The following is a 56,529-nucleotide window of genomic DNA, read 5'->3' as shown; positions in this document are numbered from 1 at the left end:
AGACTGTACCGCTGTATGTTGAACGTTGGTTCATAGATGTAATCTAATCCATACTAACGATTTGAGCCTTATTTGAGAGGATTTGAATGGCCAAAGAAATGCAAACCTTAGCGTTAGTTCCTCAAGGAAGTCTGGAGGGCTATATCCGTGCCTCTAATACCTATCCAATGCTGACAGCAGAGGAAGAGAAGGAACTGGCTGAAAGGCTGCATTACCAGGGAGATCTGGATGCAGCTAAGAAGCTGATTCTGTCTCATCTGCGCTTCGTTGTTCATGTCGCTCGTAGCTATGCTGGTTATGGGCTGCCTCAGGCGGATTTAATTCAGGAAGGGAATATTGGCTTGATGAAAGCAGTACGTCGTTTTAACCCGGAAGTTGGGGTGCGTCTGGTTTCTTTTGCCGTTCACTGGATTAAAGCTGAAATCCATGAATATGTACTGCGTAATTGGCGTATTGTTAAAGTTGCAACAACTAAAGCACAGCGTAAGCTGTTCTTTAACCTGCGTAAAACTAAACAGCGCTTAGGGTGGTTCAATCAGGACGAAGTAGAAATGGTCGCCAAAGAACTTGGTGTGACCAGCAAAGATGTGCGTGAGATGGAATCTCGTATGTCAGCGCAGGATATGGCGTTTGATATGTCTGCCGATGATGATGGTCAGGAAGGTCAACCGGTTGCGCCAGTGCTGTATCTTCAAGATAAAGCTTCTGATTTTGCAGACGGCATTGAAGAGGACAATTGGGAAAACCATGCGGCTGATAAATTATCGGTAGCGATAGAAAGTTTAGACGAGCGCAGTCAGGACATTATCCGTTGCCGCTGGTTAGATGATGACAATAAATCTACCCTGCAAGAGCTGGCGGATAAATATGGTGTTTCTGCGGAGCGTGTACGTCAGCTTGAAAAAAATGCCATGAAAAAATTGCGTGTAGCCATTGAGGCATAAATAGCGTGATTTTGCGTTAACGCATTCACAATGAATAAATTAAAAGGGCGATAATGGTTTATCGCCTTTTTTATTTCATTTTTCACAGTTGTCATCTCACTCAGTTAATTCTATGAAATATGTGTCTTGCAGGCGTTACGATCCCCATTCGCACTGGACGAAGGCTTACGGCGGTTTTTGCTAAATTGGGAGCATCGCCAGAAAAGCAAAGGCGCTGATTCAGCTCCTTTGCTCCTTTTTTACGATATTATTATGGATTGCAGCCAGCTTTTTTCGTTGCTCTATACCCCACATGTTTACGGTAAGGATCGAGATTCCATTTATCTTTGTTACGGGCAATATCCACGTGGCAGTCGAACTGATTACGCATACCTTTCGTATTGTACCAGTGTGGGCTGTTGCTGAACTTACGCTCTAGTTCTTTGAATGCCTCATTGGTTCTACCGAAGTGAAGATTGCGGCCACATTTGGTTGGCACAACCGCCAGTGTCATCTTGCCAAAGCGCTTTATCCACTTGCCCGATTCAATATACGGCCCGTGGCGGCAGTTACTGTGCCCATTGTTAGCGCTCGCAGGGAAAACAGCCATGCCGAAGAATAACACCAACAATACAAACCCTATTCTTTTCATATCACCTCCTAAATTACCCATAAATTGTGGTCAATGTGCATACCCAGTTATAATGGGCATACCCATTTATGATTATAATATTGAAAAATATTTTTTTACCATATGTACATTATGTACATTATGTACATTATGTACATTAAATGTCACACATGAAACATTGTGGATCACTCTGGTTTTATTGGATCATAATTTATCAGATCCCGCTGGCCAGTATGGTGCCTAGTCTGGCGCCACATAGGCCCTGGGCTTTTTATACACAATCTGTGGGTTTATTTTCAATGCTGGCTTTTTGCGACACTCTCTAAAGTCGAGGGTTTCCTTGCGGAGGATCTATGAAAATTATTATTGCGCCTGATTCATTTAAAGAAAGTCTCAGCGTCTTACAGGCCGCTGAAGCGATAGAGCAAGGATTTAGGGAAATCTATCCACAAGCCGAATACATTAAATTGCCGATGGCAGATGGTGGTGAAGGTACGGTTGAATCGATGGTTGCAGCCACCAATGGGAGAGTTGTACACCTGTCGGTTACTGGTCCGTTAAATCAGCCGGTGGATAGTTTTTTCGGCGTACTAGGTGATGGAGAAACCGCTGTTATTGAAATGGCGGCGGCTTCTGGCTTGCATTTGGTGCCGATGGAAAAGCGCAATCCGCTGATAACTACGACTTATGGTACCGGTGAGCTGATGTTGGCCGCTTTAAATAAAGGTGTCAGAAAGGTAATTTTAGGGATTGGCGGTAGTGCGACTAATGATGGCGGTGCCGGTATGATGCAGGCGTTGGGGGCCTGTTTGCTTGATTCTGATGGAAAAGAGCTGGAGCTTGGCGGGGCTGCGTTAAGTCGGCTTGCTAAAATTGATCTTTCTGGTTTGGATGCGCGTTTGAGACAGACTGAAATTATCGTCGCCTGTGATGTGACTAACCCGTTATGTGGTGAGTTTGGCGCATCTGCTATTTTCGGGCCACAGAAAGGGGCGACGCCAGAGATGGTAAAAGAATTGGACGCGGCTCTGCGCCATTATGGTGAGAAAATTGAATTACTGACCGGCAATAAGGTCATTGACGTACCCGGTGCAGGAGCAGCAGGGGGAATGGGCGTTCCTTTACTGGGTTGGCTGGACGCTAAATTGCAACCGGGCATTGATATTGTGATCTCCACGCTGGAATTGGAAAAGGCAGTCCAAGGCGCTGATCTGGTTATTACTGGTGAAGGCCGAATGGACAGCCAGACTATTTACGGTAAAACGCCGATTGGTGTTGCTCGTATCGCCAAAAAGTATGCTATTTCAACCATCGCATTGGTTGGCAGTATAAGTCAGAACTATAGCATCGTTCATGAGCACGGATTGGATGCCGTTTTCTCAATTATGCCCGGCGTTTGTTCTCTTTCTGATGCTCTTGCTTGCGGGCATGAGAATTTGAGGGTGACTGCCCGCAATGTGGCGGCGGTCTGGAAAATGGGTCAGCTAGAATAAGAATTTGACTTGGGGTCGTAGTAAAAACCACAGGCACTCATAAAACCTTTTAATGCCGGTTCGTTAGCATTGGAGAACTTTTCAAGGTTTAATTTCCACTGGTTAATGGTGGGATGTTGAGCTTTTATTTCATTTATCAAATATAAACCCACTCCCCGGCGGCGTGTTATTTCACGGACACATAAATCTTTAAGCAGGCCGGATTGATCACTGAAAGTCACTTTTACTGCGGCCAGTAATCTATCATTAAAACGAGCAGCGAACAGTTTATTGTCGTTTTTTAGATAGATTTGCCACTGTTCAGGTGTTTGCTGAGGCCATATTTTTTTCAGATCAATCGTATCTTGTGTTGATAAAACAGTAAGTTGTTCAATAGTTAGCTTCATGGTTTTCCCATATTAATTTTAGTTGAATAGCTCAATGGAGCGTCGTGTAACCGCTTTTATACATTACTGGAAAAATGTTTTTAACATGATCGATATTTCGAGCGAAAGATTGCTTTACTAATATTTAACCAGAATATCACACTATATTTTGTCTAAATTCCAATCAATTTTGGCGGTATTTTATTCTGTAATTAATGCTTTTAGCTACCTTGTTCATTTGATTTTAAGCATGAAATGCTATTTTAATAACATGAAAAATAAAATCTTATTCATAAAAATTACTTTATCTAATCAGCGATCACAAAAGATCACGGTTATCCCATTAGATAATCGGAGATCTAAAAGGTAAGCACAATAAATTAGATTAATAACAACACGGGGATAAATAACATGAAAGTCATAACAGGTAAAAGCCTATTAACAGGGTGTATTGTCATGATGATGAGTCACTCACTGTGGGCGCAAGAGATCAAAGTGGCGATTGTGGGGGCAATGTCTGGTCCAGTTGCGCAATATGGTGATATGGAATTTACTGGCGCCCGTCAGGCAATTGCAGATATCAATGCTAAAGGGGGCATTAATGGCAATAAGCTGGTGGGCGTTGAATATGATGATGCGTGTGACCCGAAACAGGCTGTGGCCGTCGCGAATAAAGTGATTAATGATAACATTCGTTATGTTATCGGCCACTTATGCTCTTCGTCTACTCAACCGGCATCTGACATCTACGAAGATGAAGGTGTCATAATGATTACACCAGCGGCAACCAATGCCGATCTGACAACTCGTGGCTACCAGATGATTCTGCGTACTACCGGGCTGGATTCTGATCAGGGACCAACAGCAGCGAAATATATTGCTGAAAAGATTAAACCTCAGCGTATAGCTATTGTTCATGATAAACAGCAATACGGAGAGGGGCTAGCGCGATCTGTTCTTGATAAATTGAAAAAAGCGGGAGCCAATATTGTCCTGTTTGAAGGTGTCACGGCTGGTGATAAAGATTTTTCGGCTCTGGTTGCCCGCCTGAAAAAAGAAAATGTGGATTTTGTCTATTTTGGCGGCTACTACCCTGAAATGGGGCAAATTCTGCGTCAGGCTAAGCAGTCCGGTCTGAATATTCGTTTTATGGGGCCGGAAGGTGTAGGTAACTCCTCACTATCCAATATCGCCGGAGCCGCTTCCGAGGGCATGTTAGTCACATTACCTAAGCGTTACGATCAGGTGCCGGTGAACAAAGCTATTGTTGAGGCGATCAAAGGTAAGAAAAACGATCCGACAGGCCCGTTCGTCTGGACCACCTATGCTGCTCTGCAATCTCTGGCCGCGGCAATGAACCGTACCGGTAGTATGGAACCGACTGATTTGGTGAAAGACTTGAAAGCGAATCCAGTGGATACCGTAATGGGAACACTGAGCTGGAATGCTGTTGGCGATCTAAAAGGATTCGAATTCGGTATTTTTGAATGGCATGCAGATGGTTCTTCCACTTCTGTGAAGTAAAGTCATTAGAACGGTCATCAGCGCCTGTTTGCCAGGCGCTGTTATTCCAGAGGTACAACGTATGTCGGAGCAATTTCTCTATTTTTTACAACAGATGTTAAATGGAGTGACTCTGGGTAGTACTTATGCATTGATTGCCATTGGTTATACGATGGTTTACGGCATTATCGGGATGATTAACTTCGCTCATGGTGAAGTTTACATGATTGGTAGCTATGTCTCCTTTATTGTGATTGCGGCTCTTATCATGATGGGAATTGATTTGGGCTGGTTGCTGATTAGTGCCGCTTTTTTAACATCAATTGTCATTGCTGCTGCTTATGGCTGGAGTATTGAACGAGTGGCTTACAGACCTGTTCGCCATTCCAAGCGCCTGATTGCCCTGATTTCAGCAATTGGGATGTCTATTTTCTTGCAAAACTATGTCAGCCTGTCACAAAGTTCTCGCGATCTGGCCTTACCTAGCCTGATTACCGGACAGTGGGTATTAGGTGAAAGCGATGGATTTTCTGCCAGTCTTAGCGCAATGCAACTGACCATCTGGATAGTGACATTTCTTGCCATGCTGATATTGACACTGTTTATTCGCTATTCCCGTATGGGACGTGCCTGCCGTGCTTGTGCGGAAGATCTGAAAATGGCCAGTTTGTTGGGGATCAATACTAACAGAGTGATTTCCTTGACCTTTGTTATCGGAGCGGTAATGGCCGCGGTAGCTGGTGTTTTGTTGGGGCAGTTCTACAGTGTGATAAATCCGTATATCGGTTTTATGGCAGGAATGAAAGCTTTCACCGCAGCGGTATTGGGAGGAATTGGCAGTATCCCGGGAGCGATGATTGGTGGCTTGATCTTGGGAATTTCAGAAGCCCTAACTTCTGCTTATTTGAGCACAGAATATAAAGATGCCGTTTCCTTTGCTTTACTCATTGTTGTGCTGTTGTTTATGCCCACTGGAATTTTAGGCCGTCCAGAGGTAGAAAAAGTATGAAACATGCCAATTGGATGAATGCCGTTATCGCCTCAGTCGTTTTATTTGTGTTGTCTGCCTTTATGATGGGAATGCAGTTGTCGCTGGACGGCACGAAGTTGGTCGTCCATCGTGCTGATGAAGTGCGATGGTTATGGATTGGTATTGGCTGTGCGATTGTTTTTCTGTTCCAGCTATTGCGTCCGGTTGTTCAGCAGACAATGAAGAAAGTGCCAATTAAAAGCTGGTCGTTGCCGGATTTCGATGGCTCAACTAAAAGGCAAAAGTTACTGGCAATATTGGTCATTATTGCTGCAATTGTCTGGCCGTTTATTGTCTCCCGTGGTAGTGTTGATATTGCTACGCTGACGTTAATTTATGTCATGCTAGGGTTGGGTTTGAATGTCGTGGTTGGTTTGTCGGGGTTGCTGGTACTTGGGTATGCAGGTTTTTATGCTATCGGCGCTTATACCTACGCTTTGCTGAGTCACTATTACGGATTAGGATTTTGGCAGAGCTTACCGCTGGCGGGGTTAACGGCGGCTTTATCGGGGCTGTTGTTAGGCTTTCCGGTATTGCGATTGCGAGGTGACTATCTGGCAATTGTTACCCTTGGTTTTGGTGAAATTGTTCGCATTCTACTGTTGAATAATACTGAAATAACCGGTGGTCCGAATGGTATCAGCCAGATCCCAAAACCGACTTTCTTCGGGTTGGAATTTAACCGCAGTGTGAAAGAGGGAGGTTGGGACACTTTCCACAGCTTCTTTGGCTTGAAATATGATCCCAGTGATCGGGTCATCTTCCTCTATCTGGTGGTGTTACTGTTGGTAATACTGACAGTATTTATTATTAATCGGCTACTGTGTATGCCATTAGGCCGGGCATGGGAAGCGCTGCGTGAAGATGAGATTGCTTGTCGCTCTCTTGGTTTAAGTCCAACCCGAATTAAACTGGCTGCATTTACTATCAGTGCTGCATTTGCCGGTTTTGCCGGTACTTTATTTGCTGCCCGGCAGGGGTTCGTCAGCCCGGAGTCCTTCACTTTTGTTGAATCTGCTTTTGTGCTGGCGATTGTGGTACTCGGTGGGATGGGCTCACAGACTGCGGTGATTCTGGCGGCTATTTTGTTGGTGGTTTCCCGTGAGATGATGCGTGACCTGAATGCCTACAGTATGTTGCTGCTAGGGGCAATGATGGTATTGATGATGATTTGGCGCCCGCAAGGGTTGCTACCGACAAAACGCCGTCATGTTAAATTGGAACGACCGGTACAGGGAGGAAAGCAAGCATGAGTGCAACGCCATTATTGCAAGTTTCCGATCTGACCATGCGCTTCGGTGGCTTGCTGGCGGTTAACAACATTGCCTTGAGGCTAAATCAGGGGGAAATTGTTTCTCTTATTGGCCCTAATGGTGCTGGGAAAACCACGATCTTTAATTGTCTGACCGGATTTTACTGTCCGACTAGCGGTACCATAAAGCTGCGAGAAAAGCATCTGGAAGGGTTATCTGGGCAGGCCATTGCACGTATGGGCATTATCAGAACATTCCAGCATGTGCGGTTGTTCCGAGAGATGACGGTGATTGAAAATCTATTAGTAGCGCAGCATCAGCACCTGAAAAGGGGTCTTTTTGCCGGTCTTTTTAAAACGTCGGCATTCCGCCGGGCAGAATCTAAGGCTGTAGATTGGGCCATAACTTGGTTAGAACGGATTGGTTTATTACCACTGGCAAACAGACAGGCCGGTAATCTAGCATACGGTCAGCAACGGCGTTTGGAGATTGCCCGCTGTATGGTAGCTCGTCCGCAGATTTTGATGTTGGATGAACCTGCTGCGGGGCTGAATCCAAAAGAGACAGCAGAGCTTAATGCTTTAATTGCTGAACTGAGGGAATATCATCAAGTTTCTGTATTGTTGATCGAGCATGATATGAAATTGGTGATGGGAATATCAGATCGTATCTATGTTGTTAATCAGGGAATGTCTTTAGCGCAAGGACGGCCAGAAGAGATTCGTAACAACCCGGATGTTATCCGGGCATATCTGGGTGAGGTGTATTAATTATGTTGGAATTTAATCGGGTATCTGCCCATTATGGAGAAGTTCAGGTATTACATCAGGTCAGCCTGAATATTCAGCAGGGGGAAATCGTCACTCTAATTGGTGCAAATGGCGCAGGAAAAACAACGTTGCTCAGTACCTTATGTAGTGAACCCAGAGCAACCGAAGGTTCCATAATTTTTCGTGGTAAGGAGATCACCCAATGGCCGACATCTCGTATTATGCGTGAGGACATTGCGATTGTTCCCGAGGGGCGCAGAGTGTTTGCTCGTATGACAGTGGAAGAGAATTTGGCAATGGGCGGCTTTTTTGCTGATAGGACTCAGTATCCGAAGCGCCTTGAGCGGGTTTATGATCTATTCCCGCGTTTACAGGAAAGGCGTCACCAGCGGGCTGGAACGATGTCCGGTGGTGAACAGCAAATGTTGGCAATTGGTCGCGCTTTAATGAGCCAGCCACAATTATTGTTGCTGGATGAGCCTTCATTGGGGTTGGCGCCGATAGTGATTATTCAGATTTTCGATACTATTCAGCAGTTGAGGGAAGAGGGGATGACAATCTTTTTGGTTGAGCAGAATGCAAATCAGGCGTTGAAATTGGCTGACCGAGGATATGTATTGGAAAACGGTAAGATTGTACTGGAAGACAGTGGGTCTGCATTATTGGTTAATGAAGCTGTGAGAAATGCGTATTTGGGAGGATAGAGACGTATTCTTTTTCACAGGAAGGGAAGTAAGATGGTTGATTATCCTCGTAGTACTGGGAAGGTTGTTTTTTCCCAAGGTGAGGACGCCATTAATAATGCTTTAAGTTTGGTATTAGTTGGGGTCGGGGCAACGAGTGTGGTTTCAAATGCCTTGAAACCCGCCCTTATTTTTTCTGGGTTTTTTTGTCATATTTTAAGCTATATAGTTTATTGGTGGAGTAATGAAAGGTCAATTAATTGTATTTAGTATATTTGAGTAGCTAAAATCTACAGTCAAAATTATTTTTCTATTATTAAGCTAACTTTCTTTCATCAGAAAGAGAATGATTTTAAGAAAGTTCATCTGTTATCTTGTAGAAGATATAATCAATTGGTAATAAAAATATTATTGATGCGGATATGGCAGAAATATATTTTGTTGTCATTTTAACGTTGTGAGTGAATTTGGTGAATTATTATATTTCACCGGATAAAGGTAAATTTGTAAAATAAAGAATAGAATTATATAGCGCTATAGTAACCAATATTAATATTATAAATTCAGGTGAATAACATAATGGTAATAATTTCTATTTAAATTTTTTATATATGTTTTTTATATGTATTTTTTATATATCATATAATTTCAATAACTCTTAAATAATAGTAATTTAATTGAAGCAGAGCGTTGACATGAAATATATATCTGCTATAGTTTTTTATTATCGTGGTTTGTTTCAGATATGTCTCATTAATGACATTAATTATAATATGGATATCTTATTGTTCTGGTGAGTTATTGTGGTATGTAAAGTCCACATAATATATTGGGGAATTAAATTTCAAAGGTAATAGTGGTTCTATAATGGTTAAAGAGTATCTTTAATTAAGTGGTAATACTGTGTTCTGAAAATATTTATATGTAAGTTGAATGAGTCTTATTTAAATTTGAATGAGGAAAATAAATATGTCTAGAATAACTATTGTTGTTGATTCAGATGAACAGAAAGCAGAAGTTTACTCTAATTCCCCTGTTCCAGTATATAAAGACTTAAATGCAGTTGGTCCTTTGAGTGAACTGACTATATCACCTCATGCTAGTGTGGAAGTATTTAGAATAGATACGCCAATAATTCCAGAATCCAGAAAATCTCTGAGAGTTGTTAATACAGGGCTAGCAAATAGTGTTACGGCTAAATTTTACTGGTCTCATAGTTTTACCTCTGAATGGTTTGAGTCTGGTTCGATAGATGTAGGATTAGGAGAAGATAAGGTATTAAATGTGCCTAGCAACTCCTTTTATTATAGTAAATTTGTTATCTATAATAACTCGGATAAAGTTGCTTATGTGACGGCAAATTTGGTCTAAACATCTTATCTTAATTGAAGGGTTTCATTATGCAGACAGAAAATGTTTTAGACATAAGAACCATTGTAGCTAATGAATATGCGGTAAAAACGAGTGCATTAGAGTGGGATGTTACTGACATTGTAAAAAATGCAATCATAGGGGGAATCTCTTTTATACCCTCAGTTGGCCCTGCTATATCTTTTTTAGTCGGTTTATTCTGGCCTCAATCGAAAGAAAATATATGGGAAGGGATTGTCAAACAAATTGAAAGGATGATAGAGGAGTCTGCGTTAAAGACGATTAAAGGTATCCTTGCAGGTGATATTGCATATATACAAGAGCGGATGGCAACCGTTGCTGATCTTCTTGATAAGCACCCAGGATCAGAAGAAGCGAGGAGTGCTTTTAATAACCTGGCAGAAAATATAGACGGTTATCACAAAAAATTTAATAATTTTTCCGATGATGTTAACTATCAGATATTACCCATGTTTTCTACTACGGTTATGATGCAGATAACATATTGGGTTGCTGGTTTAGAGAGAAAAGATGAAATTGGGCTTAGTAATATCGATATTGAAAAAGTCCGAGGATTAATTAAAAAGACGGTAGAACAGGCTAATAGCTATATTAATAATATATATGATAGAGAGTTAAATGATGCTCTTAATAACTCGACGGCTGATACTGTTGCAAATAATGTGATGTCTGTTCATGGTCACTGTCGTTTACATGGAATTGAATATATCAGTATTTGGGATAGATTAAGTGAAGCTGAGTCTGTAAATAATAGAATCTATGTTGATGTTTTAAGTTATTCTACTTTCTTTGACCGTCAAACAGCAAAAGCCAGAATTCAGGCATTGACTCCAGAGAAAGATATGACTCCACCTCTCAAACCGGCTCTTAATGGAGGAAAAAGAAGAAAGATAGATTCGTTAACGGGACATATTGTGCGTATTGGCGGGGCAGCGAGGGTCGGAGGTCTGACAGTTGTATTTGATGATGGTAGTCGCCATCAATTAGGTACAATATCTGGTGAGACGTCATCTATTTCTCTGAATGGTAGTCGAATTACCAGTTTGGAAGTATGGGGCAATGGTGCTGTTGATCAAGCGGTCTTTACTTTGAGAGATGGTCGTTCATTGTCATTAGGTTCTCCTGGAACATCTCGGTATAGGAAATTTCATGTCGGTGAAAGCCACTATATTGCAGGGATATATTTGTCCAGTGATTACAGCCCATTAGCCGGTCAGGCAGCAAATATTGCTGTATCTTATCAACTGATAAATGACGATGAAAAATAATAGCTTTTAATAAGTATATTTTATATACGTAGAATGTTATTAGCTTTTATTTAATTATCTTCTTTATTTGATACATTTGCCGGCATCTCTGTTCATATGGTGAATCATGCTTTTGATGTCGGCAATTTTTGTATATTATCTCAATAACTATTTACTTTAATAACTATTTACTTCAATAACCACGTTCCTTATAAGCAAACATATATTCCCTTGGGGATCGACCGGTCATTTTTTTGAAAAAGAGGATGAAAGCGCTATCACTGGAAAACGCTAATTCATTAGCGACAGATGACAAATTTCCCTGTTTTGCCAGTAATTCTATAGATTTGATCAAACGCCACTGTTGCCGCCACTGCTGGTAACTCAATCCTGTTTCTCGGCGAAATATCCGACTGATGGTTTTCTCACTGGCGCCGATATTCATGGCAAGTATTTTGAGTGGTGGTGGCAGTGTGGTCAGAGGAATACGGGCCAAACGACGGTCGAAAGGGAGCGGTAATAATGTCGGTTCTCTTTTTGCCAGATGGATTTCGTCAAGGCAGACGGCCAATAGGTTAGCAGCAGCTCCATGTAACCAATCTGTATTAAAGGGAGCCAGCGCTATTCGTTCTAATACTGCGCGTAACAGAGGTGTAACTTCCAATACCTCAACGTGTTCCGCTAAGTATCCGATTTGATTTACATCCAGATAAATTGAGCGGTATCCGACGGATTCTTTTATTTCTGCTCTATGAATAATACGCGGTGGAATCCAGGCAACCCGAGTTGGTGGAAGTATGCATAGGTGATCTGCCAGGGTGATATTAATGCACCCTTGTTGGGTAAATAATAATTGCCCCATTTCATGTTGATGAAATCCTGAGTCATGATGACCTAGTTCGGCTGCAATCCCCACTACCGGTACTCCAAGGCTATCAGGATCAAAACTATCATCACGAGAAAGCCATGTCATATTTATGTCCTATTTAATAAATAAATTGTCTTTATTATTATAATGTGACAACTGATGGAGTGCTAATTTACGCTTATTGTCTAACTGATTAAGAAAAATACAATGCAACGTAAAATTGGACTTGTACTGGCAACAGCGTTAATGATGTTTCCACAAATTGTAGAAACCATCTATAGCCCGGCGTTAACCGATATCGCAAAGGAATTTAAAGTGAGTGCCGAACAAGCCGCTCAAACTTTATCTTTATATTTTTTTGCTTTCGCCATCGGTGTGGTGATTTGGGGACGTTTGTGTGATCTCATAGGAAGACGGCCAACGATATTGAGTGGATTATTACTCTATAGCGGTGCTTCATTAGTGGCATTACTGAGCCGTCAGTTTGAGCTGTTATTGGCGGCCAGAATGTTATCTGCATTTGGGGCCGCAGTGGGCTCGGTAGGAACTCAAACAATAATGAGAGATTCTTATCAAGGAAGTGAATTAGCTCGCGTGTTTTCTATCATGGGCGTAGCTTTGGCAGTAAGTCCGGCAATTGGCATGATAAGTGGTTCTATTTTGGTGTACTTCTGGGGATATAAAGGCGTTTTTTTGGGTTTGTCTTTACTCGCGGTATTACTGTCGGGTTGGGGTGCTATTTATCTGCCTGAAACCCGTCCGGTAGCAGTGGCGATAATACCACTCACAAGTACTTTACTTATGATGCTCAAGGATATGGCAATTTGGCGTAATGCCCTGTTGATAGCCCTCTTTAACCTATGTTTGTTCAGTTATTACCAATTAGCTCCATTTAATTTTGAACGGTTAGGATTCTCTCCTGAGATGTTTGGTTACACAGGATTATTTTTGGCATCGGGAGTAGGCATTGGTGCTTGGTTGAATAAACTCTTGCTCAACAAACAGTGGAATTCATCAAATTTAGTGTTTCTTGCTTCTGTTATTGTTCTGATTGGTGGTGGATTGATGATGGTTCTGGAAGATACTTGGTTGTTTATTCTGCCTATGATTTTGATTGTTGTGGCCTACGGAATTGCAATTCCTAACATCCTGGCTTCTGCATTGATTAATTATACGGATAGATTGGGAACAGCAGGAGCATTATTGGGTTTGCTATATTATTTGATGTTAGGCACAGGTCTTGCGCTAGCGGGTTGGAACCAACATCTTGGTGTTGTCTTGATATGTTGTGGTTGTTTTATCTTATTGTTGGCTGTAACCAATTACTTCATTTTAATGAAAGCTGAGAATAACCTATCAGTTACGGAATGACCTGACATTGGGAAGATTTGGAATTATGGTAAACCAATCAGGCAAAAGAAAGGTTTAATGCAGATTTTATAATTGCCAGGCAACTAAATAATCTGCATTTTATTGCGTAAGGCCCCCAAAATTCGGCATTACTTTTTTTGTTTGGCAAAAAAGGCACTTTACCAAGAGGTACAGCGCCTTTTTTAATGAACTAACTTTAGTAATTAGTTCATGCCATATTTTTTCAATTTCTTACGCAGTGTGCCACGGTTGATGCCCATCATCAGGGCAGCGCGTGTTTGGTTGCCACGGGTGTATTGCATCACCATGTCCAACAATGGCTGTTCCACTTCAGCCAATACCAGCTCATACAGATCATTAACATCTTGACCATTTAATTGAGCAAAATAGTTCTTCAGTGCTTGTTTAACTGAATCACGTAAAGGTTTTTGAGTTACCTGATCTTGTGAATTTACAGTAGCAACGGTTAGTACGTCAGAATTTACGCGTTGTTCGAACATAGTTCTGTCAGCTCTTTTCTTTATATTACGCAAAATTTTCGAAATATGCCCCCAACACCTCCAGCTGTTCGCTGGCATCCTCTATGGTGTTGAATGTGCGCCGGAACTGGTCATCAGGAGCATGTTCCCGGAGATACCAAGATACATGCTTACGTGCGATACGGGCTCCCTTGCCTGGACCATAAAAGTCGTGCAATTCCCGTACATGCTCGTTCATCAAATGCTGTACTTCGCCAATCGGCATCGGTGACAGCAGTTCTCCTGTTTCCAGATAATGCTGGATTTCCCGGAAGATCCAGGGTCTTCCCTGAGCAGCGCGGCCTATCATCAGGGCATCAGCCCCGGTGTATTCAAGCACTGCTCTGGCTTTAAGCGGGTCAGTAATGTCACCATTGGCAATAACCGGAATGGCAACAGTCTGCTTAACTGTCCGAATATTGTCGTACTCTGCCTCTCCGTTAAATAAGCAGGCACGAGTCCTGCCGTGGATCGTCAGAGCTTGAATACCACAATGCTCGGCCAATTGGGCAATCTTTACACAGTTTTGTTCTTCTGGCGACCATCCAGTGCGAATTTTTAGCGTAACAGGAACATCTACTGCGTTTACAACGGTAGAAAGAATTTTTTCCACCAATTCTGGGTAACGCAGTAAAGCTGAACCTGCCAGCTTACGATTCACTTTCTTGGCTGGACACCCCATGTTGATATCAATGATCTGAGCACCATTAGCGACATTAATCTTCGCTGCTGCTGCCATTTCATCAGGATCACTCCCAGCAATTTGCACGGAACGAATGCCCGGTTCGTCACTGTGAACCATACGTAGCCGGGATTTGTCTGTCTTCCAGACCTGTGGGTTGGAAGAAAGCATTTCCGATACTGTCATACCTGCACCCATTTTGTAACATAGCGACCGAAACGGGCGGTCAGTTATGCCAGCCATTGGGGCCGCAATAAGACAGTTTTTCAGCTGGTATTGTCCGATACGCATAAACGAAGAAAGAGTGGCCATACTGTGACTGCAAGGGCGCGTATATTACGCATTTTTCGCAAAATATGAAAGGCCAAACTTTGAGCAAATCGTCATTTGTTACAACTTTTTTCCAACTTTTCTTCTGGGATAAACATAATTATTCATAAATAACATGGTGTTATATGTTATTGGTAAAGTTTATCACTTAGGATATTTCTATCAGCAAGTTTACTGATAGCACGGATTACCATCAGTAAGTGATCAAAATTCACACTTGCAATAGTATCAAAATAAAATAATTTTAATTTGTTACTATCTTTACCCCAGATATCCGACACCACTCTTCCTGCTCCGCAACAGGATCGATTGCGAATTTATCAGTATAGGCATGAATAACACTTTCTGCCTGATTTGTTAAAATACCCGATAGACCTAGCAAACCACCCGGTTTTGGTAATGCGCCAATCACAGGGGCGAGTTCACGCAGAGGGCCTGCCAAAATATTAGCAATTACTACATCAGATTCAAGATCAGTTGGTGTATCTTTCGCCAAATATAGCGTTAAACGCTCCAGAACGCCATTACGTTCAGCGTTGTCTCGGCTGGCCTGAATAGCTTGTGGGTCGATATCTATGCCAATAGCGTGCGTTGCACCGAGCTTTAGCGCAGCAATTGCTAGTATGCCGGAACCGCAACCAAAATCGATAACCGTTTTACCTTCCAGATTGAGACTGTCCAGCCATTGCAAGCATAATGATGTGGTTGGGTGAGTGCCTGTACCGAAAGCCAGTCCAGGGTCCAGCATAACGTTGACTGCGTTTGGGTCCGGGACATCGCGCCAGCTTGGACAAATCCACAAGCGCTTGCCAAAACGCATTGGGTGGAAGTTATCCATCCATTCACGCTCCCAATCTTTGTCTTCCAATTGTTCGATTTTATGAATAAATCCTTCACCCAACTCAGGAACTTGTTCGAGCTGGCTGATCACAGCTTTCATATCGGTTTCAGCATCATACAATCCGATGACATCGGTATCTCCCCATAAACGGGTCTCGCCCGGTAAGGGTTCGAATACAGGATTATCGTGGCTGTCTTGAAAGGTGACTGAGACTGCGCCATTTTCCATCAGAGTATCTCCAAGGGATTCAGCGAGCTGTCCTGTGGTATTTAATCGAAGTTGTATCCAAGGCATAAAAAATTTTCCTTTAATGAGGTCTGAGCGCTTTTTGCGGTAATCGCTGACCGAGAGTATTGCCCATCCAGAAAGCCAACAGGCTAAGTAGCAATGATGGCACGATCGGGTGGAAGCCCAATAGATGGATATTGAAACTCGCGAGCAAAGTATAGCTTGTTGCCCCTGTAATCATTGAACTGATAGCGCCATAGGCATTGGCTTTTTCCCAATACAGGCCCAAGATTAATGGCCAGAGAAATACGGCTTGTAAGCCACCGAAAGCTAATAGATTCAGCCAGATAATCATCTCGGGTGGGCGCCAGGCGGCTAAAAGTAGCAACAAACCAAGAATCAGGGTAGAAAAACTGGAAATCCGAGCCAATTTTTTTTCCTGTACGATTTGTTGTGGAAACAAGTTTAGGTAGAGATCTTTGACGATTGTTGCAGAAGATTGCAGCAGTTGTGCATTAATTGTGGACATAATGGCGGCCATCGGCGCGGCCAAGAAAATTCCAGCAGCGAATGGCGGCAATACAGTGATCATCAGTGTTGGGATCACCTGATCGGGAATGGTCAGATCAGGAATAATGGCTCGACCAATTGCGCCAGCTAGGTGCATACCAAACATCAGGATTGTCATGACGATGGTTCCGATGATAATCCCACGATGAACAGCTTTGCTATCGCGGTAGGAGATGCAACGGACGGCGGTGTGAGGCAACCCAATTACCCCAAAACAGACCAGTACCCAGAACGATGCCATGAAAGGCCCGTCAAGGATATGGTCAGCGCCTTGTGGGGAAACCAATTCAGGATTGATTGCGCGTAATGTGGTAACTGCTTCCGACAGACCGCCTGCCTTATAGATAATCGCTACCAGCAGTAGAACAGTGCCTAACAGCATTACCAGCCCTTGTAGGGCATCATTGAGGACACTCGCTCTAAACCCTCCAAATGCGGTATAGAGAGCGATAGAGATACCGAAAATCATTAATCCGGTGCCATAAGGGATACCCGCAGCCGTTTCCAGCAGGCGTGCGCCGCCAATAAACTGAACGGTCATCGCGCCGACAAAAGCGACTAAAAGACTGAGGCTGGCAAACCAAACCAGAAAACGACTGCCGTAACGGGCATACAACATGTCATTAAGGGTAACGGCATTATAGCGACGAGCGAGAATGGCAAATTTCTTACCTAACACTGCCAAGGAAAGCCATATTGCCGGCAACTGAATCAGCGACAGTAATACCCATCCCAGACCATATTTATAGGCTGCTCCCGGTCCACCGATAAATGAGCTGGCGCTGATATAGGTGGCGGTAATGGTCATTGCCAATACAAAACCGCCCATTGAACGGTTGCCAAGGAAATACTCAGTCAGAAAGGAGCCTTTCTGGTGGTGTCGATAAGCGTAAACTGACAGCAGAAATACCAATGCAAGATAGCCAAGCAGAGGTAAGATAACTTCACTTTGCATTCTCATCCTCCAGCGGGACTTCTTTGAAAATAAACTTCACCATTAACCAGCAGAAGATAATGAATACAACTGGTAGTAACAAACATGCCATTTCAAACCAGCGAGGTAAGCCGGTGACACCGGGATCACCACTGGGTAAATAGGCTGTCAATAGCCAGCCAATAAGGTAAGCGAGCGTTAGGAACACTGCCCAAAGGGCTTCTTTATGGGATTGAACAAATCGTTTGTCCATTCGTTCTTCCGGCAATTAAATAAGATGGGAAGAGAAGGATTGTACGGCAAGATGCGAATTCATTCAGGAAAAATGTGATAGCTTGTCAAGCGAGAGCGTTGCTGGCGGGAAAATTTGGGGAGAAGGTATTCTTAACATGGCGGCCATCTCCGTCGGGTGAACGGAATTTAATTAAAGCAAAGCGCCGGATAAAAAAACAGCGCTTTGTCAGTAATCCGAGCAGGCTATGTCCATATACAGCCCATATATGGACTCATTGGTGATTTGGGTATATTCTTTCATTGGGAGTTGTATATCATTATTGGAGAACGCTATGACCCTATTTACTTCGCCACGCATAACTACAGTATCAGCATTCAAGAAAGAACTGGCTTCTATGGATGTTTCCGACCCCGTAATCGTCACGCAAAATGGAGAACCTCTCTACGTGGTTCAAGATCCTGTTCAGTTTGAAATGCAGCAGGAGCAGATGGCCCTGTTACGACTGCTATCTTTTGCTGAAAAGGACGTGCAAGCAGGCCGAACGGTTTCATCTGCCAACCTTAGGGCTGGGCTGAAAGGATTGGTTGATGAGATTTGAGTATTCTTTTGCATTCCGGGACCAACTTCATGATCGGTTCTACTATTTGGCAAGACATATAGGCCAAGTCGCTACTCAAGAGCTTCTTGATAGTTTCATTGCTGGATTTGAGGGAAGGGTAAACGACCATCCTGAAAGCACTCCATTATGTATAGAAGCAGCAGATCTTGGTCTCACCACTTATCACGATTACGTTGACTCCAAACTCCAGTTGAGAGCTATTTACCGTTTTTCTGAGTCAGAAGGTATCGTTTATCCATTACTGTTTTTAAGTACCAAGCAAAGTATTAGGCAGGCGCTTATTCAATACTGCCTACGCCAGTGACTGCTCCCCGCCGCCTGTAATTCTTTCGCGCCCTTGCGCTGGATGTTGATCGTTGCGTTGATATCACGATCATGTTCGACACCACAGCAAGGATAATCCACAGTAGAAGTTTTTAAAATCCCGATAATGTGACATATGAAAGGCAATCACGATGGTCGTATTGCCATGTCGATCTCAAATTCTGGATGTCCGACCAGAAGCCAGAGAGTCACTTCTTGTTCAGCTTTTGCCAGCGCTGGTACACCTTGATAGCGCTTTCATCCTTCTTTTGGATCATGGGCAAGCGGCGTTCCTCGATGGGTTTAGCGTACTCTGCGTAGAATGTATCCAGCTCGAAGTACTTGCGATCATCCTTGTAGAATGGTGCGTAGTCTTCGCGTGTGGTGATGTAGATAATCTGTTTCGGGCTACAGTAGTAGAGCGAGCCTAGGCACATCGGGCAGGGGCTGGCGAGAATGTAGATATCGCAGTCGGTCAGGTGCTCGGTCCCGAGCTTCTTGCACGCTTCTCGTACAGCCAGGATTTCCGCGTGTGCGGTCGGATCGCAGGTCTGTGCTACCAGATTCGGGCTTTCAGCGATGATGTCGCCGTCACGTACGATCACGGTGGCGAACGGCCGACCTCCTTGCTCCACATTTTTCATCGCAAGGTCGATAGTGCGTTTTACAAAATTCATAGGAAAAACCTCATTAAAAATAGATTGAATCAAAGCGTGGTTGCAGACTCAGAGAGTTCGTGCTGGAATTTCAGAAAGCCTTTGATGATCTCTTTCATGGTTGATCTCTGTGTCGTGTAACGAAAAGATGGATTGAAGATTACTTTCGGATATCCATAAGGTAAAAGACTGATTTATTATGCACTCCATAGGCATACCTTATGGAGACCCACATGCTTTTACGACATATCAACTACTTTCTTGCCGTGGCCGAGCACCACAGCTTCACGCGTGCCGCTACAGCCTTGCATGTGTCTCAGCCGGCATTGTCGCAGCAGATTAAGCAGCTTGAGGAAACCCTTGGGGCGCAACTGTTTGATCGGACCGGACGTACCATGCGGCTGACGGATGCTGGCGAGGTCTATTTCCGCTATGCACGACGGGCATTACAGGACTTGGAGGAAGGAAAGCGTGCGATCCACGATGTTAGTGATCTGAGTCGCGGTTCTCTGCGCGTTGCCGTCACGCCGACGTTCACAACTTATCTTATCGGCCCCTTGGTCAAGTCGTTCCACAATCTCTATCCCAACATCACGTTAACGGTTCGGGAGATGTCGCAGGAGCGCATTGAAGAGCTTCTGGTCGATGACGAACTTGATGTCGGGATTGCGTTTGATGAGATCCACTCGCCTGATATCGATGCACAACGACTTCTGGTGGAGACGCTAGCGCTGGTCGTTGGTAAGGAGCATCCCCTTGCAAAGTGTCGAACGATGAGTCTGAAAGCCCTGAACAACGAGTCTCTGGTTCTCCTCACGTCTGAGTTCGCTACACGGAAGCAGATCGATCGTTATTGTAGGCAGAACGACATTTGTCCCCGCGTTTTGATGGAGGCCAATTCGCTAAGCGCTGTCATTGAGATCATCCGACATACAAGCCTTGCCACGTTGCTGCCGGCAAAGATTGCCTGTGATCGGGAGGAATTGGTTTCGATTGTTCTAACCCCCTCACTGCTACAAAGAACGGCGGTTCTCATGCAGCGAAAAGGAGCTTACCAGACGGCGGCGGCGCGGGCGTTTATCGAGCTTGCGCTGGAATATTAATGTTGGTGTTACTATTTTTTTAATTGATATTTACATGAGTTTATTTTTGTAAAAGTTAATTATTTAATAAGTTGTATAAAAGTATCTCACTATCTGGAGAAATTATTTATAGAGTAAAAGATTATTAATTTAAAAAGTGGGTGGGATAAGGTATTGAGACTGTAATTTAAATAGTGTAAATCCAGTTTAAATTACAGTCTCATCCCACTTTGAGTTTTATCATGAGCGGGTTTTAAACTGTTATTTAAAATCACTTTTTTAATTTGGGATTTTAATCAGTATAGTGTTTTGACTGTTTGTTACCACTTTTACCGCCTGATTCTTATTAAGTTTAATCACTATAGGATATCGTGTTTTACGTTAAACCAATGTTAATCATACCCTTTACTGACGCTGTTTTACCGGCCATTCTGAGTAGTTTTAATAGATCGCTACCCTTGATGTTTTTTCAGATAATCCCCCGTTTTTTCAGGATGTTAATCCTGCCAGATTAATCGTTTTATCCGTTTTTTTATTGCGTTGTTTTTATGGTTTTCTTCATAAAATAACGATGAGAAAGCGCGTTAATACCCATCTATTCGGATAATATTCTTTTGCATGCTGATTTCTTTTCGACTTTCTTTTAATGGTTAATGACTTCGATTAAATACAATTAACTCTCCTTTTGAAAAGTTGCATGTATTTAGTTAAATCCACCTTTTATATTAAAAGCTTTAATATCTCTGTATTTAAGCTTTTAAATGGTCATAGCAGATTAGGTAATTATAAAATAAACGGAGTATAGCATCGCTGATAAATGCATTAAATATGGCAAAGAGTAAACTGTTTTTTAGTCATTCTGTCTTGCTTAAAAATCTGGTATTAATCGGAACCTATTTTTTTAACCTTTGTCTGATGGATAACTGAGTTAATCACCGCTAAAAAGGTGCTTACGATCGCCAAAAAAGGGAAATAGCTCATTTCTTTAATCATCTTTAATGCTTTTAAACGTTTTTGTTCTTTTTTTCATATCTAATCTAAAAGCCTCTCAGTTTTTTTAATGACTATCCCCATTTTGCGTAAACTCTTTTCAGGCATGCAAAATCTTTTTTTTGAGAAATTTTTTTAATGCGGTTAATAGATTTAAAAGCCGTTTTTCCTGATGTTTTCTCTTCCAATATCAGTATAGTACCGAGTTTTTTACCTGCTTTAAAAAATCTTTAATAACTTTCGGTTTTACCTTTAATGACTAACGTTTTTACCGGTTCTTTCGTGATGCGTTTGCCCTTTTTACAGATTCTAAAATCACACTGATTTTACCTCAAGGTGGGTTTTTAAAGTGGTGGTAAACGCCGTTTGGCGAACAGAACTCAATTAAAACAAAGTGTCGGCTAAAAAGCAGCACTTTTTCAGTAAGTTGAAGGAGCGTTTAAACGCTCCTTCAAAGATATTAATGTCATTAAACCGGTTTTAAGTTTCCTGTAATCCCAGTTTTTTCTCCAGATAGTGGATATTAGTGCCACCATTCTGAAAGTTTTCATCATTCATAATCGTCTGTTGAAGCTCGATATTTGTCTTGATGCCATCAATGATCAATTCTGCCAATGCGTTTTTCATACGAGCAATGGCATTGTCACGATTTTCACCGTAAGTAATCAGCTTACCAATCATTGAATCATAGTAAGGGGGGACGGTGTAGCCAGCATAAATATGCGATTCCCAACGTACACCAAATCCACCCGGTGAGTGGAAACGGGTAATTTTACCTGGGCTTGGCAGGAACGTGTTCGGATCTTCGGCGTTGATACGACACTCAATAGCGTGACCACGAACAACAACATCTTTCTGTTTAATTGAAAGTGGCATACCTGCGGCAATCCGCAACTGCTCTTTAATCAGGTCAACACCGGTAATCATTTCTGTAACGGGATGCTCGACCTGAATACGGGTGTTCATCTCAATGAAATAGAATTCGCCATTTTCATACAGGAATTCGAAAGTACCGGCGCCACGATAGCCAATTTCGATACATGCGTTAGCACAGCGTTCACCAATGCTGCGACGCATTTCTGGCGTGATGCCTGGTGCCGGGGCTTCTTCGACAACTTTCTGGTGACGGCGTTGCATAGAACAATCACGTTCAGCCAGATAAATGGCTTGACCTTGACCGTCGGCCAATACCTGGATCTCAATATGACGTGGATTTTCAAGGAATTTTTCCATGTAAACCATATCGTTATTGAAAGCAGCTTTTGCTTCCGCACGGGTCATATTGATTGATTGTTCCAGATCTTTATCGCTGCGGACGACGCGCATACCGCGACCGCCGCCGCCGCCAGACGCTTTGATGATGACAGGATAGCCGATGCGTTTAGCGAAGGCTTTGTTTTTTTCTGTGTCATCAGACAATGGGCCATCAGAGCCAGGTACACAAGGAACGCCCGCTTTTTTCATCGCATTGATAGCAGAAACCTTATCACCCATCAGGCGGATCGTTTCTGCTTTTGGACCGATAAAAATAAAGCCGGAACGCTCAACCTGTTCAGCGAAATCTGCGTTTTCAGACAGAAAACCGTAGCCAGGGTGAATAGCCACAGCACCAGTGATTTCTGCCGCGGAAATAATCGCCGGGATATTCAGGTAGCTTTTTGCAGAAGCTGCCGGGCCAATACAGATAGTTTCGTCTGCCAGCAGTACGTGTTTTAAGTCACGATCCGCAGCTGAATGTACCGCAACGGTTTTGATCCCTAACTCTTTACAAGCTCGCAGGATACGCAGGGCAATTTCACCACGGTTAGCAATTACAATTTTATCAAGCATGGGAACGCCTCGTTATTCGATGACGACCAATGGCTCGTCAAATTCAACGGGTTGACCGCTTTCCACAAGAATCGCTTTAACCACACCTGCTTTGTCGGCTTCGATCTGGTTCATCATTTTCATTGCTTCAACGATGCAGAGGGTATCACCCACATTGACACGGTCGCCGATGTTGATAAATGGTTTCGCATCCGGGCTAGGCGTACGATAGAAGGTACCTACCATTGGGGAACGAACAACGTGACCGTCGATTGCAGCCGATCTGTCGCTGATTGTTTCTGGTAGAGCCTGAGAAGGCGCAACAGCACTAGCCAGCGCAGGTTGTTGCGCTTGAACGGGAATATATTGTTGAGCTGCCGGAAAACTCTGGGGGGCTAATGCGCGGCTGATGCGCACTGACTCTTCCCCTTCAGAAATTTCCAGTTCAGAGATGCCAGATTCTTCAACCAGCTCGATCAGTTTTTTTATCTTACGAATATCCATGAGTGTGATTCCGTACTCTTCTGTTTAATTAGTTGAGTTTTGACAAGCGGTTTACCGCTGCCTGTAATGCAAAGCTATAGCCATCTACCCCTAAACCGCAGATTACACCAACAGCAAGATCTGAAAGATATGAGTGATGACGAAATGGCTCGCGCGCGTGAACATTGGAGAGGTGGATCTCAATAAATGGGATCTTCACTGTCAGCAATGCATCACGCAGTGCCACGCTGGTATGCGTGAATGCAGCAGGGTTAATCAAGATAAAATCAGTATTACCCTGTGCAGAATGAATTCTATTTATCAGCTCAAATTCCGCATTGGATTGCAGGTGACTGAGTTTGCCCCCTAATTGATGGGCCTCTTCAGACAATTTGCTGACGATATCACCAAGTGTTAAGTTGCCATAAATATCAGGCTCCCGGGTTCCTAACATATTTAGGTTAGGGCCGTTAAGGAGTAAAATGTGAAACTTGTCTGCCATTGTGCTGGTATCTCCGGCAATTTGTCAACAATGTGCCAACATAATCCGATATTAGCGATTTGTCATCTTTTTGTAACAGCCACTTAGTTCATTTCGGCGATAAAGCGCGACATTATAATGATATCGTAGCATTTGGCAGCTAAATACTGGTCTTATCAGAAAAAATGTCAAGAATAAAACCACTGTACTTTAGAGGCTAATCACAATTCTTAACGAACTCTTACCAATGTACGTCCTGTAACTTGGTTAGCTATCAATTTATTGGCGTATTCCACGGTTTGGTCCAGTGTTATCTCCGTCGTTGCCCGCTGATAAAAAGAAGCAGGTAATAGCTTTTGCAGGCGTTGCCACACGGCAGGTCGCTTGGCTGATGGAACAGTGACGGACTCTACGCCTTGCAGACGTACGTTACGTAAAATAAATGGCATCACTGTTGTTGGCAGATTTGCATTACCGGCGAGGCCACAGGCGGCAACGGTACCGTTATAGTGAGTTTGAGCCAGTATTGTCGCCAGTACATTATCGCCTACCGTGTCGATAGCTCCGGCCCAAAGTTGTTTTTCCAGTGGGCGAGGAAGTTGGCTAAATTCATGGCGCGGCAAAACCTTTTTTGCCCCTAGAGATAGCAAATATTCATGATTTTCTGGTCTGCCGCTAACAGCAACAACGGAATAGTCAAGTTGTGAGAGTAGCGCTATCGCCGTACTTCCTACACCACCACTGGCGCCTGTCACAATGACATCACCACTTTCTGGTTTAACGCCGCCTTGTTCCAGGGCGATAACGCACAGCATGGCGGTAAAGCCAGCAGTACCAATGATCATTGCTTGTCTGCTATCCAAATCGTCAGGTAAAGGTGTCAACCATTCCCCTGAAACTCTGGCTTGTTCTGCCAGTCCACCCCAATGATTTTCTCCTACACCCCAGCCGGTTAATAATACGTGCTGACCGATATGAAAACGGGGATCTTCGGTACTGTGTACAATGCCAGAGAAATCAATACCCGGTATCATTGGGAATTGGCGGATAATTTTTCCTTTACCTGTAATGGCTAATGCATCTTTATAGTTCAGCGTTGACCAGTGAATATCGACGGTAACGTCTCCTTCGGGAAGATGAGCTGTGTCAATTTCTTCAATGGATGCTGATAATTGGTTCTGTTGTTGTTTGAGTAGCAGGGCTTTCATTATCGTTCTGTTCTCTGTAATTGATTTGTCATTCAATTAAGGATAGATAAAAATGGGTGATTTACATAAGGTATATAAGAAAAAATAAAGTGTTGATGGATTATAAAACAGAATTTATTTGCATTTTTATCTGTAATCCCATTGTCATATTCCAGCTTTGTTGCATATGGCGTTCTATTTCAGAAAATTCTGTTTTTTATTATTTTTTAGCAGAAAGTGTTGTATTTTAGTCACAGTTTATTACATCATTAATTTGTTCACTACACAGACTATGTACTTGCAGTTAAGTATAGGTAATGGTGAGCCGAAGTATGAATTTATAGGTATGCGCTTGATGTGAACTTACCGGAATAGCTACTGGTCAAAAAGCAGCAGCGGATTTATCCGGTACAGTACCAGTGGCGCCATAATGCGGAATTATGCAAAATCAGGTGGTTCTTGCATTTCGTTATGGAACAATTGGTAAAATTAACCCATTTTTATGCAGTTTTTTTCTGCTCCGTTTGGGAGAAGTAACGTAGAATATCGCGTTGTTGATATGAATAACGTAGCCACTTTTTTATTGAAGCAGGTGCTTGTGCGCCTTGTCGCTGCTTCATGTGGTTGGTAGAGTAGACGGGTTTCGTTCCGTCCCCAGCTTGCAGGATTATCCTTTCGCTATGTTTAAAAAATTTCGTGGCATGTTTTCCAACGACTTGTCTATTGACTTGGGTACCGCCAATACCCTTATTTACGTCAAAGGTCAGGGTATTGTATTGAATGAACCTTCTGTTGTCGCAATCCGTCAGGATCGTGCGGGTTCATCGAAAAGTGTTGCTGCCGTTGGGCAGGAAGCAAAGCAAATGCTGGGTCGAACACCGGGTAATATTGCGGCAATTCGTCCGATGAAAGATGGCGTGATTGCCGATTTTTATGTTACCGAGAAGATGCTGCAACACTTTATTAAGCAAGTTCATAGCAACAGTTTCATGCGTCCAAGCCCGCGAGTTTTGGTTTGTGTACCTGTTGGCGCAACTCAGGTTGAGCGTCGGGCAATCCGTGAATCGGCGCTCAGTGCCGGCGCTCGTGAAGTATTTTTGATTGAAGAGCCTATGGCTGCGGCGATTGGCGCTGGTTTACCTGTTTCTGAAGCCACGGGCTCAATGGTTGTGGATATTGGCGGCGGTACTACGGAAGTGGCGGTTATCTCTTTGAATGGGGTTGTTTATTCATCTTCTGTACGTATCGGTGGAGATCGCTTTGATGAGGCGATTATCAATTACGTTCGCCGTAATTATGGTTCACTGATTGGTGAAGCAACGGCTGAGCGTATTAAGCACACGATCGGTTCTGCTTATCCTGGCGATGAGATGTTGGAGATTGAAGTTCGTGGTCGTAACCTGGCAGAAGGTGTACCACGCGGCTTTACGCTTAATTCCAACGAAATTCTTGAAGCTCTGCAAGAGCCTTTAACGGGTATTGTCAGTGCTGTCATGGTCGCCCTTGAACAATGTCCGCCAGAATTGGCTTCCGATATTTCAGAACGAGGCATGATCTTGACTGGTGGTGGTGCATTATTGCGCAATCTTGACCGTTTACTGATAGAGGAAACGGGTATTCCTGTCATTGTTGCGGAAGATCCGTTGACGTGTGTTGCCCGTGGTGGTGGAAAAGCACTTGAAATGATCGACATGCATGGCGGTGAGCTCTTCAGCGAGGAGTGAGTATTAACTTGCAAGTGAGGGAGGAATGACGGGTAGCTCAGACCTCCTTGCTATTGCTGTCTGGGAATTCCATTGTTTATGAAACATACAGTTTGGAATAGCGCAGCTTATGAAGCCAATTTTTAGCAGGGGGCCTTCCCTGCAATTACGACTTTTCTTTGCTGTTATTGTTGCCATTGCTTTGGTTGTGGCAGACAGCCGTCTTGATGCTCTCAGTAAAGTCCGTAATTATATGGATACGGTAGTCAGTCCATTTTATTTTCTCGCCAATGGCCCGCGTCAAGTGCTTGATGGTGTGTCAGAAACCCTTGCCTCCCGTGAACAACTCCGATTGGAAAATCGTGCTTTACGCCAAGAATTATTGATGAAAAACAGTGATATGCTGTTATTAGGGCAGCTTAAACAGGAAAATTCCCGCTTGCGTGAGCTATTGGGGTCGCCTTTACGTCAGGATGAACACATGATGGTGACGCAGGTGATCTCCGGTAGGGCTAATCCTTATAGTGATCAGGTCGTCATCGATAAGGGATCAAGGGAAGGCGTTTATGAAGGGCAACCTGTTATCAGTGATAAAGGCATTGTGGGTCAGGTGGTTGCTGTCAGTCAGTTTACTAGCCGGGTATTACTGATTTGTGATACGACCCATGCTTTGCCAATCCAGGTCTTACGTAATGATATCAGGGCGATTATTGCCGGTACGGGTTGTGCTGATGATTTGCAGTTTGAGTCATTACCAAGCAACACAGATATTCGGGTTGGGGATGTGCTGGTGACTTCTGGGTTAGGCGGCCGTTTCCCGGAAGGTTATCCGGTGGCGGTGGTTTCGTCAGTTAAAGTCGATAATCAACGGGCTTATACGGTGATTCATGCCCGGCCAACGGCAGAATTACAGCGTTTGCGTTATTTGCTGTTATTGTGGGGAGCGGATAATAATCCATCCGAACCACTGCCTCCCTCAGAGGTTTATCGTGTAGCTAATGAACGTTTAATGCAAATGATGCCTCAGGTATTGCCGCATGCAAATGAAATGGGACCACCAGCGCCATCGTCTGTTTCTGATGAAACAACCAAGACAACAGAAAGAGTGAAAAATGCTGAATCGACAATAACGTCTGCTAAATTTATAAATTCGGGAAATCGTTAATGAATCAATACCGGAGTCATGGGCGTTGGGTCATTTGGTTATCTTTCTTGATTGCAATGGTGCTGCAAATTATGCCGTGGCCGGAGCAAATTTATATGTATCGGCCAACCTGGTCGGCACTATTGTTGATTTATTGGGTGATGGCGTTACCTCATAGAGTCAGCGTTGGTACTGGTTTTGTATTGGGGATCATCGTAGATTTGATTCAGGGGGCGACACTGGGTGTTAACGCTTTGTCTTACAGTCTTGTGAGTTATTTGGTGTCATTTAAGTTTCAATTATTCCGCAATATGGCGCTTTGGCAGCAGGCTTTGGTCGTCATTGCTTTATCGATACTGATGGATTTCAGTGTTTTTTGGGCGGAATTTTTGTTATCAAATGTTGCTTTTCATCCAGAAGTATTCTGGAACAGTTTGGTCAATGGTATTCTTTGGCCGTGGTTGTTCCTGTTAATGCGAAAAATCCGTCGTCAGTTTAATGTACATTAGTGGTCGGATCGCCGTTTTTAATGTCCTGACAGAGCTTATTCCAGCAGGCGTTACTGATGCAGGCCATTCTTTCCAAATAACTTGAGGATATGAGTAGTGTGTATAACCTCAAAATGGTAAATGAAATAGCCTAATGAGATAGGTAGTAGTAAGGACAATATCATCATGAAAACCCTTTATCTGGCTTCCGGCTCACCAAGGCGGCGTGAGCTGGTTGAATTATTGGACTTTAAATTTGAAATTCTTTCTCCTCAGGTAAAGGAGCAATGGCAAGAGGGTGAAACTCCGCGTCAGTATGTTAGCCGATTAGCAAAAGATAAATCTCTAGCGGGAGTTGCTATTGCACCAGAGGATTTTCTGGTGTTGGGAGCGGATACTGTTGTTGTCTTGAATGGTAAGATTCTCGAAAAACCGCGCAGTGAACAACATGCTGTTGAAATGCTCAGTGCACTTTCCGGTCAGTGTCATCAGGTGATTACCGCTATTGCTTTATCAGATAGTCAGCGTACCTTAAGTGATATAGTCGTTACAGATGTAACCTTTCGCCAATTATCCACGCAGGAAATTTTGGATTATGTAGCAACCGGTGAGCCGATGGACAAAGCGGGTGCTTATGGTATTCAGGGAAAAGCGGGTTGCTTTGTTAAAACGCTGAATGGGAGTTATCACTCAGTTGTTGGTCTGCCATTGGTGGAAACGCACGAATTAATCACAGAGTTTTTTGCGTTAGTTGATGGGAAGGGGAACACATGACAGCAGAGTTATTAGTCAACATCACACCGTCCGAAACGCGTGTCGCTTACATTGATGGTGGGATTTTGCAAGAAATCCATATTGAAAGGGAAGCTAAAAGGGGCATTGTCGGCAATATTTATAAAGGTCGTGTAAGCCGGGTATTGCCAGGGATGCAGGCTGCTTTTGTTGATATTGGTCTGGAAAAAGCCGCCTTTCTTCATGCCTCAGATATTGTGCCTCACACGGAATGTATTGCCGGTGAGGAGCAAAAGAACTTTCATGTCAAAGATATTGCTGAGTTGGTTCGTCAGGGACAAGATTTAATGGTTCAAGTGGTGAAAGATCCCCTTGGTACTAAAGGCGCTCGACTAACTACCGATATTACTTTACCTTCCCGCTATCTTGTCTTTATGCCCGGCGCATCTCATGTCGGGGTTTCACAACGTATTGAAAGTGAAGGCGAGCGTAATCGGCTGAAAAATATTGTCGCTGACTATTGTGATGAACATGGTGGTTTCATTATTAGGACGGCTGCCGAAGGCGTTGGGGACGAAGAATTAGCTCAGGATGCGGCTTTCTTGAAACGTCTATGGAGTAAGGTGATGGAGCGTAAAAAGCGCAATATCACTAAAAATAAACTTTATGGCGAATTGGCTCTGGCCCATCGTATTTTGCGTGATTTTGCCGGAGCAGCCCTTGATCGTATTCGTGTGGATTCTCGTTTGACGTTTACTCAGTTACAGGAATTTATTCGCGAATATATTCCTAAAATGACAGCCAGATTGGAACTTTATAACGGTAATCAGCCTATATTCGATCTGTTTGATGTAGAAAATGAAGTTCAGCGAGCACTTGATCGAAAAGTTGAATTAAAATCAGGTGGTTATTTAATTATTGACCAAACTGAAGCGATGACCACAATTGATATTAATACCGGCGCATTTGTTGGGCATCGCAATTTGGAAGAAACTATTTTCAATACCAATATTGAGGCGACGCAAGCTATTGCCAGGCAATTAAGGCTGCGTAATCTGGGTGGTATTATTATTATCGATTTTATCGATATGAATAGCGAAGAACATCGTCGACGGGTATTGGCTTCTCTTGAGCAGGCGCTGAGTAAAGATCGTGTTAAGACGACGATTAATGGTTTTTCCCAACTCGGATTGGTGGAAATGACCCGTAAGCGGACTCGTGAAAGTATCGAGCATATACTTTGTAGCGATTGTCCTACTTGTAAAGGAAGGGGAACCGTAAAATCGGTTGAAACTGTCTGTTATGAGATTATGCGTGAAATTGTGCGTGTGCACCGGGCAGTCGACGCAGATCGTTTCCTTATTTATGCTTCGCCAGCAGTGGCCGAAGCGCTGAAAGGAGAGGAATCTCATGCACTGGCGGAAGTGGAGATTTTTGTCGGCAAGCAGGTAAAAGTTCAGACAGAACAGCTCTACAGTCAGGAACAGTTTGACGTAGTTATGATGTAACCATCCAATTTGCTGACATAACAGCATTGGTAATCAAGGAGATGCGTGTGAGGCGACTGCCGGGAGTATTATTAGCGACAGCCGCAATAGTCATTATTATTGTGGCTTTGCTTGTCAGTGGATTACGTTTTCTACTGCCACATATTAATGATTACCGTCCACAATTATTCGCTAAAATTGAGTCAATTATTGGTGTACCTATTGATGCTGGATATATTGCGGGAGAATGGGAGTCTTTCGGGCCTGTTTTTGAATTACGTGATATCGGTGTAAAAACGGCAAATGCAGATGTGAAAGCCAAAAAGATCACGGTTGCATTGGATATCTGGTTATCTTTGTTAAGAATGCGTTGGAATTTTCGCGATCTTACTTTTTATCAGTTACAAGTAGATTACCATCAACCGCTATTTAATGATCAAAGCGGTAATATGTTTTCCCAATCGGATCTATTTTCTGAGCTGTTTCTGGAGCAGTTTGATCATTTTAATCTGCAAGATAGTCGGTTTACTTTCCTTACTCCCTCTGGTGAACGTGCTGATCTGTTGTTACCACAATTAACCTGGCTGAATAAAGATAATCGTCACCGTGCTCAAGGGAAAATTAGTCTCTCTTCTATCAATAATCAGCATGGGGATATACAAGTTAAATTTGATTTGCATGACACTAATGGCGTGTTGGATAACGGGACCATTTATTTACAGGCAGATAATGTTGATATTCATCCGTGGTTAAGTCATTGGTTGCAGGATAATACTGGGTTGAAGGATGCTGAGTTTAGTTTGTCTAGCTGGATTATGCTTAAAGAAGGTCGAATTGATGGCGGCCAACTACAACTCCGTCAGGGAGAAGCTAATTGGAAAGTTGCTAACAAACCTCACAACCTTTCTGTCAGTGATCTGGTATTTCGGATGCGTCGCCAAGATGGTGGTTGGTTGTTTGATGCACCCGAGCTGGCAAATTTGATCACTGATGGGCAGCAATGGCCGTCAGGAAAAGTATCAGTGCTCTATCTGCCGGAAGCCAAGAGAGTTGACGGTCATGATCATTGGCGTGTTCGGGCGAAAAATATTCAACTTGAACGGCTAAGTAGCATTTTACCGACTTTTTCTTTTTTGACTTCTGATCTTGTGAAGGATTGGCAGCGTCGTCAGCCACAAGGATTGGTAAAGTATCTTGCCCTCGATATTACACCCAAAATGGCAGATGATTCCCGAATCAGTGTGCAATGGCAAAATGTTAGTTGGCAACGCTGGCAGAAATTGCCTTCTATCGATAATTTCTCGGGTTCTCTCAATGGCAGCTTGCGGCAAGGTAGACTGAGTTTTGCGTTGAAGGATAGTGTTGTTGATTACCGAGATATGTTTCTGGCGCCGTTTGAGATATCCCAAAGTCATGGCGAAATACTCTGGCGGCAAGGTGAGCGAGGTTTACAACTCTGGAGTCAAGGGTTGGATTTGCAAGGGAAATCATTGTGGGTCAATGGTGATTTTCGTTATCAACAGCCTAAAGAACAGCCTCCGGCGCTAAGTATTCTCGCGGGAGTGCGGGTTTATGATGCGGGTGATGCCTGGCGATATTTTCCAGAACCTTTGATGGGGACGCCTTTGACTGACTATCTGACAGCTTCAATTATTAAAGGGCAGATAGAAAACGCGACTTTTGTTTTTCAAGGCAATCCAAAAGATTTCCCATTTGTAAAGAATAATGGGCAGTTTCAAGTTTTTGCTCCATTGCGTCATGCGACTTTCCAGTACCAACCAAACTGGCCGGCACTGCTGGATCTCAATATTGATCTTAATTTCCAGAATAACGGCTTATGGATGCTTGCTCCGCAAACGGCACTTGGTAAAGTGAAAGCGAGTAATCTGTCAGCGGTAATTCCTAATTATCGTAACAAGAAATTGTTAATCGACGCGGATATTCTGGGAGATGGCAAAGATATTCATGAATATTTTACCCGCAGCCCGTTAGCACATTCTGTTGGTGAAACGCTGGAGACATTGCAGGTTGGTGGTCAGATCGCTGGTAATTTGCATTTGGATATTCCACTCAATGGCGGCAATGTGGATGCTCGCGGTGAGGTGACTTTAAAAAATAATCATTTGTTGATTAAACCCTTAGATAGCGAAATGAAAAATGTGAGTGGCCGGTTTCGCTTTAATAATGGTAATTTACAAAGCGGCAAATTATCGGCCCAATGGTTTGGGCAGCCTGTTACAGTTGATTTTTCTACCGAGAATTTACTCAAAAACTATCGAGTCAATGTTGGTCTGAATGCGCGTTGGGCTATTGCAAAATTATCTGGATTTTTACCGGCGATTGCTAAAGTGTTTTCTGGCTCTGTTGATTGGGAAGGAAAGATCGGTATTAATTTGCCGTTTCAGAGTAAGCCTCAATATGATGTGAAAATCGACGCTGACTTATCACAAGTGGATAGTTATTTATCTGCCTTGAAAGCGGATGAACTGCGCGCTCTTCATATTCTGGCTGATGGTGATATGGAGCAGTTGCGAGTAAAAGGCATTTTAGATAAACAGTATGCATTTAATACTCAATGGCGTTTGGCAGGGAAAAACACTCAACTATCACGAGGAATTTTACAAAGTAACAGTAACAATATTCCTGATTTACCTGAAAAATCCCTATTGGAATTGAATCTTCCGGCAATTGAGGGTGAAGAGTGGTTAGGGCTGATTGCGCCTCTGACCTCAGGTTCTTCATTGGCAGGTATGTCAATGTTGCCACAGCATCTGTATATATCACTTCCATCACTGGATGTGGGGGGGCAACGTTGGAATCAGTTATCGTTGGATGTGGAAAAACAGTTTTGGGGAACGCAGATCACTGCTAATAGCCGGGAAATCAACGGTAAACTTAATATCCGTAAGAGTGGCCCTTGGCAAATGAATTTGAACTATCTTTACTATAATCCTTTGCAATATAGCGCCCAGCAAGCTGAATCCGATTTACCTAAACAATCTCAGACAGGTACAACTCTGCGTTATTCGCTGAACCAATGGCCTTCATTAGATATCATCTGTTCTGAATGTTGGATTATGGGATTGAAGCTTGGGAAGGTGTCTGGTTCCCTGATTCCAGAAGGTAATTCGCTTGTATTAAGAGATGGAATAGTAGAAAACAGTGCCAGTAAATTAAATTTGGCAGGTCGTTGGCAAGAAGGTGCGGTAGGGAATAATACGCATATTATGGGGCAATTTTCTGGTGAAAAGTTTGATGAGATGGCATCTTACCTTGGTATAGTTGTACCGATTGTAAATTCACCGTTTACCTTCCGTTTTGATTTTAATTGGTGGGACACACCGTGGAAACCCAATTTCCAAACGTTGAATGGCAATCTTAAAAGCAACTTAGGCAAAGGCGCTATTGAAAAATTGGGCGGGGGAGGTGCTGGTCAATTACTAAAATTAGTCAGTTTTGATGCTCTGTTACGTAAATTACAGCTCGATTTCAGCGATACCTTTAGCCAGGATTTTGAATTTGATTCAATTCGTGGTGATGTTTCAGTAAAAAATGGGATACTCAAGGCTGAAAACTTACGGGTCGATGGGTTGATTGCTGATGTGATAACGAAAGGTGAGATCGATCTTGTTCGCCAACAGATCAATATCGAGGCCATCGTCACGCCAGAGATTTCTGCTACTGTAGGGGTAGCGACGGCTTTTGTCATCAATCCGATGGCTGGCGCTGCATTATTCGCAGCGACCAAGGTCTTGGGGCCGTTATGGAATAAGATATCAGTTATTCGTTACCGGATTACTGGTAATCTTGAACAACCGAAAATTGATGAAGTTCTGCGTCAGCTTAAGGAGAATAGAGGAACATGAGAAACGTCAATGTTGCACTCTTGCAGTTATGTAGCGGTGAGAATATCAAACATAATTTGGCGCAAATTGAACAACAAATTAAGCAGTTGCCAGATACTATCAAGTTTGTCATGACCCCGGAAAATGCATTGTTGTTTGCTAATGCTGATAGCTATCGCAAGCATGCGGAACAACAGGGGCATGGGCCTTTGCAGCAAGCTGTCAGTGAGATTGCACGCCGTTATGGTGTCTGGTTATTAATCGGTTCTATGCCGCTTATCAGTCGTGAAAATCCTGAACGGCTCACCAGTAGTAGCCTGTTGTTTGATGATCAGGGTAAGATTTGCGCCCGTTACGACAAAATCCATATGTTTGATGTCAATATTAATGATGAACACGGATCATATAACGAATCGTCCGTTTTCCAACGGGGGGAACATATTACCGTTGTGGATACCCCTGTTGGCCGTCTCGGGATGACCATATGTTATGATCTGCGCTTCCCCGGGTTGTTTCAGGCGCTACGCGAGCAAGGCGCTGAGTTGATATCTGTTCCTGCGGCATTTACTCGTTTAACAGGAAAAGCGCATTGGGAACCACTGTTACGGGCCCGCGCTATTGAAAACCAGTGTATTCTGTTAGCCCCGGCTCAGGTTGGTGTACATGGAACCCGTCAGACGTGGGGTCACTCAATGGCCGTGGATGGTTGGGGGAAAGTGATTAAGAAAAACCCCGATGCAGTCAGTGCACTACAATTGAATGTCAGGGCAGATAGCTTGAAGATTATGCGTGAGCAAATGAAAGTGGTGAAACATAACCGCTTCCGGCCGCAGTTGACTTCCTTGATTGAAAAAATACCGCAAATTAAAGAGTAGCAATTATGAGTTTAACTACTGTCAGTGAACACTTACTGGCTGCAAATAAATTAAGCCATCAAGATCTGTTTTCAGTACTCGGTCAAATGACTGAACGTTGGCTGGATTATGCCGATCTCTATTTTCAGTCCAGTTACCATGAATCTTGGGTGTTGGAAGATCGGATTATTAAGGATGGCTCCTATAATATTGATCAGGGGGTTGGCGTTAGGGCAATCAGTGGTGAGAAAACGGGTTTTGCTTATGCCGACCAGATCACGTTGAATGCGTTGCAACAAAGTGCACAGGCTGCCCGTAGCATCGTCCATGAAAACGGGAATGGTAAAGTCCATACCTTTGGCGAAGTGGCCTATTCTCCGCTTTATGCGGCAATTGATCCGCTGCAAAGCTTTTCCCGTGAAGAAAAGATTGCATTATTGCAGCGTGTGGATCAGGTGGCTCGAGCGGAAGATCCAAGAGTACAGGAGGTCAATGCCAGTCTGACAGGGATCTATGAACGCGTGTTGGTCGCGGCGACCGATGGGACTTTGGCGGCTGATATTCGTCCTCTCATTCGCTTATCTGTCACGGTGCTGGTGGAAGATAACGGTAAACGTGAACACGGCAGCAGTGGCGGCGGCGGCCGTTACGGTTATGAATATTTTCTGGAAGTGGTTAGTGGTCAGATCCGCGCGGAACAATTTGCCCGTGAAGCTGTTCGTATGGCACTGGTGAACCTTTCCGCTGTTGCAGCACCCGCTGGTACTATGCCGGTTGTGCTAGGCGCGGGTTGGCCGGGAGTATTGCTGCATGAAGCGGTTGGTCATGGGCTGGAAGGTGATTTTAACCGTCGTGGTACTTCGGTGTTTTCTGGTCAGATTGGTGAGAAGGTCGCGTCAGAACTTTGTACTGTGGTTGATGATGGCACGATAAAAGGTCGTCGTGGGTCATTGACAATTGATGATGAAGGCGTTCCTGGACAATACAATGTATTAATTGAAAATGGCATTCTGAAAGGTTACATGCAGGACAAAATGAATGCACGTCTGATGGGTGTCGCGCCGACTGGCAATGGTCGCCGTGAATCTTATGCTCATCTACCAATGCCTCGTATGACTAATACCTATTTGCTGGCGGGTCATTCCACACCGGAAGAGATCATCGGTAGTGTGCAAAATGGTTTATATGCGCCAAATTTTGGTGGTGGTCAAGTGGATATCACTTCCGGTAAATTCGTGTTCTCGACATCTGAGGCTTATCTGATTGAGAACGGTAAAATTACCAAACCAGTGAAAGGTGCAACGCTTATCGGTTCCGGTATTGAGGCGATGCAGCAGATCTCTATGGTAGGAAACGATCTTGATCTAGATAAAGGTGTCGGGGTTTGTGGCAAAGAGGGCCAGAGCGTACCTGTTGGTGTTGGTCAGCCTACTTTGAAACTGGACAACTTGACCGTTGGAGGAACAGCCTGATTTTTGGCTGTTTATCCGAGATAGATCATATAAGGATAGTCATGAAGAAGACTTGGCTAGCAGGTGTGTTACTGACTGTTTTGGTTGTGACTTGTGGTACTTTTGCCAAAGGTGTTGATAAGACGCTGTTGCAGGCTCCAGAAACAGATGGGGGTACCTCAGCAATACAACGGATTGAAGGGCTAACTGAACAGAATAACGTAGTGGCTTACTTACGACAGAATAATAAATTACCCGATATTTACATTACTAAAAAGCAGGCCCGCGACCTTGGCTGGAATGCAAAACAGGGAAATTTATGTCAGGTTCTGCCGGGTAGAGCAATTGGTGGCGACAAATTTACTAACCGTGAAAAGAGACTACCAATGAAACCGAAACGTCAGTGGTTTGAAGCAGATGTTAACTACCGTTGTGGGCACAGAGGGAGTGACAGATTGCTTTATTCATCTGATGGTCTGATTTATCTGACGTTGGATCATTACAAAAGTTTTACCTTAATGGAGTAATTCTATGCATAAAGTGGAGTTTGATTTTGACCGTATCCCTGATCTGAAAATGTTCTATCAGCAGTTTTCTGAACAATTTGAGTTAGGAGACGAGTTTGGTAGTAATTTGGATGCTTTGTGGGATGTTGTGACAGGAGGAATTGAGTTACCTGTAGAGGTCAATTTCATCCATTTTACGCAGCAGAAAGAACGTGATTTCTCCTCGTTAGTGCTTTTGTTTGAAGAAGCAGAAGAAGAACTGGAAGGGGAATTGAGTTTTAATATTTTCCCCTAACAGAAATTAGAACCTTACGGGTTTTAGTAGTTAAGCGGATTCAGCCATATCTTTAAGATATTGGAAAATCTGACGATAAGATTTAGGTGGCTTATTTGCCGCCTTTTCTTTTTTGGCGTTGCGGATCAAAGTACGCAATTGCTGGCGATCGGTTTGTGGGAATAACGCCACCACTTCATCAATAACCTCGTCATTGCCATCAATCAATTTATCGCGTAATTCTTCCAGTTTATGGAACAGAGTGATTTGCTGATTATGACGATTTTTCAGTTTATCAAGCGCGGTGGTAATTGGCTCGACATCCCGGGTACGTAGCAGTTTGCCAATAAATTGTAATTGGCGGCGGCGCCCCTCTCTTTTTATCTTCTGTGCAAGTTCAATGGCGGCCAGCAGATCCTCATCTAACGGAACGCGTTCAAGCGCACTTTTGCTGAGCTCAACCAATTCTGTACCCAGCTTTTTCAATGCTTCGGCATCACGTTTAATTTCGCTTTTACTGACCCAAATTATCTCTTCTTCTTCCTCTTCAGCAGGATAATCATTGAGCCAATCTTCAGGCTGCTTTGCCATAGTGGTTTTCCTTTTAAAAAGGCCGGAGCTGGCAGGTTGATTTTTGGTGCATGACCTGTAGCCCGGTGGGTGTTAACATCCTAATATTGTGTATTGTAACTGGGAAAAACGTCTGATTACCACTCGGCATTGACTGTGTGGATAAAACGGCCCTGTTTTCCCGACAGATTTTCCCTTTATTCATCAAATTACGGGTAATTAATGAAAATCACGGATCAAATTGCGGAACAACGCAAACAACTGGAAAATGCAGTTTCACAGGCACTAGAGCTGGCAAAAGCGGGTTGTGATGCTGCGGAGGTTGCGGTTAATAAAACAACGGGTATTAGTGTCAGCACCCGCTTTGGTGAAATAGAAAATGTAGAATTCAATAGTGATGGCGCATTGGGGATTACCGTCTACCATCAGCAACGTAAAGGTAGCGCATCATCAACAGATTTAAGCCCGGATGCTATTGCTCGTACTGTTCAGGCTGCGATTGATATCGCTCGTTATACCTCTCAGGACCCCTGTGCTGGCCCGGCAGATAAAACGCTATTGGCGTTTGAAGCGCCAGATCTTGAGCTGTTCCATCCAACAGAATTGGATGCTGATAACGCGATTGAACTAGCCGCTCGTGCAGAACAAGCTGCATTACAGGCAGATAAGCGTATTACCAATACCGAAGGCGGCAGTTTTAATAGTCATTATGGCATCAGAGTGTTTGGTAACAGCCACGGTATGTTGCAAAGCTATTGCTCCAGTCGTCATTCTATGTCGAGTTGTGTGATTGCTGAACTTGATGGCGATATGGAACGGGACTATGCATATACCATTAGTCGTCGTTTTGAAGATTTAAAATCGCCAGAATGGGTTGGGCAGGAGTGTGCTCGCCGTGCGTTATCTCGTTTGTCGCCACGTAAATTGCCGACCATGAAAGCGCCGGTGTTGTTTGCCGCGGAGGTTGCAACGGGCCTTTTCGGTCATCTGGTCGGTGCTATCAGTGGTAGCAGTATTTACCGGAAATCCTCTTTCTTGCTTGATCATCTGGGCAAACAAATTCTGCCATCATGGCTGACAATTGAAGAACGGCCACATTTACCGGCAGGTTTAGCATCTTCTCCATTTGATAGCGAAGGTGTTTCCACCAATAATCGGGACATCATTAAGGATGGGGTATTACAGACTTGGCTTCTGACAAGTTATTCTGCCCGTAAGCTAGGAATGGCAAGTACCGGCCATGCAGGTGGAATTCATAACTGGTGCATTGCAGGGCAAGGTCAGGATTTCGCAGGTTTGCTGCGTCAGATGGGAACAGGGTTAGTCGTCACTGAACTGATGGGGCAGGGAGTCAGTGCAGTAACCGGCGACTATTCCCGTGGCGCCGCTGGTTTTTGGGTAGAAAATGGCGAGATTCAGTATCCTGTCAGTGAGATTACTATTGCGGGCAATCTAAAGGATATGTGGGCCAATATGGTTACTATCGGGAATGATATTGAAACTCGCAGTAATATCCAGTGCGGTTCAATCTTACTACCGGAAATGAGTATCGCTGGTCAATAAGAGATACTCGTTTCCGATTATTTTAGTCAGCCCGGACAAATGGGCTGGCTGAATTAACGGTGGAGCTCACCGGCAGCTTCTGGTTGGTAAAGCAATTCTAATACTTTGACTCGGGTTTCTTCGCCGTTTGGCAATGCCCAACTGATTTCGTCGCCGATACGAAGGCCCAATAATGCAGCCCCTAAAGGAGCCATAACAGAAAGCTGATCTGAACTGTCTTGCAGTGACGCTGGATAAACTAAAGTACGTACCCGCTCTTCATTGCTTGTCAGGTCAAGAAAACGAACCCGGCTGTTCATTGTTACAACATCTGATGGAATTTCTGCTGGAGGTACAATCTCTGCACGATCCAGCTCCTCATTCAAAGCGTCAGCGATACTAGTATCTGCAAACGCTGGCTGTTCCAACAGGGAATCTAAACGTTCTGCGTCTAATTCGTTGATGATAATTGCTGGTTTAGTCATACCACACTCCAAATGGACTCCAACACAAAATAACACCCCGCACCATGAGGAGGGGGGTGTTATTTAAAATGATTAACCTGATAGTAGGCTGTTCTTACTGGAAAAGAAAGAGATCATGATCACGAACTGTTTTGTGTTGCTAATGAAAACAGTAAAGGACATGATAATCCACAGGTGAGTGAGCAACGTTATTCTTCGTCAAATCCCGAATTAAATAGATTAATAATGGCTGCAAGAGCCTGTTCTTCATCTGGGCCGCTGGCTTCAACTTCAATATAGCTGCCTTTTTCTGAATCCAGCATCAGCATAGCAATTACACTGCTAGCTTCGGCTTCAACATGGCTATCATTGCGTAAAACAACATGAGACTCAAAGAGCTGTACTAAATCATACAGCTTCATTGCTGGCCGGGCGTGCATTCCCAGCCGATTTTTGATTTCAAGCCTCTGCTTGACTGTCATTATTTATTTTCGCTTTTCGAGAGTACGGTGGCGCGACTGTACGTTTTTGCCTCGGGAGCGAAAATAATCGGCCAACTGTTCTGCCACGTAAACGGAACGATGTTTACCGCCGGTACAGCCAATAGCCACGGTCAGATAGCTGCGGTTATTGGTTTCAAGCATAGGTAGCCAGAGTTCAAGATAACTGCGGGTTTGATAGATAAAGTTATGCACTTCCGTATGACGGTCGAGGAAAGCGGCTACGGGACGATCAAGGCCGGTCATTGGCCGTAATTTAGGGTCCCAGTGTGGGTTTGGTAAGAAACGTACGTCAAAAACATAGTCGGCATCAATTGGAATGCCATGCTTGAAGCCGAAAGACTCAAACACCATTGTCAACTCACGTTCCCGTTTGCCTAGCAGACGCGTTCTTAGCATCTCAGCCAATTCATGAACTGACATTTCGGAAGTGTCGATAATCAGATCTGCTCTTGAACGAAGGGGTTCCAGCAGATCACTTTCTTGATCAATCGCGCTTTCCAGAGAAAGATTTTTGCTTGATAGCGGATGCAGACGGCGGGTGTCGCTATAACGGCGGATCAATGTGTTACGGTCAGCGTCAAGAAACAGTAATTGCGGTGAGAAACTCTCTGGTAGTTTAGTCAAGGCTTCTTCGAAAACCTCAGGGGATTCCGGCATGTTTCTTACATCAATACTCACCGCGGCGGAAATATCGCGGTCAGACAACGTATTTGCTAATTCCGGTAGTAATACTACCGGCAAGTTGTCTACACAATAAAAACCCATGTCTTCCAGTGCGCGCAAGGCAACGGATTTACCTGAACCGGAACGGCCACTGACTATCATCAGCACCATGAGGCGACTCCCCTTAATTTCTCAGTGGTTATTATGAGCCACTCTTATCTGTTGCTCTCCATGCACTGCAACAGTTATTCAGTGATAATTGAGTATAATTCTTCATCACTTTGTGCCGATCTTAAACGGCGGCAGAGGTTTTTATCTGCAAGACGTTTGGCGATCAATGACAATGTGTGTAAGTGCGTCTGGCATTGATCATTTGGAACCAGTAAAGCAAACAGCAAATCAACTGGTTGATTATCAATCGCATCAAAAGCAATGGGTTGTTCCAGATTTAGGAAAACGCCGACTGCTTGATCTGAGCTTTCTGCATCTAATTTACCGTGAGGGATAGCAATACCACTGCCAATTCCAGTAGTACCTACTTTTTCTCTGGTTAATATTGCTTCGAATACGACATTTTCTGGTAACTTAAGCTGCTGAGATGCTAGCTCACTGATAATCTCTAAAGCCCGTTTTTTGCTCGAACAATGTACATTATTGCGCGTACATGCGAGAGAAAGCACAGAACTTAGTAGTAAATCTGCTTGATTATTCATTTTTTCTATTCACTTAGGTGCCTCATTGATACCGGATGCCATAGAATATCTGTGACATCCGGTATTTGCGCACTGTTTTACAGCAATATTCTGCTGTTGTTACTACATTCTTTGTTAAATAACTGTTAATGATGTCTCAGTTTGTCTTTATGTTTGGTTAATTGACGCGCTAGTTTATCGACCAGTCCATCAATTGCTGCATACATATCTTCATGTTCTGATGATGCGTGCAACTCACCTCCGTTAATGTGTACAGTAGCTTCGGCGATTTGTTGTACCTTTTCCACTCGGAGGATTACCTGAGTCAGGTTGATCCTGTCGAAATATTGATCCAGCTTGCTGCATTTTGCAGTGATAATGTCGCGTAATGCATCAGTAATTTCAATATTGTGGCCGGTTATTTTGAGTTGCATATTGTCTTCCTTCTCTGTTCATTTCAAACCAGACGTTTACGTTGGTTTGATGGCGGAATGGATAACGACTCTCGATATTTTGTGACAGTCCGTCGGGCAACCATGATGCCTTGATCGGCTAGCATGCTCGTCAGTTTGCTGTCACTTAATGGTTTGGCGGGGTTTTCCGCTGCTACCAGTTTTTTCACCAAAGCCCGTATTGCAGTTGAAGAGGCTTCGCCTCCACTTTCTGTATTGACATGGCTGGAGAAAAAATACTTCAATTCAAAAATACCACGTGAGCTGTGCAGGAATTTTTGGGTAGTCACCCTGGAAATGGTGGATTCATGCATATCAACCTGGAAAGCAATGTCAGCTAAAACCATAGGTTTCATATGTTCTTCACCATGCTCAAAAAATTCCTGTTGCTGTTCTACAATGCAACGCGCAACTTTCAGCAGAGTATCATTCCGGCTTTCCAGGCTTTTGATAAGCCATCTAGCCTCTTGTAGGTTATTACGGATAAACTGACTGTCACTTTCATTGCGTGTATGTTGCCCAAGCTCTGCATAATGCTGATTAATGTGTAAACGGGGGATACTATCTGTATTTAATTCTACTTGCCAGTGTTCGCTCTCTTTTCGAACTAGTACATCGGGGATGACGTATTCAGATTCGCCGGTGTTTATTGCCAGACCGGGCTTTGGTTCAAGTGACTGGATTAAACTGATGACTTCTTTCAGAGTATCTTCTTTCAAATGACTCAGACGGATTAAATTGCGGAAATCCCGATGACCTAATAGCTCCAGATGTTCGCAAACGATCAGTTGCGCCTCTTTCAGATAAGGTGTTTCTGGCGGAAGCATTGATAGCTGGACCAGTAGACAATCTTTTAAATCACGAGCGGCGACACCGATAGGATCGAAATGTTGTATCTGTTTTAGCACCGCTTCTACTTCTGCCAGGGTGAGTTGATCGTCGCCAATGCTGGCAAGGATATCTTCTAATGGCACAGTGAGATAGCCAGTGTCATCTACGGCATCAATGATTGATGTCGCAATGGCCGCATCGGTTTCCGTGAAGGAGGTTAGCTCTGCCTGCCACATCAAGTAGTCTTGTAAGGTTTGAACGGTTTCACCTTGATAAAGCGGCAGTTCATCGTCGTTATAGTCGTTACGTGTCCCGGAAGGTGTGCCAGCGGTGTAAATTTCATCCCAACTGGCATCCAAGGGTAACTCGTCTGGCATATCCTTTTGTTGCAAGGCATCAAGCGTATCCATAGCTTCCGTTTCATTATCGGGAAGTTCCTGATTGCTGATTTCCTGATGATCTTCATCCTGTTCAAGCAAAGGGTTCATTTCTAGCGCTTGTTGTATTTCCTGCTGGAGTTCAAGCGTAGAAAGTTGCAACAAACGAATAGCTTGTTGGAGCTGTGGTGTCATAGCCAGTTGCTGACTAAGCCTGAGTTGCAAACTTTGCTTCATAGCGTTAAATCAATTCTCCTGGCTAATTAGAGCCGGAAACCTTCGCCTAAATAAACGCGCTTCACCTGTTCATTATTAAGAATATCATTAGGTGTGCCGTGAGCAATCAGATGCCCTTGGCTGACAATATAAGCACGTTCGCATACATCCAATGTTTCACGGACATTGTGGTCTGTGATAAGGACCCCTAGCCCATAATCTCTCAAATGCTGAATGATCTTCTTGATATCGATGACCGAGATAGGATCTACGCCGGCAAAAGGCTCATCCAGCAAAATAAATTTAGGATTGGCTGCGAGCGCTCTGGCAATCTCTACGCGGCGGCGTTCACCTCCAGAAAGCGATTGACCAAGACTGTCACGTAGATGGCTGATATGGAACTCTTCCATCAGCTCTTCGGCACGTTCTTTTCGTTGCTCTTGAGTTAGATCCCGGCGGATCTCCAATACAGCCATCAGGTTGTCGAATACGCTTAGGCGACGGAAAATAGAAGCTTCCTGAGGCAAATAACCAATACCACGGCGTGCCCGTTCATGAAGCGGCAATAGGCTGATATCTTCATTATCAATGGTGATTGTCCCGGCATCCCGTGAAACGATACCGACGACCATATAGAAAGTCGTCGTTTTCCCGGCACCGTTCGGACCAAGCAGGCCAACAATTTCGCCGGAATTTACATTTAGGCTGACATTTTCAACGACCTTACGGCCTTTGTAAGCTTTTGCCAGGTTTTCTGCGTTTAGTATTGCCATATATCGTTATTTACTCTTGTTGTTAGCCCCAGGGCCTTCTTCTTGTAACTGAGAAGGGAGTAGGACGGTGGTCACTCGTTTACCTTTATCACTAAACGCTTCCATCTGCTGAGTTGGGACTAGATAGGTGATACGATCGCCTTTTATATTGCTGTCTAGCTGTTCCAAATAGGCATTGCCAGTCAGTGTAACCAGCTCTTTATCCATTTCGTAACGCATTTTGGAACCGCGGCCCTTGATTGGTTTGCCATTGTCCTGTAGCTGATAGAAAGTGACTGGATTACCAAATGCCTCAATAATCATTTTCTTAGAGTCGCCGTCTGGACGAGTTACAACAACTTTGTCAGCGCGGATATCGATAGAACCTTGTTTAACGATCACATCTTCTGTAAATGTGGCAGTGTTCCCTGTCATGTCAAGGGCTTGTTTAACAGAATCGATAGAAATAGGTTTCTGGGTGTCATCTTTCAGTGCCAGAGCAGGAAGGCTGACTGCAAAGATGGCGCTGGCAATAAAAGCATTACGGATTCTGTTTTTCATGTTGGATTTCATAGTAGGTGTTAACCTTTTCAATCAGTTCAGCGGTTTTATTCCGCAGATTGCCACGCATTTTCATACCGACGGATTTTAGCCCGACACCAATCAGTGTGACCTGATCGTCAGATGAAACATCCTGAGTTACCAGGTTGATAATAGCGTTATCTGTGGTAATACGTTGTAATTGTGACGTATTAGTCAGACTGTCAACCTGTACGTCGCCGTAAAGATAGAGCATTCTGTCATTAGTCAGTTTGGCTTTGTTAGCACGAACTGTCCATGTAGCAATGGCGTTTGAGTCATAAGTAATTAACACTGGTTTGGTAAACCAGGTAAGTTTTGACTCTGCATAATTTTGGACGTCATCAGCGACCAGTTTATACGTCAGTTTCCCCGTAGGGTCATAAACAAAAGTTATGGTATCCTGACTTTGATAGGTTGGCTGACTGTTATCTGTAGCAGAAGATGATTTAGTCTCATCTGAATCAGACAAGTTCCAGCCAATTAATGCCAGGATGATTAATACCAGAGTTATCACCAACCAGGATTTGATTCTATCCATTCTCGTTTCACTTCAACCTACTATATTGATAATCCTTTGGCCTCTTCCAGCTTATTCTGAGCAAAAAGCACCAAATCACAAAGTTCCCTTACCGCACCGCGTCCCCCGGCAATTTGGGTGACATAATGCGCTTTTGGTAAGAGTAGAGGATGTGCATCTGCCACAGCGACAGATAACCCCACTTGTTCCATGACCGGCCAATCAATCAGATCATCACCGATGTAAGCAACCTGTTCTGGTTTTAATCCCAGTTTATCTAACAATTCTTTGTACGCCAAAACCTTATCACTCTGTCCTTGGTAAAGATGTGTAATCCCTAGTGTGTTTGCTCGATCTTCCAGCAATTTCGCTGTACGGCCGGTAATAATAGCGACTTCGATACCTGAAGTAATTAAGCAGCGAATTCCGTAACCATCTCGAACATTAAATGTTTTTAACTCTTCACCGTTATTGCCCATATATATCAGGCCATCGGACAGAACACCGTCAACGTCGCAAATCAACAAGCGGATTTTACGGGCTTTTTCAATAACATCTTTACTAACTGGACCATAACAGGTGTCCAAATAAACTAATTGGCTCATTAGGGCGTTTTCTCCGGTTAAACCACACCAGCTTGTAGCAGGTCATGCATATGTAATACCCCAAGCAATTTATTTTCCTCTGCGACCAGTAAGGAGGTGATATGGTGTGACTGCATTAGATTCAATGCATCAACTGCAAGGGCATGCGGTTTGATACGGATACCACCTGTTGTCATAACATCTGAAATTTTGACATTGTACAAATCGACTCCCATATCAAACACTCGCCGCAAGTCACCGTCAGTAAAAATACCATCAATATACATATTTTCATCGCAAATGACGGTCATACCTAATTTTTGCCGGGTGATTTCGAGTAATGCTTCCCGTAAGGACGCATCACGATGAACCTTTGGAATATTATCGCCTGTATTCATCAAATCACTCACCAGTAGCAAAAGTTTGCGTCCAAGAGTGCCGCCTGGATGTGATAGGGCGAAATCTTCAGCGGTAAAGCCGCGTGCCTGGAGCAATGCGACCGCTAAAGCATCGCCCATAACCAGAGTTGCAGTGGTACTGGTTGTAGGAGCTAAACCTAGCGGACAGGCTTCCTGTGGAACTTTGATACACAGGTGGATATCCGCGGCTTTCCCCATACTACTGTGGTAATTATTAGTCATGCAGATAAGCGGAATTTTTTGGCGTTTTAATGCCGGGATCAGTGACAAAATTTCACTGGACTCACCAGAATTTGAGATAGCTAAAACAATATCTTTAGGTGTAATCATGCCGAGGTCGCCGTGGCTGGCTTCTCCCGGATGAACGAAAAAGGATGGAGTACCGGTGCTGGCGAAAGTTGCAGCAATTTTACACCCAATGTGGCCGGATTTGCCCATCCCCATGACAATCACTTTACCTTCGCAGTTGAACATCAGTTCACAGGTACGGGCAAAATCTTCATTAATATATTGTTCAAGTTCTGCCAATCCATCACGTTCTATATCTAATACTTTTTTACCCGCTTGCTGAAAATCAATCTTAGGCATTTCTTTTTCCTACTTATTCGTGTTTATTCAATGCTGTAATCGGAAATAAACAGTACGATAAAATAAGCGATAAAGCAGCTTAATAACAAGACACCTTTAAATCGGTTTAATCGATGTTTACGACCCAAACAAAATGCAGTAAATATTGTGCTGGCTACCATCATTACCCAAAAGTCACGATGGAAAGATTCAGGCGAAATAGCTGCTGGTGAGAGTAATGCGGGAAGGCCCAAAACAATTGATATATTGAATATATTTGAACCTATAATATTCCCGAATGCAATGTCATCTTCGCCTTTGAATGCGGCGGCGATCGAGGTTGCTAATTCTGGCAGGCTGGTACCGACCGCAAGTACAGTAAGCCCGATAACTAATTCACTAATACCATAAATGCGGGCAATAACAGTTGCATTATCAATGACCATGCGAGTTGCCATAGGTAAAATAAGTAACCCTAATAGAATCCAAAGTAGGGCAATGTGTTTATTGCCTTCTACCGGTAATTCGGCGGCCTGTTCCTGCGTGTAAATATCCGTTTCGGCACGGCGTGGTAGAGCAACCATTTTGATCATCAGGAAAATATACACTATGGCGGAAGTGAGCAATACCAATCCATCCATCCGGCTGAGATAGTTATCACTCATCAAATAACCACAGAAGGCGGTGAGCAGCAGCATCAACAGCAGCTCCTGCCGCAGAATATCTGATTTAACTACCATTGGGCGAATAAATGCGGCAGCACCGGTTATCAGCAGCAGATTAGTAATGTTGGAACCAATAACATTACCCACCGCCATATCAGGTTGACTATCCAGCATTGTAGTAACTGAAACCATTAATTCGGGCAGGGAAGTTCCAATGCCAACAATGGTAATACCAATAATAAATGGAGGCAGCCCCAGAGTACGGGCAAAAATTGCAGCACCATATACTAATCTATCGGAACCATATACCAGTAAAATCAATCCGGTAATTAAAAGTAAAAAGGTCAGAAGCATGAAGCGTCCCTTGTAAGGTATATTCCGAATTAATGTTAACGCTGGTTGATTTTCTAAACAAAAATTGCCTGCCCAGTTAGATGGGGTATATTCTGACGGCGGCGGATAGAAAAGTAAAATTTGTCATCACATTAATGGCGAAAATTCTCCAGTTTTTTTGTAGTATATGTGATTAATATGTGAACCAAATATTAAAGCCAATTTATTAACCGTTAAGGGCTATCAATAATGAACCAACAGACAGCAAATCTCATCGAGATCCGTGGTATGTATTTTACCCGTGGTAACCGTTCGATTTTTGCTGATATTAATCTAGTTGTGCCTAGAGGGAAAGTCACTGCAATTATGGGGCCTTCTGGGATAGGGAAAACGACACTATTACGATTGATTGGCGGTCAGTTACGTCCTGAACGCGGAGAAATCTGGTTTGATGGCGACAATATTCCTGCTTTATCCCGTTCGCGCTTGTATGTTGCTCGCAAGAAGATGAGTATGCTGTTTCAATCTGGGGCATTATTTACTGATCTCAGTGTCTTTGAGAACGTCGCTTTTCCGCTGCGTGAACATACGAACCTGCCTGAGGAAATTATACAGACTACTGTAATGATGAAATTAGAGGCTGTAGGGTTACGTGGCGCCGCCAATTTGATGCCTTCCGAACTTTCCGGTGGTATGGCAAGGCGAGCGGCTCTGGCTCGTGCGATTGCACTTGATCCTGATCTGATTATGTTTGATGAGCCTTTTGTTGGCCAGGACCCAATTACGATGGGGGTTTTGGTGAAGTTGATTGATGAACTGAATAAGGCGCTTGGTGTGACTTGTGTAGTGGTTTCCCACGATGTACCGGAAGTTCTGAGCATTGCAGATTACGCTTATATTATCGCTGAACAACAGGTTATTGCTGAGGGTACTGCGCAGCAGTTGCGGTCTAATTCTGATAGACGAGTACGGCAATTTCTTGATGGTATTGCTGACGGGCCGGTACCTTTCCGTTTCCCGGCCGGGGATTATAAAACTGAGTTATTAGGATAATGGGATGTTAATGTTAACACAGGCGCTGGCGGCACTTGGCCGACGGGCCATTGAGGTATTTGCCTCTTTTGGCCGTGCTGGTTTTGTGCTTTTCCGCGCGATAATTGGCAGGCCGGAACCCGCCAAACAATGGCCGTTACTCCGACAGCAACTTTACAGCGTGGGTGTTCGGTCATTGTTGATTATTATCGTTTCGGGTCTGTTTATTGGCATGGTGCTTGGCCTACAGGGGTATCTGGTACTGACGACATACAGCGCAGAAGCCAGTCTTGGTATGATGGTGGCGATATCTCTGTTGCGTGAATTGGGGCCGGTGGTCACGGCACTGTTGTTTGCTGGCCGTGCCGGATCAGCCTTGACCGCAGAAATCGGTTTGATGAAAGCCACGGAACAAATTTCCAGCCTGGAGATGATGGCGGTAGATCCATTACGGCGAGTGATAGCTCCCCGTTTCTGGGCTGGGTTTATCAGTATGCCGCTATTATCCTTGATTTTTGTGGCGGTAGGCATTTGGGGAGGAGCGATAGTTGGTGTTGATTGGAAGGGGATTGACAGTGGCTTCTTCTGGTCTTCAATGCAGTCTGCTATCGAGTGGCAGAAAGATTTGCTGAATTGTTTTATTAAAAGTGTCGTTTTCGCCATTACTGTGACCTGGATCGCTCTATTCAATGGTTATGATGCGATCCCTACTTCGGAAGGGATCAGCCGAGCAACGACCAGAACGGTGGTTCATGCGTCGTTAGCAGTTTTAGGTTTGGATTTTGTGCTGACAGCACTTATGTTCGGGAACTAAGTCAATGCAAAGCAAGAAAAGTGAAATTTGGGTTGGATTTTTTGTCTTGATTGCACTGGCTGCAATCATCTTTTTATGCCTAAAAGTGGCAGACATTAAATCGGTAGGCAACCAGCCAACTTACCGTTTGTACGCAACTTTTGACAATATCGGTGGTCTGAAAGCGCGCTCACCGGTAAAAATTGGGGGGGTGGTGATTGGCCGAGTTGCAAATATCTCTCTTGATGAAAAGACTTATACGCCGCAAGTGGCACTGGATATTATGAAGCAGTATGACCGTATCCCTGATACCAGTTCTCTTTCCATCCGTACCTCTGGCCTATTAGGTGAACAATATATTGCCCTGAATATAGGGTTTGAAGATCCCGATATGGACACCCGTATTCTGAAAGAGGGTGATCGCGTACAGGATACCAAATCAGCAATGGTACTTGAGGATCTTATCGGCCAGTTCTTGTATAAGAGTGGCGATAATGCCCAAAGTGGGGCAGAGCACACGCCGACACCCTAGCCAGCAACTGAATATCATTAAGAGGAACCAATTATGTTGAAGAGATTATTAATGGTGGCGCTATTGGTTATTGCGCCATTAGCGAGCGCGGTTGATCAAACGAACCCTTATAAGCTGATGCAGGATGCGGCGGAAAAGACTTTCACTCGTTTGAAAAATAGCCAATCACAAATTCGTCAAAATCCAGATTATCTGCGTCAAGTAGTGAAAGAAGAACTACTGCCCTATGTCCACATCAAATATGCCGGCGCGTTAGTTCTGGGGAAATACTATAAAGACACGACTCCAGAGCAGCGCAAGGCTTATTTTGCTGCATTTGAATCTTATCTTGAGCAGGCTTATGGGCAGGCTTTGGCAATGTATCACAATCAAACTTACCAGATTGACACTGAAAAGCCGTTGGGGGACAGCAATGTTGTTGCTATTCGTGTCAATATTATCGATCCGAATGGCCGTCCTCCTGTCCGTCTTGATTTCCAGTGGCGCAAAAACAGCAAAACTGGCGACTGGCAGGCATTCGATATGATTGCTGAGGGCGTCAGTATGATCACGACTAAACAGGGTGAATGGGCTTCTATCTTGCGTCAGCAAGGTGTTGAGGGACTGACTAAGCAGCTTAAAATCAGCGCCCGTCAGCCAATCACACTGGAAGAGAAAAAATAAGATGGGTGAGAGTCTGATCTGGGAAAAAACAGGGCAAACACTGATTCTCAAGGGCACTTTGGATCGTGATAGTTTGCTTCCTCTCTGGCAGCAAAAAGAGAAATTATTGGCTGATATTGACAGCATCAATGTGTCACAACTTGAATATGTGGATTCTACCGGGTTAGCTCTTTTAGTTCGTTTCAAACATCATATGCAAAAGAGAGGGGATAAATTGCGCTTTTCTGGCATTGATGAACGGCTTAACACCCTGATTACGCTCTATGATCTGCAAGACATAATCATGGATAGCTAACCGATAATCTCATTAATTATCTGTACAATCAGCGCCCTTGTAAGCAGAAATGTTACAAGGGCGTTTTCATAGTTTAAGAATAAGCAGGATTCTATTAGGATAGACGGCTGACTATCATTTCTAACTACAGAACATTGAGCAATTATGGATACTAATGAGATTAAGCAAGTGCTGATGGATAAATTAGCACTGGATGAAGTCATCGTTAACGGAGATGGCAGCCATTTCCAAGTTATTGTGGTTGGTGAAATGTTTGCCGGTATGAGTCGGGTAAAACAGCAGCAAGCCGTTTATGCGCCTTTAATGGAATACATTGCTGATAATCGTATTCATGCCTTGTCAATTAAAGCCTACACACCGGATGATTGGAAACGGGATCGCAAGCTCAACGGTTTTTAATATTGTTTGCCTCGCCGCGAACAGCAAATCATATAAAGAGAGTCGTCACAGATGGATAAATTTCGTGTGAAAGGGCCCACTCGTCTGTCGGGTGAGGTTACTATTTCCGGGGCAAAAAACGCTGCATTGCCAATCCTGTTCGCCGCGTTGTTGGCTGAAGAGCCTGTTGAGTTGCAAAATGTTCCAGAATTGAAAGATATTGATACCACTATCAAATTATTGAATCGCCTTGGGACCAAAGTTGAACGTAATGGTTCTGTATTTGTGGATGCTCGCAGTGTGAATCAATATTGTGCGCCTTACGAGCTAGTGAAAACCATGCGTGCATCTATTTGGGCGTTAGGTCCTTTGGTGGCGCGTTTTGGTCAGGGACAAGTTTCTTTGCCGGGTGGTTGTGCGATTGGCGCCCGCCCGGTTGATCTGCATATCAGTGGTTTGGAACAGTTAGGTGCTGAAATTGTTCTGGAAGAGGGCTACGTCAAGGCTTCCGTTAATGGACGTCTGAAAGGGGCTTGCATTGTGATGGATAAAGTCAGCGTTGGAGCGACAGTCACGATTATGACCGCGGCAACGTTGGCAGAAGGGACAACAGTTATTGAGAACGCAGCACGTGAACCTGAAATCGAAGATACGGCTAATTTTCTCAATACCTTGGGTGCAAAAATTACAGGGGCGGGCACAGACCATATCACCATTGAAGGCGTAGAACGTCTAGGTGGTGGTGTATATCGTGTACTACCTGATCGGATTGAAACGGGGACATTTCTTGTTGCGGCGGCGATATCCGGTGGTAAAGTGGTTTGCCGTCATGCTCAGCCTAATACGCTGGATGCGGTATTGGCTAAATTACGTGAGGCGGGTGCTGATATTGAAATTGGTAAAGATTGGATAAGCCTCGATATGCACGGTAAACGCCCTAAAGCGGTGACATTACGTACTGCTCCGCACCCAGGTTTCCCGACTGACATGCAGGCACAGTTCAGCTTACTGAATTTGGTTGCGGAAGGTGCTGGGATGATCACCGAAACTATTTTCGAAAACCGTTTCATGCATATCCCTGAATTAATTCGGATGGGAGCTCATGCGGAAATTGAAAGTAACACCGTGCTTTGTCATGGTGTTAAAAAATTATCTGGTGCTCAGGTCATGGCGACGGATTTACGCGCATCGGCGAGCTTAGTTCTTGCGGGGTGTATTGCAGAAGGCGTGACGGTTGTTGACCGTATTTATCATATTGACCGGGGTTATGAACATATCGAAGATAAGCTGCGCGGACTTGGCGCAAACATTGAACGAGTGAAATCAACGGGAAAATAATTTTTTTTCTTATCTTTGGAAACAAGAAGCACTTACCCATTTCATCGCTTACGATTAAGGATGCCATCGGTAAGCTCCGGTCGGCGCTGGCTTACCGTGGGTATGCACCAAGGTAGATCATAAGAAGGCCGGAAGATCACACGGATCTTTCCGGCCCTATTTTTCACTTTAAACCTAGCATTTTTTTTAATCTTTGAAGAAAAGCCTTACAAGCAGCTTCTTCTTGGTTAAAATATTCTTCTCCAGATCGCTGACCACGCTCACTATAAAAGACAGACCACAATATACCGTCTTTTATCAAGCAAAGAGATTCATTCTCTATTGAATCAATAGAATAACTATCTTTAGGTATTTTCATAGAGGACAAAGTCCTAATTAAACTATTCTTATCCACATTTGTTACCTTTTTTGCCTGCTTCTATTAAATGACCAGAATCTAAATATTCTTGTACAGACTTTTCAAGTTTGTATTGCGTACCAAGCCCTATTTCTCCAAACCACGGAGCAATTTTGCTTTCTGATACATTAGAGATTGGTTTCATCACCTTATAAACAGAATATGGTTTCACTGTATCAGTTCCAGGTGGAAGAGCTCGCATAGAATATGGTGTACCAACAGGTGACGTATAATATCCTCCTGTATATCCATAGCGATCTATTATAGTTCCTGGTTCCAAAATCGTATTCTTTACAGGTCCAAATGCACCATCATTAGGAGGCCAATATAGTACTGGGAGGTTAGTCAGTCCCAAAGGATCTTAGGGACTATCCCGACGCCATCATACGGTTGAGCGAACTTTTCCCCTTGATTTAGCAGCCTTTTTCTCAGCCGCTTTTTCCCACCCTGTTAAAGAGCATATCAACTCGCCCCGACGGGCACTTGGCCGATTTTAGCTCACTTTTTCCCCGATGTCAGTGCCGGGTTTCCGCCCGTTTTTCTTGCCGCACCGGGTTTTCTCGATAACCCGTGGCCGCGGGGCAGCTTGCCTGCGCCGCTGACGCGGGTTAGCCGGCGAGGCCTGCAGGTGACGCTTTTCAGCGGGGAGCCCCCTGCTGTTTCAGAGAAAAAACAGAATAAAATAGCAAAAATATAGCCTATGTATATATTTACTATGAATCTTATATTTTCCTGTATTATTCCTTTGTTTATCTTCTTATTTATTTTATATTTTCGTGATTTTAATTTATATATTTAATATATAAGGTCAACCCTGTAAAATATTTATTTTAAGTATAAAAATAATAAAGCCGGAAAGAACACGGGAATCTTTCCGGCTTATTTTTAAATGCTACTAAATTCTATATTTTTAGAAGGAAAACCATCAGGGAATGACATGCATTTGACGTTTCTTGATAAAACACCTTCTAAAAAATCAATGAAATTTTCTTGCCTATATTCAACTTCTGGTGCCCTTGCTGCAATAATAGCGACATTCCATAAGTCACTATTATCTGACGATACAACCCAAAATATATAATCGCCGTTATCTGTAACTCCCATAGGAAGCAATCCATTAATATCGGGATAAAGAATAAACGGATAATAATCTGGATCAGATTCAACAAGGGACTGAAAATCTTCAATAATCCATTCTTTTTTCCTAAAAAAATTTAAATCATCATCTTCGCTAAATGGGTTAAATATAGTAATAAAATCAGCAATTCTACCTGTTCCATATTGGGTTATAAAATCAATATAGTCTTTAGGAAAAGAATACTGTTCATCTATTAACGGCCACGTTTTACCTTCACCATTTTCATTAGGATGAACAGGTAAGGGCAATAGATTCTTTAAGCTCTCTATACTCATTATTTATATTCCTAGAGGGTTAAGAACGGTGACATATTCAAAGAAGCCCCCTGAACCTTCGGCTTTCATTGTAATACCTGCTGGTATTCTGGATGGTCCCTTATAAATAGGAATAGAACTCATTTCAACAACTTCTCCTTGTTCTAAGGCTTTTCTTATTCTACCTTCGACTCCACTCATGACAGGAGTATTAGCAGGTCTTTGTTGAAGAGTAACCAGGTTCCTAACATCATCACCAGAACCACCTAATTGTCGTCCGAGCAAATGGCCCCTAGCTCTGTTAGAACCTTTTCCTGTAATAAATCCTGGCGGCTGTATATCGGGATTAGCGTGCGTACCCATATTAATATGACCTTTATCTAAAGTGGCATGAACTCCTGTAGGGCGCCCTAAATGATCTAATTCGCCATATTTAATACTATTAGGACATCCCGTCAATCCGAGCGGATCGATCCAACCCGTCGGATTATGCACGTAACTGTAAGGATTTACTCCTCCTGCTAACCCCAAAGGGTCTTAGGGACTATCCCGACGCCATCATACGATTGAGCGAACCTTTCCCCCTGATTTAGCAGCCTTTTTCTCTGCCGCTTTTTCCCACCCTGTTAAAGAGCATATCAACTCGCCCCGACGGGCACTTGGCCGATTTTAGCTCACTTTTTCCCCGATGTCATAACCGGGTTTCCGCCCGTTTTTCCTGCCGCACCGGGTTTTCTCGATAACCCGTGGCCGCGGGGCAGCTTGCCTGCGCCGCTGACGCGGGTTGGCCGGGTGCGGGCCGGCGAGGCCCGCAGGTGACGCTTTTCAGCGGGGAGCCCCCGTTCGCGGGGGCGGACGGGGCGGAGATGGCGAGTACGGAGACGAGCGAGGAGCCTGCGACTGCGAGCCGGACGCAGCCAGCGCAGCAGGGTTGGGCGGGGGCAATAAACCGCGGCCAGCTTGCTGGCCTGCCTTCAGGGCGGTTGACCCTGACGGACTGACCGGCAACGGGTTAAGGC

62 protein-coding genes are annotated in these 56,529 nt (G+C 43.8%); 32 read left to right on the top strand and 30 right to left on the bottom strand.

The window, feature by feature from the left end; translation table 11 throughout:
• Nucleotides 1-86: 86 nt before the first annotated feature.
• Nucleotides 87-944: an RNA polymerase sigma factor RpoH gene (rpoH, locus tag EAE93_RS18980; RefSeq protein ID WP_036776026.1), complete on the top strand. Its 858-nt coding sequence runs from the start codon at nt 87-89 to the stop codon at nt 942-944.
• A 250-nt stretch (nt 945-1,194) separates the two neighbouring features.
• Here rpoH and EAE93_RS18975 read toward each other — a convergent pair whose 3' ends face one another.
• Nucleotides 1,195-1,575 carry a DUF2599 domain-containing protein gene (locus tag EAE93_RS18975; RefSeq protein WP_052105782.1) on the bottom strand — a complete coding sequence of 127 codons (381 nt, stop codon included), beginning with the start codon at nt 1,573-1,575 and terminating at the stop codon, nt 1,195-1,197.
• Nucleotides 1,576-1,907: 332 nt separating this feature from the next.
• Here EAE93_RS18975 and EAE93_RS18970 point away from each other — a divergent pair, with 332 nt between their 5' ends.
• Nucleotides 1,908-3,047 carry a glycerate kinase gene (locus tag EAE93_RS18970; protein WP_214040317.1) on the top strand — a complete coding sequence of 380 codons (1,140 nt, stop codon included), beginning with the start codon at nt 1,908-1,910 and terminating at the stop codon, nt 3,045-3,047.
• On the opposite strand, the gene panM is transcribed toward EAE93_RS18970, so the two are convergent.
• Nucleotides 3,035-3,433, bottom strand: coding sequence for an aspartate 1-decarboxylase autocleavage activator PanM (gene panM / locus EAE93_RS18965; RefSeq protein ID WP_110091355.1), 399 nt, complete (start codon nt 3,431-3,433; stop codon nt 3,035-3,037). The genes EAE93_RS18970 and panM overlap by 13 nt on opposite strands.
• Nucleotides 3,434-3,823: 390 nt before the next feature.
• Here panM and EAE93_RS18960 point away from each other — a divergent pair, with 390 nt between their 5' ends.
• The 8 genes from EAE93_RS18960 (at nt 3,824) to EAE93_RS18925 (ending at nt 11,311) form a co-directional block, all read left to right on the top strand.
• Nucleotides 3,824-4,936, top strand: a complete 1,113-nt coding sequence (locus EAE93_RS18960; RefSeq protein ID WP_110086366.1) for a branched-chain amino acid ABC transporter substrate-binding protein — start codon at nt 3,824-3,826, stop codon at nt 4,934-4,936.
• A gap of 61 nt (nt 4,937-4,997) precedes the next feature.
• On the top strand, nt 4,998-5,924 hold the full coding sequence (livH, locus tag EAE93_RS18955) for a high-affinity branched-chain amino acid ABC transporter permease LivH (RefSeq protein WP_214040316.1): 927 nt from the start codon (nt 4,998-5,000) through the stop codon (nt 5,922-5,924).
• On the top strand, nt 5,921-7,198 hold the full coding sequence (locus EAE93_RS18950) for a high-affinity branched-chain amino acid ABC transporter permease LivM (RefSeq protein WP_214040315.1): 1,278 nt from the start codon (nt 5,921-5,923) through the stop codon (nt 7,196-7,198). Before livH ends, EAE93_RS18950 begins: the two co-directional genes overlap by 4 nt.
• Entirely contained in the window at nt 7,195-7,968 is a 774-nt protein-coding gene (gene livG, locus EAE93_RS18945; protein ID WP_214040314.1) for a high-affinity branched-chain amino acid ABC transporter ATP-binding protein LivG, read from the top strand. Before EAE93_RS18950 ends, livG begins: the two co-directional genes overlap by 4 nt.
• A 2-nt stretch (nt 7,969-7,970) precedes the next feature.
• Nucleotides 7,971-8,672 (top strand): high-affinity branched-chain amino acid ABC transporter ATP-binding protein LivF, encoded by a 702-nt coding sequence (gene livF / locus EAE93_RS18940; protein WP_036809342.1) that lies wholly within the window; start codon nt 7,971-7,973, stop codon nt 8,670-8,672.
• A gap of 33 nt (nt 8,673-8,705) precedes the next feature.
• Nucleotides 8,706-8,921, top strand: coding sequence for a hypothetical protein (locus tag EAE93_RS18935; protein ID WP_214040313.1), 216 nt, complete (start codon nt 8,706-8,708; stop codon nt 8,919-8,921).
• 699 nt (nt 8,922-9,620) lie between these two features.
• Entirely contained in the window at nt 9,621-10,022 is a 402-nt protein-coding gene (locus EAE93_RS18930; protein ID WP_110091358.1) for a hypothetical protein, read from the top strand.
• A 29-nt stretch (nt 10,023-10,051) separates the two neighbouring features.
• Nucleotides 10,052-11,311 (top strand): insecticidal delta-endotoxin Cry8Ea1 family protein, encoded by a 1,260-nt coding sequence (locus EAE93_RS18925; protein ID WP_214040312.1) that lies wholly within the window; start codon nt 10,052-10,054, stop codon nt 11,309-11,311.
• Nucleotides 11,312-11,483: 172 nt separating this feature from the next.
• Here the strand turns inward: EAE93_RS18925 and EAE93_RS18920 are convergent, their stop codons facing one another.
• On the bottom strand, nt 11,484-12,263 hold the full coding sequence (locus EAE93_RS18920; protein ID WP_214040311.1) for an AraC family transcriptional regulator: 780 nt from the start codon (nt 12,261-12,263) through the stop codon (nt 11,484-11,486).
• 102 nt (nt 12,264-12,365) lie between these two features.
• On the opposite strand from EAE93_RS18920, the gene EAE93_RS18915 reads away from it, so the two are divergent.
• Nucleotides 12,366-13,529 carry a Bcr/CflA family efflux MFS transporter gene (locus EAE93_RS18915; protein ID WP_214040310.1) on the top strand — a complete coding sequence of 388 codons (1,164 nt, stop codon included), beginning with the start codon at nt 12,366-12,368 and terminating at the stop codon, nt 13,527-13,529.
• A 203-nt stretch (nt 13,530-13,732) separates the two neighbouring features.
• Here the strand turns inward: EAE93_RS18915 and fis are convergent, their stop codons facing one another.
• From fis to EAE93_RS18890, 5 genes are all read right to left on the bottom strand, one after another.
• Nucleotides 13,733-14,029, bottom strand: a complete 297-nt coding sequence (fis, locus tag EAE93_RS18910) for a DNA-binding transcriptional regulator Fis (protein WP_010847912.1) — start codon at nt 14,027-14,029, stop codon at nt 13,733-13,735.
• Nucleotides 14,030-14,054: 25 nt separating this feature from the next.
• The gene (gene dusB / locus EAE93_RS18905; protein WP_036776082.1) at nt 14,055-15,020 is read right to left on the bottom strand and encodes a tRNA dihydrouridine synthase DusB; all 966 of its coding nucleotides are present in this window, start codon (nt 15,018-15,020) and stop codon (nt 14,055-14,057) included.
• A gap of 283 nt (nt 15,021-15,303) precedes the next feature.
• Nucleotides 15,304-16,194, bottom strand: coding sequence for a 50S ribosomal protein L11 methyltransferase (prmA, locus tag EAE93_RS18900; protein WP_046395114.1), 891 nt, complete (start codon nt 16,192-16,194; stop codon nt 15,304-15,306).
• Between the two features lie 13 nt (nt 16,195-16,207).
• Complete coding sequence (gene panF / locus EAE93_RS18895; RefSeq protein ID WP_214040309.1) at nt 16,208-17,653, bottom strand: sodium/pantothenate symporter; 1,446 nt, start codon at nt 17,651-17,653, stop codon at nt 16,208-16,210.
• Nucleotides 17,643-17,885 (bottom strand): YhdT family protein, encoded by a 243-nt coding sequence (locus EAE93_RS18890; RefSeq protein WP_214040308.1) that lies wholly within the window; start codon nt 17,883-17,885, stop codon nt 17,643-17,645. The genes panF and EAE93_RS18890 overlap by 11 nt, the downstream gene beginning before the upstream one ends.
• Nucleotides 17,886-18,198: 313 nt before the next feature.
• Between EAE93_RS18890 and EAE93_RS18885 the strand changes: the two genes are divergently transcribed.
• Both EAE93_RS18885 and EAE93_RS18880 read left to right on the top strand, forming a co-directional pair.
• Nucleotides 18,199-18,465 carry a type II toxin-antitoxin system Phd/YefM family antitoxin gene (locus EAE93_RS18885; protein ID WP_228998715.1) on the top strand — a complete coding sequence of 89 codons (267 nt, stop codon included), beginning with the start codon at nt 18,199-18,201 and terminating at the stop codon, nt 18,463-18,465.
• A complete protein-coding gene (locus EAE93_RS18880; RefSeq protein WP_214040307.1) occupies nt 18,455-18,790 on the top strand; it encodes a type II toxin-antitoxin system RelE/ParE family toxin in 336 nt (111 codons plus the stop codon). The genes EAE93_RS18885 and EAE93_RS18880 overlap by 11 nt, the downstream gene beginning before the upstream one ends.
• Before the next feature lie 208 nt (nt 18,791-18,998).
• Here the strand turns inward: EAE93_RS18880 and EAE93_RS18875 are convergent, their stop codons facing one another.
• Complete coding sequence (locus EAE93_RS18875; RefSeq protein WP_214040306.1) at nt 18,999-19,466, bottom strand: nucleoside deaminase; 468 nt, start codon at nt 19,464-19,466, stop codon at nt 18,999-19,001.
• A 212-nt stretch (nt 19,467-19,678) separates the two neighbouring features.
• Here EAE93_RS18875 and cynR point away from each other — a divergent pair, with 212 nt between their 5' ends.
• On the top strand, nt 19,679-20,548 hold the full coding sequence (gene cynR / locus EAE93_RS18870; RefSeq protein WP_036809313.1) for a transcriptional regulator CynR: 870 nt from the start codon (nt 19,679-19,681) through the stop codon (nt 20,546-20,548).
• A 1,449-nt stretch (nt 20,549-21,997) separates the two neighbouring features.
• Here the strand turns inward: cynR and accC are convergent.
• From accC to acuI, 4 genes are all read right to left on the bottom strand, one after another.
• Nucleotides 21,998-23,347, bottom strand: coding sequence for an acetyl-CoA carboxylase biotin carboxylase subunit (accC, locus tag EAE93_RS18865; protein WP_214040305.1), 1,350 nt, complete (start codon nt 23,345-23,347; stop codon nt 21,998-22,000).
• 12 nt (nt 23,348-23,359) lie between these two features.
• Entirely contained in the window at nt 23,360-23,830 is a 471-nt protein-coding gene (gene accB / locus EAE93_RS18860; RefSeq protein ID WP_036809307.1) for an acetyl-CoA carboxylase biotin carboxyl carrier protein, read from the bottom strand.
• A 28-nt stretch (nt 23,831-23,858) separates the two neighbouring features.
• A complete protein-coding gene (gene aroQ, locus EAE93_RS18855; RefSeq protein ID WP_036809304.1) occupies nt 23,859-24,311 on the bottom strand; it encodes a type II 3-dehydroquinate dehydratase in 453 nt (150 codons plus the stop codon).
• A 209-nt stretch (nt 24,312-24,520) separates the two neighbouring features.
• A complete protein-coding gene (acuI, locus tag EAE93_RS18850) occupies nt 24,521-25,498 on the bottom strand; it encodes an acrylyl-CoA reductase (NADPH) (protein ID WP_214040304.1) in 978 nt (325 codons plus the stop codon).
• 659 nt (nt 25,499-26,157) lie between these two features.
• On the opposite strand from acuI, the gene mreB reads away from it, so the two are divergent.
• The 10 genes from mreB to EAE93_RS18800 all read left to right on the top strand — a co-directional run bounded on the left by mreB (nt 26,158) and on the right by EAE93_RS18800 (nt 37,982).
• Nucleotides 26,158-27,201, top strand: coding sequence for a rod shape-determining protein MreB (gene mreB, locus EAE93_RS18845; RefSeq protein WP_011148194.1), 1,044 nt, complete (start codon nt 26,158-26,160; stop codon nt 27,199-27,201).
• Between the two features lie 109 nt (nt 27,202-27,310).
• Nucleotides 27,311-28,345, top strand: a complete 1,035-nt coding sequence (mreC, locus tag EAE93_RS18840) for a rod shape-determining protein MreC (RefSeq protein WP_036776005.1) — start codon at nt 27,311-27,313, stop codon at nt 28,343-28,345.
• Nucleotides 28,345-28,833 (top strand): rod shape-determining protein MreD, encoded by a 489-nt coding sequence (gene mreD / locus EAE93_RS18835; protein ID WP_036809298.1) that lies wholly within the window; start codon nt 28,345-28,347, stop codon nt 28,831-28,833. The genes mreC and mreD overlap by 1 nt, the downstream gene beginning before the upstream one ends.
• 165 nt (nt 28,834-28,998) lie before the next feature.
• Nucleotides 28,999-29,586: a Maf family protein gene (locus tag EAE93_RS18830; RefSeq protein WP_040149302.1), complete on the top strand. Its 588-nt coding sequence runs from the start codon at nt 28,999-29,001 to the stop codon at nt 29,584-29,586.
• On the top strand, nt 29,583-31,052 hold the full coding sequence (gene rng, locus EAE93_RS18825) for a ribonuclease G (RefSeq protein ID WP_036809292.1): 1,470 nt from the start codon (nt 29,583-29,585) through the stop codon (nt 31,050-31,052). Before EAE93_RS18830 ends, rng begins: the two co-directional genes overlap by 4 nt.
• A gap of 47 nt (nt 31,053-31,099) precedes the next feature.
• On the top strand, nt 31,100-34,897 hold the full coding sequence (gene yhdP, locus EAE93_RS18820; protein ID WP_214040303.1) for an AsmA2 domain-containing protein YhdP: 3,798 nt from the start codon (nt 31,100-31,102) through the stop codon (nt 34,895-34,897).
• Entirely contained in the window at nt 34,894-35,751 is an 858-nt protein-coding gene (nit1, locus tag EAE93_RS18815; RefSeq protein ID WP_214040302.1) for a deaminated glutathione amidase, read from the top strand. Before yhdP ends, nit1 begins: the two co-directional genes overlap by 4 nt.
• A 5-nt stretch (nt 35,752-35,756) precedes the next feature.
• Nucleotides 35,757-37,202, top strand: coding sequence for a metalloprotease TldD (gene tldD, locus EAE93_RS18810; protein ID WP_214040301.1), 1,446 nt, complete (start codon nt 35,757-35,759; stop codon nt 37,200-37,202).
• Nucleotides 37,203-37,243: 41 nt separating this feature from the next.
• The gene (locus EAE93_RS18805; RefSeq protein WP_046395101.1) at nt 37,244-37,708 is read left to right on the top strand and encodes a ribonuclease domain-containing protein; all 465 of its coding nucleotides are present in this window, start codon (nt 37,244-37,246) and stop codon (nt 37,706-37,708) included.
• A 4-nt stretch (nt 37,709-37,712) separates the two neighbouring features.
• A complete protein-coding gene (locus EAE93_RS18800) occupies nt 37,713-37,982 on the top strand; it encodes a barstar family protein (protein ID WP_011148185.1) in 270 nt (89 codons plus the stop codon).
• 30 nt (nt 37,983-38,012) lie between these two features.
• On the opposite strand, the gene yjgA is transcribed toward EAE93_RS18800, so the two are convergent.
• Nucleotides 38,013-38,552, bottom strand: a complete 540-nt coding sequence (yjgA, locus tag EAE93_RS18795; RefSeq protein ID WP_036775995.1) for a ribosome biogenesis factor YjgA — start codon at nt 38,550-38,552, stop codon at nt 38,013-38,015.
• Between the two features lie 201 nt (nt 38,553-38,753).
• On the opposite strand from yjgA, the gene pmbA reads away from it, so the two are divergent.
• Nucleotides 38,754-40,094 (top strand): metalloprotease PmbA, encoded by a 1,341-nt coding sequence (pmbA, locus tag EAE93_RS18790; protein WP_214040300.1) that lies wholly within the window; start codon nt 38,754-38,756, stop codon nt 40,092-40,094.
• A gap of 53 nt (nt 40,095-40,147) precedes the next feature.
• On the opposite strand, the gene rnk is transcribed toward pmbA, so the two are convergent.
• From rnk to EAE93_RS18730, 12 genes are all read right to left on the bottom strand, one after another.
• Nucleotides 40,148-40,558, bottom strand: coding sequence for a nucleoside diphosphate kinase regulator (rnk, locus tag EAE93_RS18785; protein WP_036775993.1), 411 nt, complete (start codon nt 40,556-40,558; stop codon nt 40,148-40,150).
• A 188-nt stretch (nt 40,559-40,746) separates the two neighbouring features.
• The gene (gene npr, locus EAE93_RS18780) at nt 40,747-41,019 is read right to left on the bottom strand and encodes a PTS phosphocarrier protein NPr (protein ID WP_036809268.1); all 273 of its coding nucleotides are present in this window, start codon (nt 41,017-41,019) and stop codon (nt 40,747-40,749) included.
• 3 nt (nt 41,020-41,022) lie between these two features.
• On the bottom strand, nt 41,023-41,874 hold the full coding sequence (gene rapZ / locus EAE93_RS18775; protein WP_036809265.1) for an RNase adapter RapZ: 852 nt from the start codon (nt 41,872-41,874) through the stop codon (nt 41,023-41,025).
• Nucleotides 41,875-41,948: 74 nt separating this feature from the next.
• Nucleotides 41,949-42,416, bottom strand: coding sequence for a PTS IIA-like nitrogen regulatory protein PtsN (gene ptsN / locus EAE93_RS18770; RefSeq protein ID WP_036775990.1), 468 nt, complete (start codon nt 42,414-42,416; stop codon nt 41,949-41,951).
• A 125-nt stretch (nt 42,417-42,541) separates the two neighbouring features.
• Complete coding sequence (gene hpf / locus EAE93_RS18765; protein WP_036775988.1) at nt 42,542-42,829, bottom strand: ribosome hibernation promoting factor; 288 nt, start codon at nt 42,827-42,829, stop codon at nt 42,542-42,544.
• A gap of 23 nt (nt 42,830-42,852) precedes the next feature.
• Entirely contained in the window at nt 42,853-44,292 is a 1,440-nt protein-coding gene (gene rpoN, locus EAE93_RS18760; protein ID WP_046395099.1) for an RNA polymerase factor sigma-54, read from the bottom strand.
• Between the two features lie 26 nt (nt 44,293-44,318).
• Nucleotides 44,319-45,044: an LPS export ABC transporter ATP-binding protein gene (gene lptB / locus EAE93_RS18755; protein WP_036809259.1), complete on the bottom strand. Its 726-nt coding sequence runs from the start codon at nt 45,042-45,044 to the stop codon at nt 44,319-44,321.
• 6 nt (nt 45,045-45,050) lie between these two features.
• Nucleotides 45,051-45,584 (bottom strand): lipopolysaccharide ABC transporter substrate-binding protein LptA, encoded by a 534-nt coding sequence (lptA, locus tag EAE93_RS18750; RefSeq protein ID WP_036775984.1) that lies wholly within the window; start codon nt 45,582-45,584, stop codon nt 45,051-45,053.
• Nucleotides 45,565-46,143: an LPS export ABC transporter periplasmic protein LptC gene (lptC, locus tag EAE93_RS18745; RefSeq protein ID WP_214040299.1), complete on the bottom strand. Its 579-nt coding sequence runs from the start codon at nt 46,141-46,143 to the stop codon at nt 45,565-45,567. Before lptC ends, lptA begins: the two co-directional genes overlap by 20 nt.
• A gap of 20 nt (nt 46,144-46,163) precedes the next feature.
• Nucleotides 46,164-46,727: a 3-deoxy-manno-octulosonate-8-phosphatase KdsC gene (kdsC, locus tag EAE93_RS18740; protein WP_036809254.1), complete on the bottom strand. Its 564-nt coding sequence runs from the start codon at nt 46,725-46,727 to the stop codon at nt 46,164-46,166.
• 17 nt (nt 46,728-46,744) lie between these two features.
• Nucleotides 46,745-47,713 carry an arabinose-5-phosphate isomerase KdsD gene (gene kdsD / locus EAE93_RS18735; RefSeq protein WP_036809253.1) on the bottom strand — a complete coding sequence of 323 codons (969 nt, stop codon included), beginning with the start codon at nt 47,711-47,713 and terminating at the stop codon, nt 46,745-46,747.
• Nucleotides 47,714-47,736: 23 nt separating this feature from the next.
• On the bottom strand, nt 47,737-48,711 hold the full coding sequence (locus EAE93_RS18730) for a calcium/sodium antiporter (protein WP_110086381.1): 975 nt from the start codon (nt 48,709-48,711) through the stop codon (nt 47,737-47,739).
• 228 nt (nt 48,712-48,939) lie between these two features.
• Between EAE93_RS18730 and mlaF the strand changes: the two genes are divergently transcribed.
• The 7 genes from mlaF (at nt 48,940) to murA (ending at nt 53,721) form a co-directional block, all read left to right on the top strand.
• The gene (mlaF, locus tag EAE93_RS18725) at nt 48,940-49,743 is read left to right on the top strand and encodes a phospholipid ABC transporter ATP-binding protein MlaF (RefSeq protein WP_214040298.1); all 804 of its coding nucleotides are present in this window, start codon (nt 48,940-48,942) and stop codon (nt 49,741-49,743) included.
• Nucleotides 49,744-49,753: 10 nt separating this feature from the next.
• Nucleotides 49,754-50,536: a lipid asymmetry maintenance ABC transporter permease subunit MlaE gene (gene mlaE, locus EAE93_RS18720; RefSeq protein ID WP_214040328.1), complete on the top strand. Its 783-nt coding sequence runs from the start codon at nt 49,754-49,756 to the stop codon at nt 50,534-50,536.
• Between the two features lie 4 nt (nt 50,537-50,540).
• Nucleotides 50,541-51,047, top strand: coding sequence for an outer membrane lipid asymmetry maintenance protein MlaD (gene mlaD / locus EAE93_RS18715; RefSeq protein ID WP_036809244.1), 507 nt, complete (start codon nt 50,541-50,543; stop codon nt 51,045-51,047).
• A 33-nt stretch (nt 51,048-51,080) separates the two neighbouring features.
• Complete coding sequence (gene mlaC / locus EAE93_RS18710) at nt 51,081-51,710, top strand: phospholipid-binding protein MlaC (RefSeq protein WP_036809242.1); 630 nt, start codon at nt 51,081-51,083, stop codon at nt 51,708-51,710.
• Nucleotide 51,711: 1 nt separating this feature from the next.
• Nucleotides 51,712-52,005: a lipid asymmetry maintenance protein MlaB gene (gene mlaB, locus EAE93_RS18705; RefSeq protein ID WP_105394677.1), complete on the top strand. Its 294-nt coding sequence runs from the start codon at nt 51,712-51,714 to the stop codon at nt 52,003-52,005.
• Between the two features lie 144 nt (nt 52,006-52,149).
• Nucleotides 52,150-52,404 (top strand): BolA family iron metabolism protein IbaG, encoded by a 255-nt coding sequence (ibaG, locus tag EAE93_RS18700; RefSeq protein ID WP_011148158.1) that lies wholly within the window; start codon nt 52,150-52,152, stop codon nt 52,402-52,404.
• 51 nt (nt 52,405-52,455) lie between these two features.
• Nucleotides 52,456-53,721, top strand: coding sequence for a UDP-N-acetylglucosamine 1-carboxyvinyltransferase (gene murA, locus EAE93_RS18695; protein WP_105394678.1), 1,266 nt, complete (start codon nt 52,456-52,458; stop codon nt 53,719-53,721).
• Nucleotides 53,722-53,884: 163 nt separating this feature from the next.
• Here murA and EAE93_RS18690 read toward each other — a convergent pair whose 3' ends face one another.
• From EAE93_RS18690 to EAE93_RS18675, 4 genes are all read right to left on the bottom strand, one after another.
• A complete protein-coding gene (locus EAE93_RS18690; RefSeq protein WP_110086383.1) occupies nt 53,885-54,115 on the bottom strand; it encodes a hypothetical protein in 231 nt (76 codons plus the stop codon).
• Nucleotides 54,108-54,398, bottom strand: coding sequence for a TNT domain-containing protein (locus EAE93_RS18685; RefSeq protein ID WP_181148361.1), 291 nt, complete (start codon nt 54,396-54,398; stop codon nt 54,108-54,110). The genes EAE93_RS18690 and EAE93_RS18685 overlap by 8 nt, the downstream gene beginning before the upstream one ends.
• A gap of 605 nt (nt 54,399-55,003) precedes the next feature.
• Complete coding sequence (locus EAE93_RS18680; RefSeq protein ID WP_110086385.1) at nt 55,004-55,531, bottom strand: SMI1/KNR4 family protein; 528 nt, start codon at nt 55,529-55,531, stop codon at nt 55,004-55,006.
• A gap of 3 nt (nt 55,532-55,534) precedes the next feature.
• Nucleotides 55,535-56,041 (bottom strand): DNA/RNA non-specific endonuclease, encoded by a 507-nt coding sequence (locus tag EAE93_RS18675; protein ID WP_214040297.1) that lies wholly within the window; start codon nt 56,039-56,041, stop codon nt 55,535-55,537.
• Between the last annotated feature and the right edge of the window lie 488 nt (nt 56,042-56,529).

It is taken from the genome of Photorhabdus akhurstii, assembly GCF_018448925.1.
GTDB classification, from domain to species: Bacteria; Pseudomonadota; Gammaproteobacteria; order Enterobacterales; family Enterobacteriaceae; genus Photorhabdus; species Photorhabdus akhurstii.
Note: the sequence above shows the minus strand (reverse complement) of the source record. Positions and strands in the feature narration are given on the sequence as shown.

Coding starts and splice junctions, on each gene's coding strand:
- rpoH (WP_036776026.1), top strand. CDS start 87: ATGGCCAAAGAAATGCAAACCTTAGCGTTAGTTCCTCAAGGAAGTCTG.
- EAE93_RS18975 (WP_052105782.1), bottom strand. CDS start 1,575: ATGAAAAGAATAGGGTTTGTATTGTTGGTGTTATTCTTCGGCATGGCT.
- EAE93_RS18970 (WP_214040317.1), top strand. CDS start 1,908: ATGAAAATTATTATTGCGCCTGATTCATTTAAAGAAAGTCTCAGCGTC.
- panM (WP_110091355.1), bottom strand. CDS start 3,433: ATGAAGCTAACTATTGAACAACTTACTGTTTTATCAACACAAGATACG.
- EAE93_RS18960 (WP_110086366.1), top strand. CDS start 3,824: ATGAAAGTCATAACAGGTAAAAGCCTATTAACAGGGTGTATTGTCATG.
- livH (WP_214040316.1), top strand. CDS start 4,998: ATGTCGGAGCAATTTCTCTATTTTTTACAACAGATGTTAAATGGAGTG.
- EAE93_RS18950 (WP_214040315.1), top strand. CDS start 5,921: ATGAAACATGCCAATTGGATGAATGCCGTTATCGCCTCAGTCGTTTTA.
- livG (WP_214040314.1), top strand. CDS start 7,195: ATGAGTGCAACGCCATTATTGCAAGTTTCCGATCTGACCATGCGCTTC.
- livF (WP_036809342.1), top strand. CDS start 7,971: ATGTTGGAATTTAATCGGGTATCTGCCCATTATGGAGAAGTTCAGGTA.
- EAE93_RS18935 (WP_214040313.1), top strand. CDS start 8,706: ATGGTTGATTATCCTCGTAGTACTGGGAAGGTTGTTTTTTCCCAAGGT.
- EAE93_RS18930 (WP_110091358.1), top strand. CDS start 9,621: ATGTCTAGAATAACTATTGTTGTTGATTCAGATGAACAGAAAGCAGAA.
- EAE93_RS18925 (WP_214040312.1), top strand. CDS start 10,052: ATGCAGACAGAAAATGTTTTAGACATAAGAACCATTGTAGCTAATGAA.
- EAE93_RS18920 (WP_214040311.1), bottom strand. CDS start 12,263: ATGACATGGCTTTCTCGTGATGATAGTTTTGATCCTGATAGCCTTGGA.
- EAE93_RS18915 (WP_214040310.1), top strand. CDS start 12,366: ATGCAACGTAAAATTGGACTTGTACTGGCAACAGCGTTAATGATGTTT.
- fis (WP_010847912.1), bottom strand. CDS start 14,029: ATGTTCGAACAACGCGTAAATTCTGACGTACTAACCGTTGCTACTGTA.
- dusB (WP_036776082.1), bottom strand. CDS start 15,020: ATGCGTATCGGACAATACCAGCTGAAAAACTGTCTTATTGCGGCCCCA.
- prmA (WP_046395114.1), bottom strand. CDS start 16,194: ATGCCTTGGATACAACTTCGATTAAATACCACAGGACAGCTCGCTGAA.
- panF (WP_214040309.1), bottom strand. CDS start 17,653: ATGCAAAGTGAAGTTATCTTACCTCTGCTTGGCTATCTTGCATTGGTA.
- EAE93_RS18890 (WP_214040308.1), bottom strand. CDS start 17,885: ATGGACAAACGATTTGTTCAATCCCATAAAGAAGCCCTTTGGGCAGTG.
- EAE93_RS18885 (WP_228998715.1), top strand. CDS start 18,199: ATGACCCTATTTACTTCGCCACGCATAACTACAGTATCAGCATTCAAG.
- EAE93_RS18880 (WP_214040307.1), top strand. CDS start 18,455: ATGAGATTTGAGTATTCTTTTGCATTCCGGGACCAACTTCATGATCGG.
- EAE93_RS18875 (WP_214040306.1), bottom strand. CDS start 19,466: ATGAATTTTGTAAAACGCACTATCGACCTTGCGATGAAAAATGTGGAG.
- cynR (WP_036809313.1), top strand. CDS start 19,679: ATGCTTTTACGACATATCAACTACTTTCTTGCCGTGGCCGAGCACCAC.
- accC (WP_214040305.1), bottom strand. CDS start 23,347: ATGCTTGATAAAATTGTAATTGCTAACCGTGGTGAAATTGCCCTGCGT.
- accB (WP_036809307.1), bottom strand. CDS start 23,830: ATGGATATTCGTAAGATAAAAAAACTGATCGAGCTGGTTGAAGAATCT.
- aroQ (WP_036809304.1), bottom strand. CDS start 24,311: ATGGCAGACAAGTTTCACATTTTACTCCTTAACGGCCCTAACCTAAAT.
- acuI (WP_214040304.1), bottom strand. CDS start 25,498: ATGAAAGCCCTGCTACTCAAACAACAACAGAACCAATTATCAGCATCC.
- mreB (WP_011148194.1), top strand. CDS start 26,158: ATGTTTAAAAAATTTCGTGGCATGTTTTCCAACGACTTGTCTATTGAC.
- mreC (WP_036776005.1), top strand. CDS start 27,311: ATGAAGCCAATTTTTAGCAGGGGGCCTTCCCTGCAATTACGACTTTTC.
- mreD (WP_036809298.1), top strand. CDS start 28,345: ATGAATCAATACCGGAGTCATGGGCGTTGGGTCATTTGGTTATCTTTC.
- EAE93_RS18830 (WP_040149302.1), top strand. CDS start 28,999: ATGAAAACCCTTTATCTGGCTTCCGGCTCACCAAGGCGGCGTGAGCTG.
- rng (WP_036809292.1), top strand. CDS start 29,583: ATGACAGCAGAGTTATTAGTCAACATCACACCGTCCGAAACGCGTGTC.
- nit1 (WP_214040302.1), top strand. CDS start 34,894: ATGAGAAACGTCAATGTTGCACTCTTGCAGTTATGTAGCGGTGAGAAT.
- tldD (WP_214040301.1), top strand. CDS start 35,757: ATGAGTTTAACTACTGTCAGTGAACACTTACTGGCTGCAAATAAATTA.
- EAE93_RS18805 (WP_046395101.1), top strand. CDS start 37,244: ATGAAGAAGACTTGGCTAGCAGGTGTGTTACTGACTGTTTTGGTTGTG.
- EAE93_RS18800 (WP_011148185.1), top strand. CDS start 37,713: ATGCATAAAGTGGAGTTTGATTTTGACCGTATCCCTGATCTGAAAATG.
- yjgA (WP_036775995.1), bottom strand. CDS start 38,552: ATGGCAAAGCAGCCTGAAGATTGGCTCAATGATTATCCTGCTGAAGAG.
- pmbA (WP_214040300.1), top strand. CDS start 38,754: ATGAAAATCACGGATCAAATTGCGGAACAACGCAAACAACTGGAAAAT.
- rnk (WP_036775993.1), bottom strand. CDS start 40,558: ATGACTAAACCAGCAATTATCATCAACGAATTAGACGCAGAACGTTTA.
- npr (WP_036809268.1), bottom strand. CDS start 41,019: ATGACAGTCAAGCAGAGGCTTGAAATCAAAAATCGGCTGGGAATGCAC.
- rapZ (WP_036809265.1), bottom strand. CDS start 41,874: ATGGTGCTGATGATAGTCAGTGGCCGTTCCGGTTCAGGTAAATCCGTT.
- ptsN (WP_036775990.1), bottom strand. CDS start 42,416: ATGAATAATCAAGCAGATTTACTACTAAGTTCTGTGCTTTCTCTCGCA.
- hpf (WP_036775988.1), bottom strand. CDS start 42,829: ATGCAACTCAAAATAACCGGCCACAATATTGAAATTACTGATGCATTA.
- rpoN (WP_046395099.1), bottom strand. CDS start 44,292: ATGAAGCAAAGTTTGCAACTCAGGCTTAGTCAGCAACTGGCTATGACA.
- lptB (WP_036809259.1), bottom strand. CDS start 45,044: ATGGCAATACTAAACGCAGAAAACCTGGCAAAAGCTTACAAAGGCCGT.
- lptA (WP_036775984.1), bottom strand. CDS start 45,584: ATGAAAAACAGAATCCGTAATGCTTTTATTGCCAGCGCCATCTTTGCA.
- lptC (WP_214040299.1), bottom strand. CDS start 46,143: ATGGATAGAATCAAATCCTGGTTGGTGATAACTCTGGTATTAATCATC.
- kdsC (WP_036809254.1), bottom strand. CDS start 46,727: ATGAGCCAATTAGTTTATTTGGACACCTGTTATGGTCCAGTTAGTAAA.
- kdsD (WP_036809253.1), bottom strand. CDS start 47,713: ATGCCTAAGATTGATTTTCAGCAAGCGGGTAAAAAAGTATTAGATATA.
- EAE93_RS18730 (WP_110086381.1), bottom strand. CDS start 48,711: ATGCTTCTGACCTTTTTACTTTTAATTACCGGATTGATTTTACTGGTA.
- mlaF (WP_214040298.1), top strand. CDS start 48,940: ATGAACCAACAGACAGCAAATCTCATCGAGATCCGTGGTATGTATTTT.
- mlaE (WP_214040328.1), top strand. CDS start 49,754: ATGTTAACACAGGCGCTGGCGGCACTTGGCCGACGGGCCATTGAGGTA.
- mlaD (WP_036809244.1), top strand. CDS start 50,541: ATGCAAAGCAAGAAAAGTGAAATTTGGGTTGGATTTTTTGTCTTGATT.
- mlaC (WP_036809242.1), top strand. CDS start 51,081: ATGTTGAAGAGATTATTAATGGTGGCGCTATTGGTTATTGCGCCATTA.
- mlaB (WP_105394677.1), top strand. CDS start 51,712: ATGGGTGAGAGTCTGATCTGGGAAAAAACAGGGCAAACACTGATTCTC.
- ibaG (WP_011148158.1), top strand. CDS start 52,150: ATGGATACTAATGAGATTAAGCAAGTGCTGATGGATAAATTAGCACTG.
- murA (WP_105394678.1), top strand. CDS start 52,456: ATGGATAAATTTCGTGTGAAAGGGCCCACTCGTCTGTCGGGTGAGGTT.
- EAE93_RS18680 (WP_110086385.1), bottom strand. CDS start 55,531: ATGAGTATAGAGAGCTTAAAGAATCTATTGCCCTTACCTGTTCATCCT.